Annotated in this window: 51 protein-coding genes, 2 pseudogenes and 1 riboswitch (1 of these 54 only partly in view); of the genes and pseudogenes, 32 read left to right on the top strand and 21 right to left on the bottom strand. The window is 64.5% G+C overall.

The window, feature by feature from the left end; genetic code table 11:
• The 4 genes in view from cobN to IOC82_RS04535 are tightly spaced (at most 16 nt apart) and all read right to left on the bottom strand, a layout consistent with a single transcriptional unit that may run on beyond the window.
• A protein-coding gene (cobN, locus tag IOC82_RS04550; protein ID WP_290544992.1) for a cobaltochelatase subunit CobN crosses the window boundary here: on the bottom strand, window positions 1–3507 show its 5' portion. The gene continues 147 nt to the left of window position 1, outside the view; 3507 of the gene's 3654 nt are visible here — the first part of the coding sequence; it begins with the start codon at window positions 3505–3507; the stop codon falls past the left edge of the window.
• Window positions 3507–4544 (bottom strand): cobalamin biosynthesis protein CobW, encoded by a 1038-nt coding sequence (gene cobW, locus IOC82_RS04545; RefSeq protein WP_290544991.1) that lies wholly within the window; start codon window positions 4542–4544, stop codon window positions 3507–3509. Before cobW ends, cobN begins: the two co-directional genes overlap by 1 nt.
• Window positions 4541–5269 carry a CbtA family protein gene (locus IOC82_RS04540; RefSeq protein ID WP_290544990.1) on the bottom strand — a complete coding sequence of 243 codons (729 nt, stop codon included), beginning with the start codon at window positions 5267–5269 and terminating at the stop codon, window positions 4541–4543. Before IOC82_RS04540 ends, cobW begins: the two co-directional genes overlap by 4 nt.
• Window positions 5270–5285: 16 nt before the next feature.
• The gene (locus tag IOC82_RS04535; RefSeq protein WP_290544989.1) at window positions 5286–5465 is read right to left on the bottom strand and encodes a CbtB-domain containing protein; all 180 of its coding nucleotides are present in this window, start codon (window positions 5463–5465) and stop codon (window positions 5286–5288) included.
• A 20-nt stretch (window positions 5466–5485) separates the two neighbouring features.
• A riboswitch (cobalamin riboswitch) is annotated at window positions 5486–5699 on the bottom strand.
• Between the two features lie 146 nt (window positions 5700–5845).
• Between IOC82_RS04535 and IOC82_RS04530 the strand changes: the two genes are divergently transcribed.
• From IOC82_RS04530 to IOC82_RS04500, 7 genes are all read left to right on the top strand, one after another.
• On the top strand, window positions 5846–7147 hold the full coding sequence (locus IOC82_RS04530; protein WP_290544988.1) for an SPOR domain-containing protein: 1302 nt from the start codon (window positions 5846–5848) through the stop codon (window positions 7145–7147).
• Window positions 7148–7254: 107 nt separating this feature from the next.
• Window positions 7255–7950, top strand: coding sequence for a restriction endonuclease (locus IOC82_RS04525; RefSeq protein ID WP_290544987.1), 696 nt, complete (start codon window positions 7255–7257; stop codon window positions 7948–7950).
• Between the two features lie 7 nt (window positions 7951–7957).
• Window positions 7958–8374: a DUF1489 domain-containing protein gene (locus IOC82_RS04520; RefSeq protein ID WP_290544986.1), complete on the top strand. Its 417-nt coding sequence runs from the start codon at window positions 7958–7960 to the stop codon at window positions 8372–8374.
• Window positions 8375–8544: 170 nt separating this feature from the next.
• Entirely contained in the window at window positions 8545–9489 is a 945-nt protein-coding gene (locus IOC82_RS04515) for a substrate-binding domain-containing protein (protein ID WP_290544985.1), read from the top strand.
• 55 nt (window positions 9490–9544) lie between these two features.
• Window positions 9545–11089: a sugar ABC transporter ATP-binding protein gene (locus tag IOC82_RS04510; protein ID WP_290544984.1), complete on the top strand. Its 1545-nt coding sequence runs from the start codon at window positions 9545–9547 to the stop codon at window positions 11087–11089.
• A 14-nt stretch (window positions 11090–11103) separates the two neighbouring features.
• Window positions 11104–12120: an ABC transporter permease gene (locus IOC82_RS04505; RefSeq protein WP_290544983.1), complete on the top strand. Its 1017-nt coding sequence runs from the start codon at window positions 11104–11106 to the stop codon at window positions 12118–12120.
• Between the two features lie 4 nt (window positions 12121–12124).
• Window positions 12125–12580, top strand: coding sequence for a GNAT family N-acetyltransferase (locus IOC82_RS04500; protein WP_290544982.1), 456 nt, complete (start codon window positions 12125–12127; stop codon window positions 12578–12580).
• Window positions 12581–12592: 12 nt separating this feature from the next.
• On the opposite strand, the gene panC is transcribed toward IOC82_RS04500, so the two are convergent.
• Both panC and IOC82_RS04490 read right to left on the bottom strand, forming a co-directional pair.
• Window positions 12593–13435 (bottom strand): pantoate--beta-alanine ligase, encoded by an 843-nt coding sequence (panC, locus tag IOC82_RS04495; protein WP_290544981.1) that lies wholly within the window; start codon window positions 13433–13435, stop codon window positions 12593–12595.
• Window positions 13436–13500: 65 nt separating this feature from the next.
• Window positions 13501–14781 carry a DNA polymerase IV gene (locus tag IOC82_RS04490; RefSeq protein WP_290544980.1) on the bottom strand — a complete coding sequence of 427 codons (1281 nt, stop codon included), beginning with the start codon at window positions 14779–14781 and terminating at the stop codon, window positions 13501–13503.
• Between the two features lie 78 nt (window positions 14782–14859).
• On the opposite strand from IOC82_RS04490, the gene IOC82_RS04485 reads away from it, so the two are divergent.
• Window positions 14860–15519, top strand: a complete 660-nt coding sequence (locus IOC82_RS04485; protein ID WP_290544979.1) for a glutathione S-transferase family protein — start codon at window positions 14860–14862, stop codon at window positions 15517–15519.
• On the opposite strand, the gene IOC82_RS04480 is transcribed toward IOC82_RS04485, so the two are convergent.
• Window positions 15516–16166 (bottom strand): hypothetical protein, encoded by a 651-nt coding sequence (locus IOC82_RS04480; protein WP_290544978.1) that lies wholly within the window; start codon window positions 16164–16166, stop codon window positions 15516–15518. The genes IOC82_RS04485 and IOC82_RS04480 overlap by 4 nt on opposite strands.
• Window positions 16156–16449, bottom strand: a complete 294-nt coding sequence (locus tag IOC82_RS04475) for a DUF3572 domain-containing protein (protein WP_290544977.1) — start codon at window positions 16447–16449, stop codon at window positions 16156–16158. Before IOC82_RS04475 ends, IOC82_RS04480 begins: the two co-directional genes overlap by 11 nt.
• A 170-nt stretch (window positions 16450–16619) precedes the next feature.
• Between IOC82_RS04475 and IOC82_RS04470 the strand changes: the two genes are divergently transcribed.
• From IOC82_RS04470 to surE, 8 genes are all read left to right on the top strand, one after another.
• Window positions 16620–17021: a response regulator gene (locus tag IOC82_RS04470; RefSeq protein WP_290544976.1), complete on the top strand. Its 402-nt coding sequence runs from the start codon at window positions 16620–16622 to the stop codon at window positions 17019–17021.
• Complete coding sequence (locus IOC82_RS04465; protein ID WP_290544975.1) at window positions 17018–18382, top strand: PleD family two-component system response regulator; 1365 nt, start codon at window positions 17018–17020, stop codon at window positions 18380–18382. The genes IOC82_RS04470 and IOC82_RS04465 overlap by 4 nt, the downstream gene beginning before the upstream one ends.
• Window positions 18383–18425: 43 nt before the next feature.
• Window positions 18426–19559 (top strand): ABC transporter ATP-binding protein, encoded by a 1134-nt coding sequence (locus tag IOC82_RS04460; RefSeq protein WP_290544974.1) that lies wholly within the window; start codon window positions 18426–18428, stop codon window positions 19557–19559.
• A gap of 100 nt (window positions 19560–19659) precedes the next feature.
• Complete coding sequence (locus IOC82_RS04455) at window positions 19660–19881, top strand: twin-arginine translocase TatA/TatE family subunit (RefSeq protein ID WP_366935644.1); 222 nt, start codon at window positions 19660–19662, stop codon at window positions 19879–19881.
• Between the two features lie 49 nt (window positions 19882–19930).
• Entirely contained in the window at window positions 19931–20317 is a 387-nt protein-coding gene (gene tatB, locus IOC82_RS04450) for a Sec-independent protein translocase protein TatB (protein WP_290544973.1), read from the top strand.
• Window positions 20314–21081: a twin-arginine translocase subunit TatC gene (tatC, locus tag IOC82_RS04445; RefSeq protein WP_290544972.1), complete on the top strand. Its 768-nt coding sequence runs from the start codon at window positions 20314–20316 to the stop codon at window positions 21079–21081. The genes tatB and tatC overlap by 4 nt, the downstream gene beginning before the upstream one ends.
• A 72-nt stretch (window positions 21082–21153) precedes the next feature.
• Entirely contained in the window at window positions 21154–22440 is a 1287-nt protein-coding gene (gene serS / locus IOC82_RS04440; protein ID WP_290544971.1) for a serine--tRNA ligase, read from the top strand.
• On the top strand, window positions 22440–23198 hold the full coding sequence (surE, locus tag IOC82_RS04435; RefSeq protein ID WP_290544970.1) for a 5'/3'-nucleotidase SurE: 759 nt from the start codon (window positions 22440–22442) through the stop codon (window positions 23196–23198). The genes serS and surE overlap by 1 nt, the downstream gene beginning before the upstream one ends.
• An 18-nt stretch (window positions 23199–23216) precedes the next feature.
• Here surE and IOC82_RS04430 read toward each other — a convergent pair whose 3' ends face one another.
• The 3 genes from IOC82_RS04430 to IOC82_RS04420 form a co-directional block, all read right to left on the bottom strand.
• Window positions 23217–24119 carry a DMT family transporter gene (locus IOC82_RS04430; RefSeq protein ID WP_290544969.1) on the bottom strand — a complete coding sequence of 301 codons (903 nt, stop codon included), beginning with the start codon at window positions 24117–24119 and terminating at the stop codon, window positions 23217–23219.
• Between the two features lie 307 nt (window positions 24120–24426).
• A complete protein-coding gene (locus IOC82_RS04425; RefSeq protein ID WP_290544968.1) occupies window positions 24427–26856 on the bottom strand; it encodes an FAD-dependent oxidoreductase in 2430 nt (809 codons plus the stop codon).
• A 130-nt stretch (window positions 26857–26986) separates the two neighbouring features.
• Complete coding sequence (locus IOC82_RS04420) at window positions 26987–27748, bottom strand: RNA methyltransferase (RefSeq protein WP_290544967.1); 762 nt, start codon at window positions 27746–27748, stop codon at window positions 26987–26989.
• Window positions 27749–27856: 108 nt separating this feature from the next.
• Between IOC82_RS04420 and IOC82_RS04415 the strand changes: the two genes are divergently transcribed.
• A complete protein-coding gene (locus IOC82_RS04415) occupies window positions 27857–29947 on the top strand; it encodes a molybdopterin oxidoreductase family protein (protein WP_290544966.1) in 2091 nt (696 codons plus the stop codon).
• A gap of 284 nt (window positions 29948–30231) precedes the next feature.
• Here IOC82_RS04415 and IOC82_RS04410 read toward each other — a convergent pair whose 3' ends face one another.
• Genes IOC82_RS04410 through purM form a run of 3 tightly spaced genes read right to left on the bottom strand, consistent with a single transcriptional unit; the run spans window position 30232 to window position 32842 of the window.
• Window positions 30232–31176: a nucleoside hydrolase gene (locus tag IOC82_RS04410; protein WP_290544965.1), complete on the bottom strand. Its 945-nt coding sequence runs from the start codon at window positions 31174–31176 to the stop codon at window positions 30232–30234.
• On the bottom strand, window positions 31173–31763 hold the full coding sequence (gene purN / locus IOC82_RS04405; protein ID WP_290544964.1) for a phosphoribosylglycinamide formyltransferase: 591 nt from the start codon (window positions 31761–31763) through the stop codon (window positions 31173–31175). The genes IOC82_RS04410 and purN overlap by 4 nt, the downstream gene beginning before the upstream one ends.
• Window positions 31760–32842: a phosphoribosylformylglycinamidine cyclo-ligase gene (purM, locus tag IOC82_RS04400; RefSeq protein ID WP_290544963.1), complete on the bottom strand. Its 1083-nt coding sequence runs from the start codon at window positions 32840–32842 to the stop codon at window positions 31760–31762. Before purM ends, purN begins: the two co-directional genes overlap by 4 nt.
• Window positions 32843–32964: 122 nt before the next feature.
• Between purM and IOC82_RS04395 the strand changes: the two genes are divergently transcribed.
• The 8 genes from IOC82_RS04395 (at window position 32965) to IOC82_RS04360 (ending at window position 42874) form a co-directional block, all read left to right on the top strand.
• Window positions 32965–34095, top strand: a complete 1131-nt coding sequence (locus tag IOC82_RS04395; protein WP_290544962.1) for a DUF2066 domain-containing protein — start codon at window positions 32965–32967, stop codon at window positions 34093–34095.
• An 11-nt stretch (window positions 34096–34106) separates the two neighbouring features.
• Window positions 34107–34664, top strand: a complete 558-nt coding sequence (locus IOC82_RS04390; RefSeq protein ID WP_290544961.1) for a CDP-alcohol phosphatidyltransferase family protein — start codon at window positions 34107–34109, stop codon at window positions 34662–34664.
• Complete coding sequence (locus tag IOC82_RS04385) at window positions 34661–35791, top strand: AI-2E family transporter (protein WP_290544960.1); 1131 nt, start codon at window positions 34661–34663, stop codon at window positions 35789–35791. Before IOC82_RS04390 ends, IOC82_RS04385 begins: the two co-directional genes overlap by 4 nt.
• A complete protein-coding gene (locus IOC82_RS04380; protein WP_290544959.1) occupies window positions 35788–36480 on the top strand; it encodes a hypothetical protein in 693 nt (230 codons plus the stop codon). Before IOC82_RS04385 ends, IOC82_RS04380 begins: the two co-directional genes overlap by 4 nt.
• Before the next feature lie 80 nt (window positions 36481–36560).
• On the top strand, window positions 36561–38735 hold the full coding sequence (locus IOC82_RS04375; protein WP_290544958.1) for an RNA degradosome polyphosphate kinase: 2175 nt from the start codon (window positions 36561–36563) through the stop codon (window positions 38733–38735).
• A complete protein-coding gene (gene ppx / locus IOC82_RS04370; protein WP_290544957.1) occupies window positions 38732–40255 on the top strand; it encodes an exopolyphosphatase in 1524 nt (507 codons plus the stop codon). Before IOC82_RS04375 ends, ppx begins: the two co-directional genes overlap by 4 nt.
• A 123-nt stretch (window positions 40256–40378) precedes the next feature.
• Window positions 40379–41416 carry a patatin-like phospholipase family protein gene (locus tag IOC82_RS04365; RefSeq protein WP_290544956.1) on the top strand — a complete coding sequence of 346 codons (1038 nt, stop codon included), beginning with the start codon at window positions 40379–40381 and terminating at the stop codon, window positions 41414–41416.
• Between the two features lie 3 nt (window positions 41417–41419).
• Entirely contained in the window at window positions 41420–42874 is a 1455-nt protein-coding gene (locus IOC82_RS04360; RefSeq protein ID WP_290544955.1) for a GntP family permease, read from the top strand.
• Window positions 42875–43047: 173 nt separating this feature from the next.
• On the opposite strand, the gene IOC82_RS04355 is transcribed toward IOC82_RS04360, so the two are convergent.
• From IOC82_RS04355 to IOC82_RS04335, 5 genes are read right to left on the bottom strand one after another with little or no spacing between them, the layout of a single operon-like run.
• Window positions 43048–43995 carry a PfkB family carbohydrate kinase gene (locus tag IOC82_RS04355; RefSeq protein WP_290544954.1) on the bottom strand — a complete coding sequence of 316 codons (948 nt, stop codon included), beginning with the start codon at window positions 43993–43995 and terminating at the stop codon, window positions 43048–43050.
• A gap of 30 nt (window positions 43996–44025) precedes the next feature.
• On the bottom strand, window positions 44026–45270 hold the full coding sequence (locus tag IOC82_RS04350; RefSeq protein ID WP_290544953.1) for a dihydrolipoamide acetyltransferase family protein: 1245 nt from the start codon (window positions 45268–45270) through the stop codon (window positions 44026–44028).
• Window position 45271: 1 nt separating this feature from the next.
• On the bottom strand, window positions 45272–46258 hold the full coding sequence (locus tag IOC82_RS04345; RefSeq protein ID WP_290544952.1) for an alpha-ketoacid dehydrogenase subunit beta: 987 nt from the start codon (window positions 46256–46258) through the stop codon (window positions 45272–45274).
• Window positions 46258–47274 carry a thiamine pyrophosphate-dependent dehydrogenase E1 component subunit alpha gene (locus IOC82_RS04340; protein ID WP_290544951.1) on the bottom strand — a complete coding sequence of 339 codons (1017 nt, stop codon included), beginning with the start codon at window positions 47272–47274 and terminating at the stop codon, window positions 46258–46260. The genes IOC82_RS04345 and IOC82_RS04340 overlap by 1 nt, the downstream gene beginning before the upstream one ends.
• Complete coding sequence (locus tag IOC82_RS04335) at window positions 47271–48626, bottom strand: homoserine dehydrogenase (RefSeq protein ID WP_290544950.1); 1356 nt, start codon at window positions 48624–48626, stop codon at window positions 47271–47273. Before IOC82_RS04335 ends, IOC82_RS04340 begins: the two co-directional genes overlap by 4 nt.
• 249 nt (window positions 48627–48875) lie before the next feature.
• Here IOC82_RS04335 and IOC82_RS04330 point away from each other — a divergent pair, with 249 nt between their 5' ends.
• From IOC82_RS04330 to IOC82_RS04300, 7 genes and pseudogenes are all read left to right on the top strand, one after another.
• Entirely contained in the window at window positions 48876–49925 is a 1050-nt protein-coding gene (locus tag IOC82_RS04330) for an ABC transporter ATP-binding protein (RefSeq protein ID WP_290544949.1), read from the top strand.
• Window positions 49926–50051: 126 nt separating this feature from the next.
• Complete coding sequence (locus IOC82_RS04325; protein ID WP_366935643.1) at window positions 50052–50366, top strand: hypothetical protein; 315 nt, start codon at window positions 50052–50054, stop codon at window positions 50364–50366.
• A 189-nt stretch (window positions 50367–50555) separates the two neighbouring features.
• Window positions 50556–51062 carry a DUF1269 domain-containing protein gene (locus IOC82_RS04320; protein ID WP_290544948.1) on the top strand — a complete coding sequence of 169 codons (507 nt, stop codon included), beginning with the start codon at window positions 50556–50558 and terminating at the stop codon, window positions 51060–51062.
• Window positions 51063–51142: 80 nt separating this feature from the next.
• A complete protein-coding gene (locus IOC82_RS04315; protein WP_290545006.1) occupies window positions 51143–51370 on the top strand; it encodes a hypothetical protein in 228 nt (75 codons plus the stop codon).
• Window positions 51307–51438 (top strand): annotated as a pseudogene (locus tag IOC82_RS04310) (transcriptional regulator); the annotation flags it as partial. The gene IOC82_RS04315 and the pseudogene IOC82_RS04310, both read left to right, overlap by 64 nt.
• 482 nt (window positions 51439–51920) lie before the next feature.
• On the top strand, window positions 51921–54275 hold the full coding sequence (locus tag IOC82_RS04305; RefSeq protein WP_290544947.1) for an ATP-binding protein: 2355 nt from the start codon (window positions 51921–51923) through the stop codon (window positions 54273–54275).
• A gap of 77 nt (window positions 54276–54352) precedes the next feature.
• Window positions 54353–55198, top strand: a complete 846-nt coding sequence (locus IOC82_RS04300; protein ID WP_290544946.1) for a hypothetical protein — start codon at window positions 54353–54355, stop codon at window positions 55196–55198.
• On the opposite strand, the gene IOC82_RS04295 is transcribed toward IOC82_RS04300, so the two are convergent.
• Together IOC82_RS04295 and IOC82_RS04290 are read right to left on the bottom strand one after the other, a co-directional pair.
• The gene (locus tag IOC82_RS04295) at window positions 55145–56434 is read right to left on the bottom strand and encodes a DNA cytosine methyltransferase (RefSeq protein WP_290544945.1); all 1290 of its coding nucleotides are present in this window, start codon (window positions 56432–56434) and stop codon (window positions 55145–55147) included. The genes IOC82_RS04300 and IOC82_RS04295 overlap by 54 nt on opposite strands.
• A 173-nt stretch (window positions 56435–56607) precedes the next feature.
• A pseudogene (locus IOC82_RS04290) lies at window positions 56608–56733 on the bottom strand (IS630 family transposase); the annotation flags it as partial.

Raw genomic sequence — 56733 nt, 5'->3', positions numbered from 1 at the left:
GGCCAGGAAGGCATCGTATGCCAGATCGAAATGATGGCTGCGCACCGCCCCCGTGGTGGCGGCGAAGGCGAACATGTAATCGACGGTGGCGGCGATCTCGAATGCGCCCTTGTAGCCGTGGCGCTTGACGCCGGCGATCCACTTCGGATTGACGACGCGGGAACGCATGACGCGGCTCACCTCTTCTTCCAGCGTCCGGATGACCGGGCGCTCAGGCCGCGAGTGATCGTTGTGATAGACGCGCGGGCGGTGGCCCGAGGCCTGTTCCACGGCGGCCGCCATGCCGCCTTCGAACTGGTAATAGTCATCCGAGTCGAGCAAATCATGCTCGCGGTTGTCCTGGTTGTGGACCACAGCCTCGATGCGCTTCAGGCGTTCGGTGAAGGCCTTTTCGTCATTGATGCCTTGGGCCTTCGCGCCATACGCATAAGCACCCCAGGTGATATAGGCGGCGGCAAGGTCTGCCCGGCCGGTCCAGATCTTCTCGTCGATCAGCGCCTGCAGGCCCGCGCCGTAAGCGCCGGGACGCGAGCCGAAGATGCGGTGGCCGGCCATGTCACTGGCGGCGGCGGCATCGATGCCGGAGCTGGCAAGCGTCTTGGCCTCGCTGCGCATGCGGGCGGCGAGGGGGTTGTCGTCATCATCCTCGTCGAGGGCGCCCACGGCGCGTATGGCCCTGTCGAGGAGTTCGATCTGGGCCGGGAAGGCGTCACGGAAGAAGCCGGAGATGCGCAGCGTCACGTCGACGCGCGGGCGGCCGAGCCTGGCGAGCGGGATGATCTCATAGCCGGTGACGCGCCAGCTCGACGGCTCCCACACGGGCTTCGCGCCGACGAGGGCGAGAGCCTGGGCGATGTCGTCACCGCCGGTGCGCATGTTGGACGTGCCCCATGCGGAAAGGCCGAGAGCCTTCGGATACCGCCCGGCATCCTGGAAGTGGCGGAGCAGCAGGTCTTCCGCTGACTTCTGGCCCAGGTTCCAGGCGGTGGGCGTGGGCACCGTGCGGTTGTCGAGCGAATAGAAGTTCCGGCCGGTGGGAAGCACATCGAGGCGGCCGCGGGTGGGCGCGCCAGAGGGACCGGGGGCAACGAAGCGGCCAGAGAGGCCTTTCAGCAGCGAGGCGATCTCGTCTTTCCCGCAGGCGCGGAGTGCGGGGCGGATGCGCGCGTCGATCTCGTCGAGGACACTAGCCGTGGTGCCGAAATGCGCGGGCAGTGACGTACCGGAGAGGAGGGCGGCGGCGAAGAGTTCGAGCCGCTCGACGGTGTCGCCGTTGCTGCGCCATGAATCGGGCGTGAGGGATTGCAATTCTGCGGGCCTGTCGCCTATCCATGCGGTGGCCATGTCGCAGGCGAGGGGATCGAAGTCCGCGAAGCCGAAGTCCATGGTGAGCGCGCGGATGAGAGACTGGTCGCCGCGTTCGCCCAGGCCCCGCGGCACGCGGGTCAGCGCCACGAGCAAGTCGGTTTCGAGGCGGCCCTCGGGCGAGCTGCCGAGGATGTGCAGGCCGTCGCGGATTTGCGCCTCCTTGAGGTCGCAGAGGAAGGCGTCGAGGCGTTGGAGGTCCTGGTCCGCGTCGCCGGTGAAGCCCGCGTCCTCATCGAGACGGGAGGATTTGGTGAGGTCGAGGATGTCGCGCTTCAGAGAATCCCGGCGGCGGGCATCGAGGCCGGAGGCGAGGTAGTATTCATCGACGAGCGCTTCGAGGTCCTTGAGGGGCCCATAGGTTTCGGCGCGCGTCAGCGGCGGCGTCAGGTGGCCGATGATCACCGCACCGGTTCTGCGCTTGGCCTGCGTGCCTTCGCCTGGGTCGTTGACGATGAAGGGATAAAGCTGCGGCAGGGGGCCGAGTGCGACCTCCGGCAGGCATTCGGCGGTAAGCGCATTGGCCTTGCCGGGCAGCCATTCGAGATTGCCATGCTTGCCATTGTGGATGACCGCGTCTGCCTTGAAGTGATGGCGGAGCCAGAAATAGAAGGCGAGATAGCCGTGCGGCGGCAGCAGGGCGGGGTCATGATAAGTCGATTTGGGATCGATGTTGTAACCGCGCGCCGGCTGGATGGCGACGGCGGCGTTGCCGTAGAGGCAGATGGGGAGATGGAAGGCGCCGCCGGCGAAAAACGGATCGCGCGCGGGATTGCCCCAGCGTTCGGTGATCCGGGTACGGAGGGGTTCAGGGAGCGTGTTGAAATGCGCGGCGTAGCCGGCGAGGGCGAGCGCGGCGGTGGATGAAGCGGCGCGCCTCGCATTCGTCGGCCCGCGCTGCAGGTCCGCGACGATGCCGTTGCCCGTCTGCGGATAATTTGCGACGCTGTAGCCTTCGGTGCGCATCGCGTCGAGGATCGCCACTGTGCTGGCGGGCGTGTCGTAGCCCACGCCATTTGCGATGCGGCCGTCCTTGTTGGGGTAGTTGGCGAGGATGATGGCCACGCGGCGCACGGGCGCAGGGGTGCGGCGGAGCTTCGCCCAGTTGGCGGCGAGGTCGGCCACGAAATCCACGCGGTCCGGCACCTCGCGGTAGGTGACGATGCGGCACTGGGTGCCCTCATGCCAAAGGCTGTCGGCCTTGAAGGAGATGGCGCGCGACATGATGCGGCCGTCCAGTTCCGGCAGGACCACATTCATCGCAAGGTCGCGGGCGTTGAGGCCCTGGGACGACTCCCGCCAGCTCTCCGCCGATGAGCCGGAGAGCACGACCTGCAGCACCGGGCAATCATGCCGGCTGAGCGGATCGCTGCCGCCGGAGGCCACCGCGAAGCCGGTGCAGTTGAGGATCACGTCGGGGGCGTCAAGGTTCTGATGCATCATTTCGATGCTGGCGCGGTCCTTGAGGCTCGCGACGTAGAAGGCCTTTGCGCAGACGCCGCGTTCGGCGAGGGTATCGACCAGCGCATCGATGGGCGCCGTCTGTGCGCCTTCGAGGACGGAGCGGTAGAAGACGATGGCGGCGAGCGGTTGGCCTGCCTTCGCTGTGTCGCGGTAGACACCGGCCTTGGGAAGCTCGCGTGCCGGGGCGGGAGCTTCGGTGCCCTCGGTGAGGTGGCGGCAGTAGGCGAGGAAGGCTGCGGCGTTCTCTGCGCCGCCGATCACGAGATATTGGCGCAGGCGCTCGCAATGTTGGGGAGCAAGCGTGGAACGCGCAGTGAGTTCTGGGTCGGGTTGGGCATCACCGGGCAAAATGCTGAGCCTGATGCCGCGTTCGCGGGCCATGGCCTCGACCTGGTCGAGGCCGTAGCTCCAATAGGAGGCGCCGCCCAGGACGCGGAGCACGATGAGCTTTGCGTGGGAAAGCGTCTTTTCGACATAGAGATCGACGGAGAGCGGATGCTGCAACTGCAGGAGATTGGCAAGGCGCAGCGGGCAGGGTGCCGCATCATGCGCGCGGGCAAGTGAGGCCAGTTCGCTGTCGGCAGCCGACAGGACGATGATGCCGGCGGGGGATTGTGCGAGATCGACAGCTTCCGCGCCGCCGTCGATCACGCCCGATGTCGTGGCGAGGAGATGCATCAGCCCCGCAGCATGGCGGCGATCGCCTCGCGGTCCATGTGCTTTTCGCCGATGACGACGAGTTCGGTGCCGCGCCGGTCGCCTGCCTTCCACGGCCGGTCGAAATAGCTGTTGAGGCGGGGGCCAACTGCCTGCAACAGAAGCCGCGCGGGCGAGCCCTTGATATCGACGAAGCCCTTGAGACGCAGGATATCATGCGTCGCGATCGCGGTCTCGATGCGGGCGAGCAGCGCCGCCTTGTCGGCCACTTCGCCGAGCGAGACGATGAAGGTGACGAAATCGTCATGGTCATGCTGCTCCTCGCCCTCCATCTCGTGGTGCGACAGGCGGTTGTGCAGGTCGTCCTCGGCGGAAGCGCCGACACCCAGCAGGGCGGCGACGTCGATCTGACCGTGGCGGGTGGGCACGAGGCGCGTGCCGGCGCGGACCTTTGACTTGAGTTCGCCGATGACGGCGGCGTGCTCATCGCCCGCCAGCAGGTCGGTCTTGTTGACGATCACCATGTCGGCGCAGTTGATCTGGTCCTCGAAGAGTTCCTCGATCGGGTTCTCATGGTCGAGGTTGGGGTCGGCCTCGCGCTGGGCCTGGACGGCCTCCTCGTCATCGGCGAAGCGGCCCTCGGCCAAAGCCTTGGCATCGACCACGGTGACGACGCCATCGACGGTGACGCGCGACTTGATCTCGGGCCAGTTGAAGGCGCGGACCAGCGGCTGGGGCAGTGCGAGGCCCGACGTCTCGATCACGATGTGCTGCGGCGGGTCCTTGCGGTCCAAGAGCTTCTTCATGGTGGGGACGAAATCATCGGCCACCGTGCAGCAGATGCAACCATTGGCGAGTTCGATCACGTCCTCGTCGCGGCAGGCGCCGGCGCCGCAGCCGCGCAGGATTTCGCCGTCGACGCCGACATCGCCGAACTCGTTGATGATCAGCGCGATGCGGCGGCCCCTGGCGTTCTCCAGCATGTTGCGGATCAGCGTGGTCTTGCCCGCACCCAGAAAGCCGGTGATGACGGTGGCGGGAATTTTCTCGGTGCTCATGTGGCGTAGATGTCCTTTGCGGTCTGGCCCAGCACCAGGCCCAGGAAGACCCCGATGATGCACCAGAACACGGCGTTGGCGGCAATGGAATTGGAGACGAAGCGGGCGATCAACTCGGCCGGTATGAGGTTCTCGCCCTGCGGCGGGACGGGCGCGCCGATGACATGCGGCGCGAGGATCAGCACGGCGGCGAGCACCAGTGCTGCGGCGCGTGTCTGCGTGGCAAATAGATAGATGCCTGCGGCCGTGGCGGCGATGGTGCCCACCCACCAGACCTGGCGCGCGAAGAGATCGGCCGCCGTCATGCCTGGAAGCTCTGGCGGCAGGCCTGCAGCCGGGGCGAGCGTGACGGCAAGGAAGCCGCACAGGCCCCACAGGATGCCGTTCTTCCGGCTGATCTGCAGGCCGGTGAGGAGCGAGACGGCGGCCAGAATGGCGGCGAAGCCTGCTCCCGTCATAGCGGCGGTGAAGGTGGTGGCAAGCGTGCGCGGCCAGCCGTCCTCCGGCTTCCAGCCTTCACCGTGGTCATGGTCGTGTCCACCAGACTCTGCCGTGGTTCCGGCCTCCGGCGCGGCGCCATGGGAATGCGATGCGGAGCCGCCCGCGCGCTCGAAAACCTCGGCCTCGAGAATCAGGGGGGTGAGCCGCACATGCTGGATCACGCCCATGACAAGCCCTGCCGCGATCCCTGCCAGGAGCACGGCGAGAACGGCCCGCCCGATCATATGGAGCTCGCGTGGCTCAGTGGCAGGGGAAGCCGATGGCGTGGCGCGTGTCATGCGCCGTGTTGTGCGCCACCGCCATGGAGGAAAAGCCGGCCGCGAAGGTCAGCGTGGCGCCGATGAAGAGCAGCGCGAAACCGGCGGCAATGCGCTTCGAACCCTTGAGCGAGGTGGCGGAAGAAATTGTGCGAGCGGTCATGAACACCCTCCGTGGTGACCTGTTACGTCTGTCTGTGTGGCAGGTCTCCTGACTTGCGGGTCGCTGAACCTTGGCGGCCTTCCCGGTTTCCCAGTGGCCAGAAGTGCCAAAGCCCTCGCCGCTCACAGTTGCGGGGGCAGTCACGGATTCGGCCCCGATTGGGTCATCCTCACCGTGTTCCCTATTAGGCCCGCTGTCCGTCTGGCAACGGGCACCACACCAAAACTGTAATGCCATCTTGACAGTCGCCCGTCAACTCGCCCGCGCCGGAAACGAGTCCGAAAACGACACAGCGGCAGGCGATGCGTTTACCACTTGTCAATCTTGTAAAGCCTTTGCGGCAATAGGTTTTTAACCACGCGGAACCGATACTGACGGGCATGAGCATCCGTACCCTGTTCCTTGCCTCCGTCTGTTGCGTGGTCATCGCCGCAAGCACCGCCCCGGCCTGGTCTGCCGCCTCCACGCCCGAAACCAAACTTGCCGCCGAGGCCTACAAGGCGCTGCAGGCCGGCGACGCCGAAACGGCGGTGTCTGATTATTCCAGGGCCATCGACTCGCGCGCCTTGCCGCCGGATGTGCTGGCCAATGCGCTGATGAACCGGGGCCTCGCCTACCAGCGGCTCAACGAGCATGAATTCGCCATCGACGATTATACGGCCGCGCTGCGCATTGATGCGCTGTCGGCCAAAGTGCGTGCGCTGGCGCTCTATAACCGCGGCCTCTCCTACCAGCGGCTCGGGCGCAATGCGGCGGCCGTGGAAGACTATACCTCGGCCTTGTTCCTCGATGCGTCCTTCAGCCACGCCTATTACAGCCGCGGCACGCTGCTGCGTGGCCAGGGCCAGTATCTTTTCGCGCTCGCCGATTTCGACAAGGCGCTGAGCTACGATTATCCGGAACCTGCGCGCGTCTATGTTGCGCAGGCCTCGACCTTCGAGAAGCTGAACCGGAGTGCCGACGCCCGTGACGCCCTGCACAAGGCGCTGGACGCCAAGCCCGGTTACGAACCCGCCCTGCAGCGCCTTGCGGCACTTGACGGCGCGCTGGCCGCTGCCGCCCAGGGCGATGAGATTCTCACGTCCGCCACCAGCCCGGCGAGCGACCAGCTTCCGGTTGCCAAAGCGCCCCCCGCCGCGCTGATGGGCGCGGACGCGCAGGCCTCCGCTGCCTCCAGCCCCAAGCTCTTCACCGACCGCGTTCCCCAGGAGCAGCCGGTGCGCGTGGCCGCCGCCGATCCCGTGCCTGACGTACAGCCCGGGTCCGGCGCAGCGGAAGAGAAGGTTCTCGCCGTCGAAGATGTTCCGGCGGACGACCAGATTGCGGCCCCCGCCGAACCGGCGGCGCCTGCCATGCAGCCGGCTGAAACCCAGGCCGCCGAGGCCGCCCCGCCAACGCCGCCCGGGGAGCCTGCGCCGCAGCCGAAAATCACTGGCTGGTCGGTGCAGCTCGCCTCCGCAACCAGCGAGGATTCGGCCTGGTCGACCTGGAAGAAGATGCAGGCCCGCAACAAGGCGCTGGCCGCGCAGCAGCCGGTGGTGGTGCGCGCCGACCTGGGGACCAAGGGAATATTCTATCGCGTGCGGCTCGTCGGCTTCGACAGCCAGGAGGATGCCGGCAAGGCCTGCTCCCGGTTGAAGTCGAAGGGCGTGAACTGTTTTATCAGCAAGGCTTCTTCCTGATCTGACTGCGGGAAGGGGATGGGGAACCCGGAGCCGGGCGCAAAGTCTGGCTCCGGGTTTTGCTTTGGGATAAGCCGCTGTTAACGGTTGCAGCTTAACCTTACGTCATGTTCGTGCTGAGCGACTTCCAGCAATTGATGCAATCGGCTCCCGACGAGCTGGAACTGCCGGAGGCGCCGGCGGCCTTCATGGGCGGCATCACGGAGGAGGGCTGCGCTGCCCTGACGGCTCTGGTGAATGCATCCAATGTTGTTTTGCACCGTGAGCTGATTGCCCGCATCCACACCCAGACGCCGGAGTTTTTCGAGCGCCTCGTCATCGATGTTCTGCTCGCCATGGGCTATGGCAGCGACCGCGCCGGCATGGCGCGCTGCCTTGGCCGCTCCGGCGATGGCGGCATCGACGGCATCATTCCGCTTGACGAGTTGGGCTTCGATACGATCTCAATCCAGGCCAAGCGGTTGAAGCCGGGCATGCCGGTGCCCATCGCCGACGTGCGCGACTTCGCCGGCAGCCTCGAGGCGCGGCGCGCCGGCAAAGGCGTGTTCGTGACCACCACGCACTTCTCATCCGGTGCGGCGGAGTTCTGCGCCCAACTGGTGCGCCGGGTGGTGCTGATCGACGGCAACCGCCTGGCGGAGCTGATGATGCGCTGTGGCCTCGGCGTCAGGGTTCAGCACCGCTTCGAGATCCGGGCGCTGGACCTCGCCTATTTCACGCCGGCCGTGGCGCGCGAGCCGGGCGAAAGCGCTGGGGAAAACCCGGCACTTGGCGGTTTCAACCGGGGGCCTGCGTCCCTATGATCGGCGCATGCCGCTCAACCTGCTCAAGCTCTGCGTCGGTGTCTCCGAAATCGAGGAGCTTGAGTCCTGGGTGAAGGACTGCAAGGCCGGGCGTGACACGCTCGACCATGTCACCCGCATGTTTCCGAAGCGCAGCCACGAGATCCTGCCGGGCGGCTCGCTGTACTGGGTGATGCGCGGCATGATCCTGTGCCGCCAGCCTATCGCGGCGCTGGAGGAGGTGACCGGGGCGGACGGCATCGCGCGCTGCCGCATCGCGTTCAAGCCGCAGATCACTCCGGTGCGGCCGGCGCCGAAGCGCGCCTTTCAGGGCTGGCGCTATCTCGAGGAAGCCGACGCACCGCCCGACTTGCCGAAATCCTCGAAGATCGACGGCATGCCGGAGAAGCTGCGCCGCGAACTGGCGGAGCTGGGCCTGCTTTAGCGGGTGCGGGCGGCGGCGTTTTCGTTCGGCCGCGCTTGCAGGCCCGCTGCCCGGCTGGACAATGTGTTGAATTCAATTTAGCGTTTCGTTCTGCAGCGCTCCGCAGAATGGGCGCGGGCCCGCGGCAAGCGCCGCGCGTGACGGCAAATTTTCACATGGGAGGACCACCAATGCATAAATTGACGAGACGCTCGATCCTGCTTGGCGCCGTGGCGCTGCCGCTAATGTCGTCCGTGGCGCTGGCCGCGGACAAGATCCTGGCTTCGGTGCCGGGGCTTAGCTTCCCCTTCTTCGTGCACATGATGAACGCCTTCAAGGCGGAGATCGAGAAGCAGGGCTATGAAGCCATCGAATCCGACGGGCAGGTCTCCTCGCCCAAGCAGACCGCCGACATCGAGGCGGCCATCACCCAGGGCGTGAAGGGCATCGTGATCAGCCCGAACGAGGTCGATGCCATGGCGCCGGCGCTCCAGCAGGCGGTGGAAGCCGGCATCCCGGTTGTAACGGTGGACCGCCGCGTGGCGCAGGTCGAAGGCATTCTCGCTCATGTCGGCGCCGACAACGTGAAGGGCGGCGAGGCCCAGGGCAACCTCATCGTGTCGATGTTCCCGGATGGCGCCACCATCATCAATCTGCAGGGCCAGTCCGGCGCATCGCCTGCCATCGATCGCAACAAGGGCCTGCATAATGTGCTCGATCCGCTGAAGGACAAGTACAAGATCGTGTTCGAGCAGACGGCGGGCTTCGCGCGCGACAAGGGCATGTCGGTGACCGAGGCGGCCCTCTCCGGCCTGTCCGAGCCGCCGAAGGTGATCGTCGCCGCCAATGACGACATGGCGCTGGGCGCCATGGAGGCCGTGAAGGCGCGTGGCCTCACCGGCATCGCGATCATCGGCTTCGACGCGCTGCCGGAGGCTCTGGCCCAGGTGCGTGACGGCGGCCTGACCGCAACCATCGAGCAATTCCCCGGCCAGCAGAGCGCGCTCGGCGTTCAGACGCTGGTTGCCTTCATCAAGGACGGCACAAAGCCGGCGGAGAAGGTGCTGCTCATCACCCCGGTGGCGATCACCAAAGACAATCTGAAGACCGCCGAACGTCTTGGCGAAGTGAAGTAAGTTACGGCATCCGCGGTCCGGCCGGGTGACGTCACCCGGCCGGCCATCGCCTCTCATGACAGAGCCTTCACACGCCGCGCCGCTGCTCGAAATGCGGGGGATTTCCAAGTCGTTCCCCGGCGTGCGGGCGCTCGACCAGGTGGATTTCACGGTGGGTGAGGGCGAGATCCACGCCTTTCTTGGCGAGAATGGCGCGGGCAAGTCCACGCTGCTCAAGATCCTGTCCGGGGCGCAACCGCCTGATAGTGGCATGATCGTCTTCGCCGGCCGGCCGGTGCAGTTCGCCTCGCCGCAGGAAGCGCAGCGGGCGGGCATTGTCACCATCTACCAGGAATTCACCCTCGCGCCGGACATGACGGTGGCGGAGAACGTGTTCATCGGCCGCGAGCCGGGCTCGCGACTGTTCATCAGCTACCGCCAGCTCGAAGAGGAGACCGCCAAGCTGTGCCGCCGCATCGGCCTGGAACGAAGCCCGCGCGCCCTGGTGCGCGACCTGTCGGTTGCCGAACAGCAGATGGTGGAGATCGCGCGCGCACTGTCGATGAAGTCCCGCCTCATCGTGATGGACGAGCCGACAAGCGCGCTGAGCCGCGCCGAAGTCGAGAAGCTTTTCGCCATCATCCGCAACCTGAAAGCGGAGGGGATCACCACCATTTTCGTCACCCACCGCCTGGAAGAGGTCTTCGAACTGTGTGACAGCTTCACCGTGCTGCGCGACGGCCGCCATGTGGGCCGCGGCAAGGTGGCGGAGACGGACATGGATGGCATTATCCGCCTCATGGTGGGCCGCGAACTGGGGCTTCTGGCGGCGCGCCAGGTCTCTTTCGACACCGGGGAAAAGGCGCTCGAGGTGCGAGCACTCAACCGCCGCCGCAAGAGCAGCGATGCGAGCGCCATCGAATTGCATGACGTGTCGCTCTCTGTGAACCGCGGCGAGATCCTGGGCATTGCCGGCCTCGTCGGCGCGGGCCGCAGCGAAACGGCCCGGGCGATTTTCGGCGCGGACCGTTTCGATTCCGGCGCCGTGATGATCGGGGGGCAGGAGGTGCGCATCGCCAGCCCGCGGGACGCGATTGCCCAGGGCATCGGCCTGGTGCCTGAGGACCGGAAGCAGCAGGCTCTGTTCCTCTCGCAGGCCATCCGCACCAACATGTCGATCACCGCGCAGGGCCGCATTTCTCGGTTTGCGGTCTTCATCAGCGGCGCCAAGGAAGACGAGCTGGTCGAGGAATACCGCAAGCTCCTCAACATCCGCATGGCTTCGGCCGGCCAGGTGGTGGGAAATCTCTCCGGCGGCAACCAGCAGAAGGTGGTGCTGGCGCGTTGGCTGGCGCTGCGGCCGAAGGTTCTGATCGTGGACGAGCCGACGCGCGGCATCGACGTGGGCGCCAAGGCGGAGGTGCACAACCTGCTGTCCGAGATGGCGCAATCGGGGATCGCCATCATCGTGATCTCGTCCGAACTGCCCGAGGTGCTGGCGCTGGCGGACCGCATCGTCACGATGCGCGAGGGCCGGGTGACCGGCGAAATGATGCGCGCGGACGCGACACAGGAAAAACTGATGACGCTGATGACCGTCGGGTCACGGCAAGCGGCATGACGGGGAGCGCCAAGATGACAGACGCCAAAGCTGCCGAGGGCCGCCAGAATTTCGACGCCTTCACCTTTCTGGCGCGCTTTGCGCCGCTGATCTTCCTGCTGCTGCTGATGCTGGTCTTCGCCATATTGGAGCCGCGGTTTCTCTCCTCCGTCAACCTGTTCAACGTCATGCGGCAGGTTTCGATCATCGGCTTGCTGGCGATCGGCATGACCTTCGTGATCCTCACCGCAGGAATCGACCTTTCGGTGGGCTCGCTTCTCGCCTTCGCGGGGCTCGTCGCCGCCGCGGTCGCCAAGGGCGGCATGCAGGACCGCTTCACCGTGGGCGACGATACGATCGGCTATGGCTGGCAGTTGGCGGCGCTCGCCGCCATCGCCGTGGGTTTACTCGGAGGGCTTGCGCAGGGCATCGCCATCACGAAGCTCAAGGTGCCGGCCTTCGTGGTGACCTTGGGCGGCATGTCGGTGTTCCGGGGCGCTGCCCTGCTCTTCGCGGCGGGTGGGCCGATCTCGGGCTTTCAGCCGGACTTCACCTGGTGGGGGCAGGGCAAGATCCTGTCGGTTCCCGTGCCGGTCATCATCTTCCTCATCGCCGCAGTCATCGCTCACATCGTACTGCGCTACACCCGCTATGGCCGCAGGGTCTATGCAGTGGGCGGCAATCCGGAAGCTGCAAGACTTGCCGGCGTCAATGTCTCTTTCGTCATCGCCAGCGTCTATGTGATCATGGGCTTCTTCGCTGGGCTCGGCGCCTTCGTGCTGTCGGCGCGCCTCAACTCGGCGGAGGCCGTGGCAGGTACGGGATACGAGCTCACCGTCATCGCCTCGGTGGTGATCGGCGGCACCAGCCTGTTCGGGGGTGCGGGCTCGATCTTCGGCACGGTGATCGGAACTGTGCTCATCGGCGTGCTGCTTAATGGCCTGGTGCTGATGAACGTCAATTCCTATATCCAGCAGATCATCATCGGCGTCATCATCGTTCTGGCGGTGGCCTTCGACACCTTCGCCAAATCGCGCCGCAAACGCGCCTGAGGCCATGCCAGACCTTGTGAACGTCCGCCGCCTTACCACGCAGGATGACCCGCAGGCCGCGACGGCCCTCCTGCAGCGCTTCTTCCGCGAGGAGGGTTTCGACACGCCGGACGGGACGATCGCCGCCAACCTCCGTGCCATGCTGACGATGGACCGCTGTGCCGTGTTGTTGGCCGAGGATCAGGGCGAGGCGGTGGGGGTGGCCACCGTGTCGATGGATTTCGGCATCGAATATGGCTGGTCGGCGGAGCTGGGCGATCTCTATGTGCTGCCGTCGCATCGCGGCAGGGGATTGTCCCGGGCGCTGATGATTGCGGCGGAAGACTGGCTGCGCGGCATGGGTGCTGTCGGCTATCAGGTCAGCGTCACGCCCCATGGCGCGGATGCCGACCTGCGGCGCTTCTATCTGGCGCATGGCTTTGCGGATGAAGGCCGCGCGCTGCTCTACAAGTTGCTTTGAAGCTGCCCGGGTTCACACCCCCACATTGTCGATCAGCCGCGTCTTGCCCAGCCAGGCGGCGGCGAGGATGCGCAAGGGTTCGTCGCGGTGCTGGGGCAGGACCAGTGTTTCGGCGTTGCGCACGGTGACGTAGTCGACCTTGAAGCCCAGCGCCAGCAGCGTGCGCGTGGCGCTTGTCATGGCGGATTGCAAGTCGAGGCCGGCGCGGATGCGCTCCGCGGCGTGGCTGATCGCCGAATGGATGGCCAGCGCCTGCTGGCGCTCCTGTTTCGAGAGGTAGACGTTGCGGGATGATTTCGCGAGCCCGTCATCTTCGCGCACGGTGGGGATGCCGACCACCTCGATGGGCAAGTCGAGGTCCTTCGCCATGCGGGTGACGACCTTGAGCTGCTGGTAATCCTTCTCGCCGAACATGGCGTAATCAGCGCCGGTCTGCGTGAAGAGCTTGGCGACAACGGTCGTGACGCCATCGAAGAACTGCGGGCGGAACTTATCCTCGAGGCCGGCCTTGGCGGGACCGCCCAGCGTGACAGTGGTGCAGAAGCCCTGCGGATAGATCTCGTCCGGATTGGGCAAATAAATCATGTGGCAGCCGGCCTCGCCGAGCTTGCGCACATCGCCTTCCTCGTCGCGCGGATATTTGTCGAGGTCCTCATGGGCGGCGAACTGCTTCGGGTTGACGAAGATGGTGGCGATCGTCCGGTCGGCGCGTTTCAGGCCCTCCGCCACCAGGTGCGTATGGCCGGAATGGATGGCGCCCATGGTGGGCACCACGGCATAGCGGAGCCCCTCGGCCCGCCACTTGGCGGTTTCGCGGCGCAGGGCGGCAAGGGTGCGGACGAGTTTCGGTTTCATGGCCCGGAATCGGTAGCTGACGCGCGAAACTTGCTTTAGCCCGTCCGGGGCCGCGGCGGAAAGGGTCAGTCGTCCGAGCCGAACGCGATGCCGCGGGCCACCGCCGCGCGGCCGAACCTGTCGCGGATGCGGTCGACCGCCAGTTCCGCCCTGGCGCGGGCGGCGGCGGTGACGTCCAGCGTCTCCGTCTCCTGTTCGGGCCGTGCCTCGACGAGGCCGGAGATGCCCACCCCGATGAGCCTGAAGGCGGTGCCCGTCGCCTCACGCTGCAGGAGTGGCAGGGCGGCGTCATAGATGCGGTTGGCGAGCAGTGTGGGGTCCGCCAGCGAGACGTTTCGGGTGCGGAGCTTGAAATCGGCGGTCTTGAGCTTCAGCACCACCGTGTGGCCCGCCACACCTTCCGCCTTGGCGCGGCGCGACACTTTCTCGGCGAGCGGCCACAGGATGCGCTCCAGTTCGGCGCGGTCGCTGATGTCGGTGTTGAAGGTGGTCTCGGCGCTGATCGACTTCGAATGCTCATCGGTCGAGACGACGCGCTGGTCCTCGCCGCGCGACAGGTGATAGAGCCGCGCCCCCATCGAACCAAAGCGGCGCATCAGCTCGGTCTTCTCCATCTGCTGCAGCTGGGCGATCATGGTGATACCGCCTTTCGCAAGCTCCTCCTGCATCGCCTTGCCCACGCCCCAGATGAAGCCCACGGGCTTCGAGGCGAGGAAGCTTATCGTTTCCGCCTTGCCCAGCACCGAAAAGCCGCGCGGCTTTTCGAGGTCGGAGGCAAGCTTGGCCAGGTACTTGTTGTGCGACAGGCCGGCCGAGGCGGTGATGCCCACCTTCTCGGTGACGCGCCGGATGAGATGGGCGAGTGTCAGTGCCGGGCTCATGCCGTGGAGCCTGGCGGTGCCGGTGAGATCGAGAAAGGCCTCGTCGATGGAAAGGGGTTCGACCAATGGCGTCACCTCCAGCATCAGCTCGCGCACGATCTTCCCCGCGGCGGAATATTTCGCCATGTCGGGCTTGATCACCACCGCCTCGGGGCAGAGCTTCAGCGCCTTGAACATGGGCATGGCCGATTTCACGCCATGAATGCGCGCGATGTAGCAGGCGGTGGAGACCACACCGCGCGTGCCGCCGCCGACGATCACCGGCTTGTCGGCAAGCTCCGGCCGGTCACGCTTCTCGACGGCGGCATAGAAGGCATCGCAGTCGATGTGGGCGATCGAGAGCTGGTGCAGCTCCGGGTGGCGCAGCAGGCGCGGGCTGCCGCAGGATTTGCAGCGCCGCTCAGCACCCGAAACAGGCGTGAAGCAGTCTCGGCAGAAGCCCGCCGTCGCGGCATCGTCTTGCATGCAGATCATACTAGCGCGCTGCGCCGGATTGGGGAACACTGCCTCCCCGAACGGTGCGACCCGAGAGAGATCGACAAGATGTATAAGCTCTATAACGTTAAGACTTGGGGGTCGCTCGCCATCCATTGCCTGCTGGAGGAAATGGAGGCGCCCTACACCAATATCTGGATGACGCCGGAGCAGGTGCGCGCACCCGCGTTCCGCGCCGTCAGCCCGCTCGGCATGGTTCCGGCGCTGGGGCTGGCGGACGGGCGGACGCTTTATGAGTCGGCCGCCATCGTCGCCTTCCTGGTGGCGGCGCATCCCGAAAAGCGCATGTCTCCGCCAATCGGTTCGCCGGATTATGGCGAATTTCTCAGCCTGCTCGTGTTCATGAGCGCGGAAATCTATGGAGCGGGTAACTTCGCCATGGATGCCGCAGGTCTGGTGCAGAGCGAGACGGAGCAGCGGAGGCTCAAGACCATGCTGCTCCAGCGCGTCGACTCCTATTGGGCCATTCTCGAGAAGCGGCTCGCATCCTCCGGGCCATGGATCATGGGCAGCGATTTTTCGGCGCTCGATCTCTATGCCTTCATGCTGTCGGTTTGGGGGGCTCCCACCGAGGAGGCGCTGCATGCCAAGTATCCGCCGGTCGCCGAGCTGGCCAACGCCGTGCGGGCGCGGCCGAAGCTGAAAGCGGCCCTGGAGGCGCATGGCGTGTTGAAGCCGGGAGGCTATGTGGCGTCCGATCTGGTCTAAGCCCCGATCAACTCCATCACGAAGGGCCGCGCCTCGTGCCAGCTCGCAGTCCTGAGCGACACATAGTCCAGCGGCGCGATATGGCGCGAGAAGCGGTCGTCGTGGAGGAAGTGGATGAGCGTCACCTCGGGGGCGAATTCATGCGCCGAGGCGATGTAAGACGGGCTGTCGTCGATGAAGATCACAGGCCGGCCGCCGCGGTCGGCGAGGTTGCGGATGGCGGGGCCCTTGGGGCCGGAATTGGTGACGACGGGAAAGGGCAGGCCGTGGCTCCTCAGGTTCTCGCGGCGGTGGTCGCCCGCCGTGTGGGGCAGGTTGGTGAGCAGAACCACGTCGGCCCTTTCGCCGAAGGCGAGGAGGGCGGAGACGGCGCCGTCGATTTCCTGCATGTGGCGGGTGCGGGTGTCGAAAAACGATCCGATCATCTCGGCCACCAGCGGCTCGGGGGCTGGCGCATTGGTCTTGCGGTAGCGGATGTTGCCGTTGAGCGCGAAGCTCGAGGTATCGAGCCACAGTCCATGCAGGCCGATGTAGTCCTCGAAGTCACGGGTGAAATGCACGATCACCTCGTCCACGTCACAGATGACGAGGGGGCGGCCGGTGAAGCTCAGTGTGGCGAGCTGACCCTGGGTGATCTCAGAAATCAACGGCGGCTCCTGGAAGCTTGCGGCGGAGTTGGGCGATGCGTTCGGGGCGGAGCTGCTGTTCCCCGGCGAAAATCAGCAGCAGGCTTTCGTCGCCCAGCAGGTGGTCGAGGATGCCGCCGAGGAAGGCGGGGTTCGCGGCGCCGACACGGATGGCCGCCACATCGAGCCCTGAGAGCTCCATGAAGCGCTGCAATCGTTCGCTGTCGGAGGCGAGAAAGCCGAGCGCGTTGATCGCGAGGATTTCGGCGTCTTCGGAGTTGTCGCGGGTCTTGGATTTTGTCATGGTGAATCGTAATTAACCACCCCTCAACCGCGTTGAACAGAGTACGCATTGGGTTAAGCTATTGGTTACCCAAGATGGTCCAAAGCTTGGGCTTGCAGAGGGGGCGTGGGGTGCGGTTCTGCGGCAACCTCAGCCGAATGGGTGCGAATGTGTCATTATCGGCGGGACCGATGAGAACGCCAGAAACGCGGCGGGCCGTGGCCAAGAAGGTTTTGATCGTCGAGGACAATGAGTTGAACATGAAGCTGTTCAACGACCTGCTGGAGGCCAATGGTTACCAGGTGATCCAGACGCGGGACGGTCTTTCCGCGCTCGATCTGGCGCGCCAGCACCGGCCTGACCTGATCCTTATGGACATTCAGTTACCTGAGGTCTCCGGCATCGAGGTCACCAAGTGGCTGAAGGAGGACGACGATCTGCGCACGATCCCCGTCGTCGCCGTCACCGCCTTCGCCATGAAGGGCGACGAGCAGAAAATCCGCGAGGGTGGCTGCGAGGCCTATATTTCGAAGCCCATCTCGGTCGTCAGTTTCCTGCAGACCATCGACAGCTACCTGAAGCAACCGCAATGACGGCGCGCGTCCTCGTCGTTGACGACATCCTGGCCAATGTCCGGCTGCTGGAGGCCAAGCTCGCGGCGGAGTATTTCGAGGTCGTCACCGCCATGAATGGCGCTGACGCGCTGGAGGCCGTGCAGCGCACCAGTCCCGACATCGTGCTGCTCGACGTAATGATGCCAGGGATCGACGGCGTAGAGGTGTGCCGCCGCATCAAGCAGAATCCCGCGACCCAGCACATCCCTGTGGTCATGGTGACGGCCCTCGATCAGCCGGAGGACCGTGTGCGGGGGCTCGAGGCGGGAGCCGACGATTTCCTGACCAAGCCCGTCAATGACGTGGCGCTTTTCTGCCGCGTCAAGGGCTTGGTGCGCCTCAAGATGCTCATCGACGAGTTGCGCGCGCGCACCGGCGCCGACCCGCTTGGGCTGGCGGCGGCCGAATCTGCCGCAGATCTGGCCGCAGGACGCGTTTTGGTGCTCGACAATCGCCTGACGGCGGCGGAGCGCATCCGCGGCCTGCTGGAGGCGAAATACGAAGTGACGCTCGTCACAGAGCCGCAGCAGGCCTTCGAGGCCTTCGGCGCGGCGCAGGGCGGCTTCGACCTGATCATGGTCAACCTCGACCTCGAAGGGATGGACGGCCTGCGCATCTGCTCGCAGCTCAAGTCGGTCGAGACGACGCGCCAGACGCCGATCCTCATCCTTGTCGAACCGGATGACCACCAGCGCCTGCTGCGCGCCCTCGACATGGGGGTGAACGACTATCTGATCCGCCCCATCGACAAGCAGGAACTGCTGGCGCGCGTCGCCACCCAGATTCGCCGCCACCGCTACACCGAGCAGCTGCGCCTCACGGTCCGCGCTTCGATGGAAATGGCGGTGACCGACGCGCTCACCGGTCTTTATAACCGCCGCTATCTTGAAACGCAGCTCGTCCAGTTGATCGAGCAGTCGGCGGACCGCGGCAAGGGCCTGTCGCTGATCAGCCTCGACATCGACTTTTTCAAATCGGTGAATGACACCTATGGCCATGATGCGGGCGACCGCGTGCTGCAGGAGGTGGCAGGCCGCATCCGAGGCTGCGTGCGCAGCGGCGACCTTGCCTGCCGCACCGGCGGCGAAGAATTCGTGGTGGTGCTGCCGGGAGCCGACATGCCGGTGGCCGAAAAGGTAGGCGAGCGCATCCGCAAGGCCATTGCCGGCAAGCCCTTCATGCTGGGGCCGGCCTCGCATCTGACCGTCACCGCCTCGCTGGGCGTTTCGAACCTTGCCGCAGCCGAGGACACGGTCGAGGAACTCCTGAAGCGCGCCGACCGCGCCCTCTATCGCGCAAAGCGCGAGGGCCGCAACCGGGTGGTTCCCGCTGCGGCGTGATGGCATTTGCGCCACTGCTGTTTCGTTGTAGACCCGGCGCATCATGAGGTCTGCCGAACTTTCCCTTAAGGATCAGCCTGAAAGCCGCCGCTGGGGCACCCGCGGCACGGCGGGCGCCACCTTTGCCGGCCAGCTGACCTTCGAGCACGTCTCCCGCCGCTTCGGGCGGACTGCCGCGGTGGAGGACGTGAGTTTCACCTTGAAGCCCGGCGAGATCGCCTGCCTGCTCGGCCCCTCAGGCTGCGGCAAGACCACGCTGTTGCGCCTCGCGGCGGGGATCGACAAGCCGGACTCGGGCCGCGTGCTGTTCGACGGTCAGGAGATGGCGGGGCCTTCGCGCTTCGTGCCGCCGGAGAAGCGCAACATCGGACTGATGTTTCAGGATTTCGCGCTGTTCCCGCACCTCCCCATCATCGGCAACGTGGCCTTCGGCCTCAACGCGCTGCCCAGGAAGGAGGCTTACCGCATTGCCCTCCACGCGCTGGAGCGGGTGGGGCTTGCCCACTATGCCCAGAGTTACCCGCACAGCCTGTCAGGCGGCGAGCAGCAGCGCGTGGCGCTGGCCCGCGCCCTCGTGCCACGCCCGCAGGTGCTGCTGATGGACGAACCCTTCTCGGGGTTGGACCAGCGCCTGCGCGGGTCGGTGCGCGCCGAAACGCTCACCCTGCTGCGCGAGACCCGCGCCTCCTGCCTGCTCGTCACCCACGATCCGGTGGAGGCCATGGGCCTTGCCGATCGCATCCTGCTGATGCGCCAGGGCCGCCTCATCCAGGCGGGGACGCCGGAGGAGCTCTACCGCGCCCCGGTCGATGCCGCGGCGGCCCGCTTCTTCTCTGACACCGATGAAATCTGCGGACGCGTTAGCCACGGTAATGTGATGACCGCGCTTGGCGCCTTCCCTTGCCCGGAGCGGGTGAAGGGGCCGGATGCACTCGTCCTGATCCGGCCGCAGGGCATTCGCCGCGCCGAGGGCGGGCAGGGGGTTGAAGGCCTCATCACGGACACGCGCTTTCAGGGTGACGACGTCAAGTGTTCTATTATTTTTAAGGGTTTGGAGGAGCCTCTTAATGCTTTGCTTGAGTCCCGTGCCGCCCCCCAGCGCGGCGAAACGGGGCTGTTCCGCATCGACCCGGATCACGTTTTCGTCTTTGAAACGGCCAGTCCGCCACCTATGTGAGGGTTATTGCGCTTCGGTTGCGGCGCGCCGGCGTTTCTGCTTAAGTGTTTCGAAATCTGAGGAGGGAGTTTCCTCTCTCCGGAGAAAGGGAGTTTGTCTCATGGGTTCGCTGTCGATCTGGCATTGGGCGCTCGTCATTCTGGTCGTGGTTCTGCTGTTTGGCCGCGGCAAGGTGTCCGACCTGATGGGCGATGTCGCCAAGGGCATCAAGAGCTTCAAGAAGGGCCTCGCCGAAGACGACGCGCCTGTCGCGTCCGCCGATCCCAAGCCCATCCAGCAGCAGACCGCCGTGAAGTCCGAGACCGAAAAGGCCCAGAGCTGATTTGGCACGCTGATCAGGCAGGCCGGCGCACCCTCAGCCGGAAACGCACATGTTCGATTTCGGGTTTGGCTATAGCGAGATGTTCGTGATCGCTGTCGTGGCGATCATTGTCATCGGCCCCAAGGACCTGCCCAAGGTGCTGCGCGCTTTCGGCAAGACTGTGGCCAAGATGCGCGGCATGGCCCGCGAGTTCCAGGGACAGCTCGACCAGGCCATGAAGGAAACGGGCTTCGACGAGGTGAAGAAGGAATTTGACAACATCCGGAACCCGGCCAATTTCATCGATCCCCCGGCGCCCGGGAAGGCCACCGAGGACGCCACCAAGAAACAGGTCGACGACTTCAGGAAGCTGTTCGGCGACGTGCCGGCGGCCGATGCGCCCAAGGCCGCTTCCGGCGCTGCGGGCTCCACGGATACCCCCGCAGCCGCCTCATGACCCAGCAGGAGATCGACGCCTCCGAAGCCCCGCTGATCGAGCACCTGATCGAGCTGCGCACCCGGCTTATCTGGTGCGTCATCGGCTTCATCGGCGCTTTCATCGTCAGCTTCTTCTTCTCCTCCGACATTCTGCATTTGCTTGTGATGCCGTTCAAATGGGGCACCGGGCAGGACGTGTCGCTGATCTCGATCAAACTCCTGGGCGTGTTTCTGGTGAAGCTCAAGATCGCCTTCTTCGGCGGCCTGTTCATCGGCTTCCCGCTGATCGCCACCCAGATCTACCGCTTCGTGGCGCCGGGTCTCTACAAGCACGAGAAGCAGGCCTTCCTGCCTTACCTGGTGGCCACGCCGATCTTCTTTATCCTCGGCGCGTCTCTGGTCTATTTCTTCCTGCTGCCGGTGGCGATCCACTTCTTCACGGCGCTGGCCGGCACTTCCGGCGTGGCCCTGATGCCCGACATCGAGGCCTATCTTGATTTCGTGATGATGCTGATCCTTGCCTTCGGTCTGTGTTTCCAGCTGCCCGTCATCCTCACTTTACTCGGCCAGATCGGCATCGTCAGCTATGAGCAGCTCAAGTCCGGCCGGAAGTTCGCCATCGTCGGCGTGTTCGTTGTCGCTGCCGTGCTCACCCCGCCGGACCCGATTTCGCAGATCGCCATGGCCGTGCCGCTGATGGGGCTCTACGAGGTCTCGGTGCAGGCCGTCCGCCTCATCGATGCCCGCCGCAAGAAGCGCAAGGCGGCGGAAGAGGCGGTCTGATCTCCTCTTTGCGGTCTTCCCGTCGTGGTCCCGCCGTCCTATAGGATGGCGCAAACCAGGACTGAGACCACCATGCATGACTTAAAGGCCATCCGCGACAACCCGGCAGCGTTCGATTTAGGCCTCACCCGCCGCGGCCTGCCGCCCATGGCCTCGGAATTGCTCAGGATCGACGCCGAGCGCCGCGACCATGTGCAGAAACTGCAGGACGCCCAGGCGCGCCGCAACGCGGCCTCGAAGGAGATCGGCGAAGCGATGAAGTCGGGCGACAAGGCCCGTGCCGAGGCGCTGAAGGCCGAGATGGGCGCGATCAAGGATTTCATCGCTTCCGGCGAGGCCGTCGAGCGCGACATCGGCCAGCGGCTCTCCGCGGCGCTGGCCGTGATCCCCAACATTCCGCTCGATGACGTGCCGGACGGCAAGGACGAGACGGGGAACGTCGAGGTCCGCCGCTGGGGCACGCCGCCCAGCTTCAACTATGAGCTGCGCCAGCATTTCGACATCGGCGAGTGGCTGGGCCTCATGGACTTCGAGGCGGCGGCGAGGATTTCGGGCGCGCGCTTCGTGGTGATGAAGGGCCAGCTCGCGCGGCTGGAACGCGCGCTTGCGCAGTTCATGCTGGATCACCAGACCGGCGTGAACGGCTATACCGAGCATTACGTGCCCTATATGGTCAACGAAAACGCCATGCATGGCACCGGCCAGCTGCCGAAATTCGCCGAGGACCTGTTCCGCACTACCGATGGCCGCTGGCTGATTCCCACGGCGGAAGTCTCGCTCACCAATCTCGTGCGAGAGAAGGTTCTGGAGGAGAAGGACCTGCCGCTGCGCTTGACCGCCTATACGCCGTGCTTCCGCGCCGAAGCGGGGGCAGCGGGGCGCGACACACGCGGCATGATCCGCCAGCACCAGTTCTCGAAGGTCGAGCTCGTCTCCATCACTACGCCCGGGCAATCGCGGGACGAGCTGGAGCGCATGACGGGGGCGGCCGAGAGCGTGCTGCAGGCCCTGAAGCTTCCCTACCGCGTGATGCAGCTCTGCACCGGCGACATGGGCTTCGGCAGCCGCATGACCTATGACCTCGAGGTCTGGCTGCCGGGCCAGAACGCCTATCGCGAGATCTCGTCCTGCTCGGTCTGCGGCGACTTCCAGGCGCGGCGCATGGATGCGCGCTTCAAGCCGGCCGATGGCAAGGGCACGCGCTATGTCCACACGCTCAACGGCTCCGGCCTTGCTGTGGGCCGCACCATGGTGGCGATCCTCGAGAATTACCAGAATGCCGACGGGTCGGTGACGATCCCCGAGGCGCTGCGCCCCTATATGGGTGGTGCTGACAAGATCACCAGGGGCTTAAGATAATGCGCATTCTCGTGACCAATGACGACGGCATCCACGCGCCGGGCCTCGAAACGCTGGAGCGCATCGCGCGGACGCTGTCGAATGACGTCTGGATCGTGGCTCCGGCGGAGGAGAATTCGGGGGCGGGGCACTCGCTGTCGCTGGCCGAACCGATCCGCTACCGGAAAATTGCCGAGAAGCGCTTCGAAGTGGCTGGCACGCCCACCGACTGCGTGGTGATGGCGGCGCGCAAGATCCTGCCGGGCGACCCGGACCTCGTGCTCTCCGGCGTCAACCGCGGCCAGAACATCGCCGACGACGTCACCTATTCCGGCACCATCGCCGCGGCGATGGAGGGCACACAGCTCGGTTTCAAGTCGATAGCACTCTCCCAGGTCACCGGCATTCACGGCAACGGCTTCTCCTATGAGGTGGCGGAGCAGCATGGCCCGGGCATCGTCAAGAAGCTCATCACGCTCAGCTTCGGCCCCGGTATCCTGATGAACGTCAACTTCCCCGATTGCCGGCCGGACGAGGTGCAGGGCATCGAGGTCACCCGCCAGGGCAAGCGCGATGTGAACCTCTTGACCGTCGACGAGCGCGTCGACATGCGCGGCAACAATTACTACTGGCTCGGCTTCAAGCGCGAGCGCGGCAACCCAGCCCTCGGCACCGACCTCTGGGCCGCCTTCAACCGCCGCATCTCGGTGACGCCGCTGCACATGAACCTGACCCAGCTCGAGGCGATGGACGCGGTGCGGGCGGTGCTGGAAACATAGGGCGGCTCCTGAAACGCCTTACGGCTGCTCGAAGTCCCTGATCGGCTCCACGTGCCGCACCCGCTCGCGCCACGAGATATAGATGGCGCAGGCGATCAGGATGCCCACGCCCACGAGGGTCCAGAGATCGGGGAAGTCGCCGAAGATGTACCAGCCGAGAATGGTGGCCATGATCATCTCGCTGTAGGCCAGCGGAGCGAGCAGCGAGGCCTCGGCATGGTCATAGGCGCGGATGATCAGGTAGTGGCCGCCATTGGCAATGGCCGAGAGCAGCACGAGCAGCAGCCATTGCACGGGGGTGAGCGGCTGCCAGACGAAGAGCACGAGCACGCACATGATGATGGCGCCCGTCAGGCTGGTGTAGAAGGTCGTCAGCATGGCGGGCGCCGAGCCGGAGATGCGCCGGGTGAGGAGGAGATAAATCGCCAGGCTGGCCCCCGAGGCCAGTGCCAGAAACACCCCCGGGTTCAGCTCCTGGAAGCCCGGCCGGATGATGATCAGTGTGCCGATGAAACCCACGGTCACCGCCGCCCAGCGGCGGACGCCCACTGTCTCGCCCAGCACGAAGGGCGAGAGCAGGGTGACGATCAGCGGCTGGACGAAGAAGATCGCCAGCGTGTCGGCGATCGGAAGATAGTGCAGGCCCATGAAGAAGAAGGCGGTGGCGGCGATCATCAGCGCGGCGCGCACCGCATGGATCAGCGGCATGTTGGGGACGAGGCCCCTCGGCCCCGCCAGCTTCAGCGCGAAAGGCAGGGTGAGGAATGCGCCGAAAAACAGCCGCCCCCAGACGATTTGCAGCACCGGCACGCCCTGCTGTCCCAGATACTTGGCAATGGCGTCGAGGAAGGGCAGCACCGCCATGGCGGTGAGCATCAGGCCGATGCCGATCAGGGTGCGGCTGGAAGCGGGGCGGGTCATGCGGGCATCGTTGAGCGGCGGACATCCAGATAAAATCGGTCAAATCTCTCCCTCAAATTGGAAGAATCCGCCATTTATTCTCTGCCGGAAGCCGGCAGAATTCCTCATTCAGCCTCTCCCGCTTCAGCGGGAGAGGACGCCCCAACGAAGTTGGGGCCGGTGAGGGGAAGTGAGTTTCACTGTCCATGCGTTTCCGACTTCCCCTCATCGTCCGTTGCCGATCGCAACGGGTTCTTATTCCGCCGACGCGGGAGAACACGCTACCTGCCTCGTATGAATGAACTCCGCCACATCTTCAGCCGCCATTCTAGGCGCGGAGCCGTTCGTTGGCCGGGTCCCAGATCGAGTCAGGGATGATCCGCGCCTTGCGCATCTCGGTGAACATCATCACCTCAAGCTCGGTGCCGTTGGCGGAGAGTTCCGGCGGCACATAGGCGAAGGCCAGCGACCTGCCCGTCTTCTGGCCGAAGCCGCCCGACGTGGTGAGGCCGACCACCTTGCCGCCGCTGTAGACCGGCTCATTGCCCACACAATCGCTGTCGGTGTTGTCCACCTCCATGTAGACCAGCTTCATGCGCGGACCCTGCTGCTTGCGCCGGAGTGTCGCCGCCTTGCCGATGAAGTCCTCCTTGTCGAGGCGCAGGAAGCGCTCCATCGAGGCCTCGATCATGTCGATCTCGGCAGTGAGCTCCGAACCCCAGCCGCGATAGGCCTTCTCGATCCTGAGCGCATTCATGGCATAGGTGCCGAACAGGCGGATGCCTTGGGGCTTGCCCGCCGCCATGAGGGCGTCGAAGACCTTGGGCATCTGTGCCATCGGCACATGCAGCTCCCAGCCCAGCTCGCCCACATAATTGACGCGCAGCAGGCGCACGCCCGAAACACCTGCAACGGTGGCTGTCTTGCCCGTCAGCCAGCGGAACGACGCGTTGGTGAGGTCTATGCCGGTGCACTTCGCCAGCACCTCGCGTGACAGCGGGCCCGCCAGCACCAGGACGCCGAAGTCGTCCGTCACGTCGGTGATGGTGACCTCCTCATCCGCGCGCTTGCGCCAGGTGAGCTGGTCAAGGTCGTGGAGCTGGGCGACGGCAGCCGACAGCACGTAGAAACGATCGGCGGCAAGGCGCGTCACAGTGATTTCGGACTCGATGAAGCCATTCTCATTGAGGAGATGGCCGAGGATGATGCCGCCGTCCTTGGCCGGGGTCTTGTTGGCGCAGATGCGCTCGAGGAAGGAATACGCATCCTTTCCCCTGACCTCGAATTTCGAGAAGGTCGACAGGTCCATCAGCCCCACGCGGTCGCGCACGGCAAGGGCTTCTTCCTTCACCGCCGGGAACCAGTTGGAGCGCTTGAAGGAGTATTTTTCGCCTTCACCGCTCTTGTCATACCACCGCGGCCGCTCCCAGCCGAAAACTTGCGCGAACTGCGCGCCCTCGGCCTTGAGCTTGTCGTAGAGCGCGGACTTCCTCAGTCCGCGGCCCACCTCGTGCTGCTCGGCTGGCTTGTAGCAGTAATACATGTGGTGATAGTCGGCGACCGATACTTCGGCGGTGTAATCCTTGGTCGCCCAGTTGCCGAAGCGGCGCGGGTCGAACTCGCGCATGTTGATCTCGGCCTGGCCATGCACCATCCATTGCGCGAGATACTTGCCGGCACCGCCGCCCTGGCAGATGCCGATCGAGGCGCCGCAATGCATCCAGTAGTTCCTGGGGCCATGGGCGGGGCCGGAGAGATAGACGCCGTCCGGTGTGTGGGTGATGGCGCCCGAGATGATCGCCTTGATGCCCGTTTCGCCGAACAGCGGCAGGCGCTCGGTGGCGCGCTCAAGCCAGGGCATGATGCGGTCGAGTTCGGGGGCCTCGAGCTCGCTCTCGTAATCCCAGCGCGGCGGCTTGCCGTCCCAGCACACATGCGCGGTTGCCGTTTCGTAGGGGCCGACCAGCACGCCGTTCGTTTCCTCGCGCAAGTAGGCGTGGGAGTAGGGGTCGCGCACCACGGGAAGTTCCATCTCGAGGTCGATCAGCTCCTTCAAGGGCTCGGTGATGACGTAGTGGTGCAGCATGTTGGCGATGGGCACATTATGGCCGGTCCAGCTGCCCACCACGTCGCAATAGGAGCCCGCCGCATTCACCACATGCTCGCAGTCGATATTGCCCTGCCCGGTGAAGACGCGCCATTCGCCGTTGGGCAGCGGCTTGATGTCCATGACGCGGTTGCGGCGATAGATCTCAGCCCCGAGTTGGCGGGCGCCCGCCGCCATGGCATTAGTGATGTCGGCCGGGGCCACGTGCCCGTCATGCACGGTGCGGAAGGCGGCCTTCACGCCCGTGGTGTCGAGGAACGGGTGGTACTGCTTGATCTCGGAGGGGCCGATGATCTCGCATTCGTAGCCCGCCAGCCGCGAGATGCCGTAGACGTATTTGAGCCAGTTCACCTCCTCATCGGTGCAGGCCAGCCGCAAGCCGCCGCAGCCATGCCAGGAAACGGCTTGTCCGGTGAGCTTTTCGAGCCGCGGGTAAAGCTCGGTGCCATAGACATGCACCTTGGTCATATTGAGCGAGCCGTTGAAATGCGGGCACTGGCCCGCCGCATGCCAGGTGGAGCCCGAGGTGAGCTCGCCCTTCTCGATGAGGACGATGTCCGTCCAGCCTTCGAGCGCCAGGTGGTAGAGGAGCCCTACGCCCATCACGCCACCGCCAACCACCACCACACGCGCATGCGACTTCATCGTCATCTCCGGATTCTGCTGGAGCAAAGATAGGACGGAGGCCTCTCCCGGCTCAAGGTCCAGTCAATCCGCTTCAACCGTTCAAAGTTGATTTCAGGGCGAAATCGGGCAGGGGGTGGTGAACGGGCCTCAACCCTCAGAGATTCTGGGCCTCGAACAGCATCAGCCCCGTGGCAATCGCCACATTGAGGGATTCCGCTCCGCCCTTCATCGGGATGCGGACGAGGGTCGAACAGGCGGCGGCCGCCTCATCCGAAAGCCCCTTGCCCTCGCTGCCCATGACGAGGAGGGACGGGGTCTTGTAGGTCCGGCGATAGGTCTCCGTGGCCTTCAGGTGGGTGCCGGCGCTCTCCCCCGGCCACTGCCGCAGGAACGAGAGGAACTGCGGCTGCTCCATCCTCACAAGTTTCACGCCGAAAATAGAGCCCGTGGTGGCGCGCACGCAGTCGGGCGAGAACGGGTCGCAGCATTGCCCGGCGAGGATCACGCCCGCAGCGCCCGCTGCATCCGCCGTACGGATGATCGTGCCGAGGTTGCCGGGATCGCGCATGTCCTCCAGCGCCACCCAGATGCCCTCAGGCTTCACCGTTTCCGTCCAGCGCTGGCGGAACACGCCGATTTGGGAGGGCGGGTTCTTCTGGGCACTGACCTGGCCCATGATCTTCTCGTCGACCCGCAGCAGGGAGGCCGCGCCCCAGGGGTCGCTGTGGTCCGTCGTCAGGAGGTAGACCGGCTCCCAGCCCGTCTGCCGGGCGCGCTCCAGGACCTTCTCACCTTCCGCGACGAATAGCCCATGTTCTTGCCGGTGCTTCTTCTCGGCCAGCGAGCGGATGAGCTTGATCGTGGGGTTCTGGGCCGAGGTGACGTGGAGCATGGACGCTTGATAGCCCTCTCTCACGCGTCCGTCACCCCAGCGAAAGCTGGGGTCCAGCTTTGCCAAAAAGGCAGCTGGGTGCCAGCTTTCGCTGGCATGACGGAACCGGAGTAAGCGGCTATACTCTACTCCATGAACATCCTGCCCAATATCAAGACCGGCATTTCGGTCTGCCCGCATGACTGTCCCTCCACCTGCGCTCTTGAGGTGGAGGTGCTGGATGAACGCACCATCGGCCGTGTGAGGGGGGCCAAGGACAACAGCTACACGCTGGGCGTGATCTGCGAGAAAGTGGCGCGCTATGCCGAGCGCATCCACCATCCGGACCGGCTTCTCCATCCGCTGAAGCGGAAGGGACCGAAAGGTTCGGGCGAATTCCAGCGCATCCCGTGGGACGACGCGCTGGCGGAGACGGCGGAGGCGATGCTGAAGGCGGAGGCCGAATACGGCCCCACCTCCGTCTGGCCCTATTTCTACGCCGGCACCATGGGCTATGTGATGCGTGACGGCATCAACCGGCTGCGCCACGCCAAGGGCTATTCCAATTTGGGTGACACGTTCTGCGTGGCGCTCTCTTGGTCGGGTTACCTGGCGGGCACGGGCTCCATCTCCGGCGTGGACCCGCGCGAGATGCAGGTGTCAGACCTGATCGTCATCTGGGGCGGCAATCCGGTGAACACCCAGGTCAACGTGATGACCCACGCCATGATGGCGCGCAAGAACCGGGCTGCGAAGATTGCCTGCGTCGACATCTACGACACCGGCACGATGAAACAGGCCGACCTGAAGCTCATCATTCGTCCGGGTACGGACGGGGCGCTCGCCTGCGCGGTGATGCATGTGCTGTTCCGCGATGGCCATGCCGACTGGCCCTATATGGAAAAATTCACCGATGCGCCGCGGGAGTTCGCCCAGCACCTGAAGACGAAGACGCCGGAGTGGGCGTCGAAGATTTGCGATCTCCCGGTGGCCGACATCGAGGCCTTCGCCAGGCTCATCGGCGAGACCAAGCGGACCTTCTTCCGCATCGGCTATGGCTTCACCCGCTCGCGCAATGGCGCACCCAACATGCATGCGGTGAGTTGCATCCCGGCGGTGACGGGCGCCTGGGCTCACGAGGGCGGCGGGGCGCTGCATTCGAACAGCGGCATGTACCGCATGAACAAGACGATGATCGAGGGGCTGGACGTCAAGAAGCGAGGCATCCGCATCCTCGACCAGAGCCGCATCGGCGCGGTGCTGCTGAACGACCCCTATGATCTGCAGGGCGGCCCGCCGGTCAAGATGCTGCTGGTGCAGTCCACCAATCCGGCCTCGGTGGCGCCCGACCAGACCAGGGTGAAGCAGGGCCTGGCGCGCGAAGACCTGTTCACTTGCGTCCACGAGCAGTTCATGACCGAGACGGCGAAATTCGCCGACATCGTGCTGCCCGCCACCATGTTCCTCGAGCATGACGACATCTATCAGGGCGGCGGCCACTCGCATCTGCTCTATGGCCGCAAGCTGGTGGAGGCGCCGGGCGAATGCCGCAACAACCATGAGGTGATCTGCGATCTTGCCCAGCGTGTGGGCGCCGCGCACCCGGGCTTCGCCATGAGCCCGCGCGAATTGATCGACTGGACGCTGGTCAACTCGAAGAAGCCGGGCCTTGAGTTCCTCGACCAGGAGAACTGGGCCGACGTCATGCCTGATTTCGAGCAGGCGCATTTCCTCAAAGGTTTCGGCTTTCCGGATGGCAAGTTCCGCTTCCGCGCCGACTGGCGCAAGGTGCGCTTCCGCTCGACCGAGGCGCCGGTCGGCCCCATGGACAGGCTGCCAGGCTTCCCCGACCATTGCGAAACCATTGAGGAAGCGACGGCGGACTATCCCTTCCGGCTCGCCACCAGCCCGGCGCGCACCTTCCTCAACTCGACCTTCAACGAAACGCCCTCGTCGCGGAAGCGCGAGGGGCGGCCCACGGTCTTCGTGCACCCCGAGGACCTTGCAGCGCTGGGCCTCGCCGACGGTCAGAAGGTCAAGGTCGGCAGCGCACGGGGCGCGGTCACGCTCCACACCAAGTCCCATGCCGGCCAGCGCCGGGGCGTGCTGATCGCCGAGTCGATCTGGCCCAATGACGCCCATGAGGACGGGCAGGGCATCAATACGCTGACCGGGGCGGACCAGCCGGCCCCCAATGGCGGCGGCGCCTTTCATGACAACCGGGTGTGGATAAGGGCTGCCTGACGCCGCCGGCGATTCGCCAATCCGTGTACGGAGGGAACTCCGGCGCGCCATTCCACGTTGTGGCCGCAATCATGCCGCGAACTCTTCGCCTTTCGGCGCGATAAGGAAGCATCGAATCGAGGTTCCTATGTCCCGCCGTGCATTGATCGCCATGGCCGTCCTGCTCGCCGCCGCCACCGCCGCCACCGCCGTTCCCGCACCTTTGCGGGCGGTGTCGGAATTCGTGCTGTCGGTAGCGTAGTCTTCGTGTTCTCCCGCTCCTTCGGCGGGAGAGGACGATATGTTTAGGGCAGCGTGCCGATCCGCTCCGCCAGCAGGTTGAAAAAGCCCTCAGCATCGACGTCCCGTATGACGGTGGCATTGACCGGGCGCTTGGTCACGCGCCACCAATCCACCACTGTGGCCCCCATGGTGAGCTCCGACTCGCATTCGACCGACACATTCACCAGCCGCCCCTTGAACAACTCGGGCTTCAAGAGCCAGGCGATCACACAGGGGTCGTGCAGCGGGCCGCCGTCGGTGCCGTATTTGTTCTCGTCGAAGCGCTCGAAGAAATCGAGCATGGCGGCCACGGCGGGGCCGGATTTGTTCGGCATCTTGCGGAAGGCCTCCACGCGCTTGGCCGTGGTCAGCGCTTGGTGCGTGCAGTCGAGTGGGATCAGCGTGAAGGGAATCCCTGAGTCGAGCACCAGCCGCGCCGCATGCGGGTCGACATAGATGTTGAACTCGGCCGCGGGCGTCACGTTGCCCTGCTCGAAATAACCCCCGCCCATGGCCACGATCTGCTTCACCCGGCCCGCGATGCGGGGTTCGCGCACCAGCGCGAGGCCGATGTTGGTCAAGGGTCCGAGCGTGCACAGCGTCACGGTTCCTGCCGGGCGCGACATGATCGTCCCGACGATGAAGTCGACGGCATGTTGGCCCTGCAGCGGCATCTGCGGCTCGGGCAGCACGGGGCCGTCGAGACCCGTGCTGCCATGCACCTCCTCGGCGGTGACCAGCGGGCGCACCATCGGGCGGATGGCGCCGGCGAAGACCTTGGTCTCCGGCTTTCCCGCGAGCTCGCAAATCTTCCGCGCATTCTTCTCGGTCAGCGCCAGCGGCACGTTGCCGGCCACCGCCGTGATGCCCAGCACCTCGAATTCGGGCGAGGCCAGCGCCAGCAGGATGGCTACGGCATCGTCCTGGCCAGGATCGGTGTCGATAATGATGGGGAGTGGCTTGGTCATTCGCGGTCCTCGATGATGCGATTGGCGAGCCAGGCCAGCGCCTGGGGATAGATCCGGTGTTCCTCGGCGAGCACGCGCGCGGCGAGCATGGCGGGTGTGTCGTGCGGCAGCACGGGCACTTCGGCCTGCAGCAGCACCGGGCCGCCATCCAACTCGGGCGTCACGAGATGCACGCTGCAACCCGCCACCTTCGCGCCATCGGCAAGCGCGCGCTCATGGGTATGGAGACCCTTGTAGGCCGGCAGCAGGGAGGGGTGGATGTTGAGGATGCGCCCGTCCCATCCCGCAATGAAGTCAGCCGAAAGCACGCGCATGAATCCTGCGAGCGCGATGACCTCGACCATCATGGAACGCATGTAGACGTCGATTGCAGCGTCGCAGGCCTCACGCGTGGCATAGGCCTTGTGGTCGATCACCTTGGTGGAGATGCCGTTGGTAGCGGCAAACTCCAGCCCCTTGGCATCGGCTCTGTTGGAGAGGACGCAAACAATCTCCGCCGGGTAGCCGGCGGCCCGCGCCGCATCCACCAGCGCCATCATGTTGGAGCCGCGTCCCGAGATCAGGATGGCGGTGCGGACCTTTCTCATGTCACGGCAAGGGCGCCCTTGAGGGCCACTTGTTCTTCCAGGCCCTTCCGCTTGCGGATGATGCCGAGCGTGACGACCGTCTCGCCCGAGCGCTTCAAGGAGGCCGTAACTTTCTTCGCATCCTTCTCGGCCACGACCACGATCATGCCGATGCCGCAGTTGAAGGTGCGCAGCATCTCGCGCTCGGCAACGCCGCCCACAGACTGCAGCCAGTCGAAGACCGGCGGATAGGGCACACTGTCGAGGTCGATCTCGGCGACCGCCGTCTTGGGCAGCACGCGCGGAATGTTTTCGATGAAGCCGCCGCCGGTGATGTGGGCCAGCGCCTTGATGGCATCGGTCTGCTTCATCGCCTTGAGCAGGGGCTTCACATAGATGCGGGTGGGGGCGAGCAGGGCGTCGCCCAGCGTGACCTTTCTGTCGAAGGGGGCTCGGCCGGCATAGGAGAGGCCGCTCATGTGGACGAGCTTGCGCACCAGCGAATAGCCGTTGGAGTGCGGGCCCGAGGAGGCCAGCCCGAGGATCGCGTCGCCTGGCTTCACATCGCGCGGCAGCAGTTTCTTGCGCTCGGCCGCGCCCACGGCGAAGCCCGCGAGGTCATAATCGTCAGCGTGATACATGCCGGGCATTTCGGCGGTCTCGCCGCCGATGAGCGCACAGCCCGCCTGTTTGCAGCCATCGGCAATGCCGGCGATCACCTGGGTGGCGCACTTCACGTCCAGCTTGCCGGTGGCGTAATAGTCGAGGAAGAACAAGGGCTCGGCGCCCTGGACCACGAGATCGTTCACCGACATGGCGACAAGGTCGATGCCCACGCCATGGTGCCGCCCGGTTTCGATGGCGATGCGCAGTTTGGTGCCCACGCCATCATTCGCGGCCACCAGCACGGGGTCCTTGAAGCCGCAGGCCTTGAGGTCGAACAGCCCGCCGAAGCCGCCCAGCGCCGAGTTGGCGCCCTTGCGGCGGGTGGAGCGCGCCAGCGGCTTGATCGCATCGACGAGTGCGTTTCCGGCGGAGATGTCGACCCCGGCATCGGCGTAGCTGACGCCGTTTCCTGCTGCTTGTTTCGCCCTGCTCATGCCGCTAGTTTGCCCCAAATTCCTGGTGGAGATGCCCGGTGGGCGTCCTTAGCCCGAAGCGCGCACGGAATAAAGCGCCGAAGGCACGCCCGGACAACGAGTGGAAAGTTGGAACCGGCATATTGAACGTCATTCGCATGTTGCAGGGCCGCGCCGTGGCGGCGGCCCTCGCCGGGTTCCTGGCTTTGGCCGCCTTCGCTATGCCTGGACTGGCCGGAGGCCCGGTCGAAACCAGCCCCTTTGCCGTGCAGGGGGTCGATATCGACGTCACCTCGACGGACGCCACCTCGGCCAAGAACCAGGCCCTGATGGACGTGCAGGTGAAGGCCTTCTTCCAGCTTGTGGAGAAGCTGGGCTCGCCCGGGCTTGTGGCCCAGCTCAGGGCGAAAATGAAGCCGGAGGAGATCGCACCCCTTCTCCGCTCGCTGTCGATTGAGAAGGAAACCTCCGCCCCCGGCCGCTACATCGGCACCTTCACCGTGCGCTTCCTGCCAGGCAAGATGGAGAAATTTCTCGCGGGCTACAACATCAGTGTGTCCACGGTGCAGGCTGATCCCGTGCTGGTCATCCCTGTCCACCGCGCGCCGGATGGCCCGAAGTTGTGGGAGGACAATCCCTGGCGTCAGGCCTGGCTGAACCTCAAGGCGGAGCAGGGCATGGTGCCGATCATCATCCCGCTGGGCGACAAGGACGACATCGACACGCTGACCACCGGAGAGGCGCTGGCGGGCGACACGGTGAAACTCGACGCCATTCGCAAACGCTATGACGCCGCAAGCGTGCTGGTGGCCCAGGCTCAACCCACGGATGATGGCGGTCTCCACGTCTACATCGAGGGCGATATCAAGCTCGGCCGCGTGAACATAAACAAGATCTACACGCCCGAGACCGGCGAGGACGGCACGCCGGTTGCCGCCGAGACGGCGGCCACGTTGGCCTTCAAAAAGGTTCTATACAAAGCCTATGAAGTGCAAGCCATCGCCGAGGCCGAGGCGAAGGCGGCGCGCGACAACACGCCCCAGTTGCTGGCCGTCACCGTGCCCTTTAGCTCGCCGCGCGAGTGGAACGCGATCCGCGCCCGCATCCTCAACACCCCCAGTGTTTCAGGCGTCGATCTCTCCAGCCTCGATTTCGGCGGCGCCACCATCCGGCTGGTCTACACCCGCAGCCTCGAGGAACTGCAGGCCAACATGCAGCGCGTGGGGCTGAACCTCAGCCAGGGTGGCAATGGCTGGGTGATCCAGCCCATGTAGCGGCCGGCGCCATGCACAACATCCCCAATCTCATCTCCGTCATGAGGCTGCTGCTGGTGCCGGTCACCGTGTGGCTGATCATTTCGGAGGCCCATGGCTGGGCATTTCTCACCTTCATGGCGGCGGGAATTTCGGACGGCATCGACGGTTATCTTGCCCGCCGTTTCGACTGGCGCACCAGGCTCGGCGCCTATCTGGACCCGCTGGCCGACAAGGCGCTGCTGGTTTCGGTTTTCGTCACGCTGGGCTTTCTCAAGCTGATCCCCGCATGGCTCGCCATTGCGGTGGTGTCGCGCGATGCGCTGATCGTGGGGGCCGTGCTGCTGTCCCGCCTGTTGGACCACCCGGTCCACGTGCGCCCGCTGATGGTGAGCAAGGTCAACACCGTGGTTCAGATCGTTTTTGCGGTTTCTGTGCTGGGCGTGGCGGCGCTGGGAAAGCCGGTGGGAACGATTGTGGAGTATGGCGGCATTCCCGTCGCCCTGTTGACGGCGCTGTCAGGGGCTGACTATCTCTCGGCCTGGCTGCGCCATATGGCGGAGCAGCCTGATGAGGATGGCGCGCCGTGACGCTGCAGAGACAGGTGCTGATCTGGGCCGCATGCTTTGCGGTGGCGGTGCTCGTGCTGTGGCTGCTGAGCCCCATCCTGCTGCCCTTTCTCGCCGGCTTCGTGCTGGCCTATTTTCTCGATCCCATCGCCGACAGGCTGCAGAAATGGGGTTTCTCGCGGCTGACCGCCGCCCTGTTGATCGTCATCGTGGCGCTGCTTGCGCTGGTCGCTGCCCTGGTGATTTTCGTGCCCATGCTGGTCGACCAGGTGGGGCGATTCGCCAGCGAGCTTCCGGCCCTGATCCAGTCGCTTGCCGCGCGGCTCAACGCCTGGGCGCCGGAGTGGATGAAGGAGGCGGTGAACAAGAGCGGCACCGACATCCAGGCCTCGGTCACGCAATTCGCCGGCAAGGCGGCGGATTGGATCCTGAGCGTGCTGAAGACGCTGCTGTCGGGCGGCCTGGCGCTCGTCAACCTGGTGTCGCTGCTGGTGGTGACGCCGATCGTCGCCTTCTACATGCTGGTCGACTGGGACCGCATGATCGCCACCATCGACAGCTGGGTGCCGCGCGACTACGTCGACACGGTGCGCGAGCTGGGCCGCGACGTGAACGCCGCCATGGCCGGCTTCATCCGCGGCCAGGGCACGGTCTGCCTCGTGCTCGGCATCTTCTATGCCGCGGGCCTCACCCTCGCCGGTCTCAAGTTCGGCCTCGCCATCGGCCTTCTCGCCGGGGCGCTCACCTTCATTCCCTATGCCGGCGCCATGACCGGCGGCGTGCTGGCCATCGGCGTGGCGCTCGTCCAGTTCTGGCCGGATTACTGGGCGATCGGGCTGGTGGCCGGCATCTTCGCGGTGGGCCAGTTCCTTGAAGGCAATTTCCTGTCGCCGAAGCTCGTCGGCAAGAGCATCGGGCTTCATCCCGTCTGGCTGATGTTCGCGCTCTTCGCCTTCGGCTATGCCTTTGGCTTCGTCGGCCTGCTGCTGGCGGTGCCCATGGCGGCGGCGGCCGGCGTGCTGGTGCGCTTCGCACTCAAGCAATACCTCGCCAGCCGTCTCTATCTCGGCGTTGACGGCGCCGGGGGTTCGCCGGTTCCGGTTGATCCCGCCGGGCCACCCGAGGCCATCGAGAACCGCCCGGCATGAGCCGCCAGCTGGTGCTCGACCTGCCGCTGCGCACCGCGCTGGGGCGGGACGATTTCCTGGTGACGCCGTCCAACGCCGCCGCCGTGGCTATGATCGACCGCTACCCGGACTGGCCGCACCACGGCGTGGTGCTGGTGGGCGGCAGCGGCTCGGGCAAGTCGCATTTGCTCGAAGTGTGGCGGCAGGCCTCGGGCGCACGGCTCGTCACCGCCGGTGCGCTGGGCAACGAGCCGCCGGACAGGCTTCTGGCGCAAGGATCGCTCGCCATCGACAATGCGCCGGGCGCGGCCCTGGACGAGCGCGCGCTGTTCCATCTCCTCAACCTCACGCGGCAGACCGGCAGCCACGTGCTGATCGCCGCTGAGCTCGACCCGGCGCAGTGGACGGTGCAACTTCCCGATCTGGCATCCCGCCTCAAGGCGCTGGCCGTGGCGCGCCTCGACCCGCCCGATGACGCGCTGCTGCGGGGCGTGCTGGTGAAGCACTTCGCCGACCGGCAGATCGGCGTCGAGGAACCGGTGATCTCCTACCTCATGCTGCGCATGCCGCGCTCGCTCGATGCCGCCCGTGCCGTGGTGGCGGAACTCGACCGGCTGGCGCTGACCGAAAAGACCGCCGTCACCCGCGGCCTCGCCGCCCGCGTGCTGCAGCAGATGACCGAGCCCACGCTGTTTCCCGACGAGGGTTAAGGCTGTCCCAGGACGGGGTTCACCCAACCGTTACAAGCCTGTTATAGTGCCGTTCCGGCTCCACTTTCCGAAAGGCGGCCATGAACGAGCAGCTTCCCTTGGCCGGGGCCATCACGGCCGCCGACCCGCAGCGTTTCATCAACCGCGAGATCTCGTGGCTGGGCTTCAACATGCGGGTGCTGGAGGAGGCGCGGAATACGGCGCATCCGCTGCTCGAACGGCTGCGCTTCCTGTCGATCTCGGGCAACAACCTGGACGAGTTCTTCATGGTGCGCGTGGCGGGCCTCGTCGGCCAGGTGCGCGAGAAGCTGACGCAAGCCAGCGATGACGGCCTCACCGCCCAGGAACAGCTCGACCGGGTGCGCGCGCTCGCCCAGGAGCTGATGGCCGAGCAGGACCGGCGCTGGCACCAGCTCACCCAGGAGCTGGCCCAGAACGGCATCGTCATCACCGACGGCAGCGACCTGCTGGGCCATGAAAAGTCCTGGCTCGATCAGCGCTTCCTCGAACAGATTCTGCCCGTGGTGACGCCCATCGCCATCGATCCGGCCCATCCCTTTCCCTTCATCCCCAACCGCGGCTTCATCATTGCGCTCGATCTCAGGCGGCGGAAGGACAACGAGCAGATGAACGCGCTGCTGCCCATTCCGCAGCAGCTTGACCGCTTCGTGCGGCTGCCCGCCATCGAAGGCCAGCGCGATCTGCGCTTCATTTCGCTCGAGAATATGCTGGGACTGTTCATCCCGCGGCTGTTCCCCGGCTACGACCTCACCGGCAAGGGCGTGATGCGGCTGATCCGTGACAGCGATATCGAAATCGAGGAAGAGGCGGAAGATCTCGTGCGCGTGTTCGAAAGCGCCCTGAAGCGCCGCCGCCGCGGTTCGGTGATCCGCATGGAGTTCGATGCCGCAACGCCGCCTCCGCTGCGCGAATTCATCGCCGCGGAACTGGCCGTTCACCGCGACGCCATCGTCGAATGCGCCGGTCTCGTGGGCTATTCCGACACCAGGCTCCTCATCCTGGACGAGCGGCCGGACCTGAAGTTCAAACCCTTCATGGCGCGCTTTCCAGAGCGCATCCGCGACCACGGAGGCGATTGCTTCGCGGCGATCCGCCAGAAGGACATCGTCGTCCACCACCCGTACGAGTCCTTCGACGTCGTGGTGCAATTCGTGCTGCAGGCGGCGAATGACCCGGACGTCGTCGCCATCAAGCAGACGCTCTACCGCACCTCGAAGGACTCGCCCATCGTCGCGGCGCTGGCCAAGGCGGCGGAGGCGGGAAAATCCGTCATGGCGCTGGTCGAGCTCAAGGCGCGCTTCGACGAGGAGGCCAACATTCAGTGGGCGAGGGATCTCGAACGCGCCGGCGTACAGGTGGTCTTCGGCTTCATCGAGCTCAAGACCCATGCCAAGGTCTCGATGGTGGTGCGCCGCGAGTCGGGCGCCATGCGCAGTTATGTGCATTTCGGCACCGGCAACTATCACCCGATCACCGCCAAGGTCTATACCGATCTCTCCTTCTTCACCTGCGATCCGGCCTTGGTGCGTGACGCGGCACGGCTGTTCAACTTCATCTCGGGCTATGCCCAGCCCGAGGACTTGGAGAAGATCGCGCTCTCGCCCATCAACCTGAAGCGCCGGCTGCTCGATCACATTGACGAGGAGATCGAGCACGCCAAGGCGGGCCGCCCGGCGCAGATCTGGGCCAAGCTCAATTCCATCGTCGATCCCGGCATCATCGATGCACTCTACAAGGCGAGCCAGGCGGGCGTTCAGATCGATCTCGTGGTGCGCGGCATCTGCTGCCTGAGGCCAGGCGTGCCGGGCCTCTCCGGGAACATCCGCGTCAAGAGCATCATCGGCCGCTTCCTGGAGCACTCGCGCATTGTGTGCTTCGGCGGCGGCCACGCGCTGCCCAACAAGCGGGCCAAGGTCTATATTTCCTCCGCCGACTGGATGCAGCGCAACCTGCACCGCCGCGTCGAAACGCTGATCCCCATCGAAAACCCCACCGTGCATGACCAGATCCTCGACCAGATCATGATGGCCAACATGATGGACAACCAGCAGAGCTGGGAGCTGTTGGCCGACGGCGCCTCGCGCCGCATCGCGCCCGGCCCGGACGAGGAACCGTTCAACGCCCATGACTATTTCATGAAGAATCCCTCGCTCTCCGGCCGCGGACGCAGCCAGGCTCTGCCGCCGGAAATTATCGAGCGCGCCAGGAAGAAGAAGGCCAGGCCGAAGCCGTGAAGTGGGACAACTGGCACAAGGGCTTCCGCACCGAGCCGCCGAAATACCGGCCGGTGGCCGTTGTCGACATCGGGTCGAACTCCGTCCGCCTCGTCGTCTATGACGGTCTGCGCCGCTCGCCGTCGCCCATTTTCAACGAGAAGATTCTCTGCGGCCTCGGCCGCGGCGTGGCCACCAGGGGCATGCTGGCGGAGGAGGGCATCACCCGCGCGATCGCGGCGCTGAAGCGCTTCCGCGCGCTGGCGCGGCAGATCGGCGCCAAACATGTCTATGCCGTGGCCACCGCCGCCGCGCGCGAGGCGTCCAACGGCCCGCAATTCGTCGCCCGGGCGGAAAAGGCACTGGGCTGCGGCATCAAGGTGCTCACCGGCAAGGAAGAGGCGCGTTACGCGGCTCTGGGCGTCATCGCCGGCATTCCGGGTGCGGATGGCGTGGCGGGTGACTTAGGGGGTGGCTCTCTCGAACTCATCGACATTAAGGACGGCAAGCTGAGGGAGGGCATCACCCTGCCGCTCGGCCCCTTGCGCCTTATCGACCTCTCGGGCGGATCGATCGAGAAGGCGCGCGAGATCATCGACGAGTCCTTCGCCAGGACCGGCATCCTCAAGCTCCTTCAGGGCCGCACCTTTTATGCCGTGGGCGGCACCTGGCGAAACCTCGCCAAGCTGCACATGGCGCAGAGCCATTATCCGCTGCATGTGCTGCACTGCTACCGGCTCGCCAAGCAGCAGGCCATGTCATTGGCCGGCCTTGTGGCGCATCTTTCGCCCAATTCGCTGAAGGAAATCCGCGAAGTCTCGAAAAGCCGCTCGGACACCATGCCCTTCGGCGCGCTGGTGCTCGAACGGCTGCTGGCGCATTGCCAGCCCGCCGCCGTCGAAATCTCCGTCTTTGGCGTGCGCGAGGGCCTGCTGTTCTCGAAGCTCCCCGCGCGGAAGCGCAACTCCGATGCGCTGCTCTCCTCCTGCTGGGATTTCGCCAGGCGCTATGCCCGCTCGCCCGAGCATGAGCTCGAACTCTGCGACTGGACCGACCAGCTCTTCGGCCCCGGCAAACTGCCGGAGACGGATGACCAGCGGCGGCTCCGCTATGCGGCCTGTCTCTTGGCCGACATCGGCTGGCGCGCGCATCCGGACTATCGCGCCGAGCGCTCCCTCTCCATGATCTCGCAGGCGGCCTTCGTCGGCGTCGATCATCCGGGCCGCATCTTCGTGGCGCTTACGGTGTTCTACCGCTATGACGGCGAAGGCGAGGACGGCGACGGCCTCAACCGCCTCCTCGACGATGACGCCCACCAGCGCGCCCATCTTCTGGCGTCGATCTTCCGGCTGGCCTATATCCTCTCCGCTGCCATGCCGGGCATGCTGCCCAACATCTCGCTCAGGCTCGGCGACAACAAGACGCTGATCCTGCGGCTTCCGGGCAAGCTCGCGGATCTCGCGGGCGAGCGCGTGGAAAAACGCCTCGCGGGCCTCGCCGCCGAGATCGGCCGCACCGGCAAGCTGGTGGTCGGGCGGTAGGAACGCCGGAAGCGATTAATCCTGCAACCAGCACATGACTCTGTCGTGCAAGTGTGATAGCGATGCTGCATTGCAATAATTGCTGCAACGCACACTCTTGTGCCTCTTTGAAAGTCAGGCCGGATGGCAAAGCCCCGTAACAACGATGGAAAACCGATCCTCATTGACCTCGCGCTGCAGGGCGGGGGCTCGCACGGGGCTTTCACCTGGGGCGTGATCGACCGCATGCTGGAGGAACCGCGGTTCCTGATCGAGGCGATTTCGGGCACCTCCGCCGGGGCCATGAATGCCGCGGTGCTGGCCGATGGCTGGAACAAGGGTGGCCCGGAAGGCGCCAAGGCTGCGCTCTTCGCCTATTGGAAGCGCGTGTCCGATGCCGCCGCCTTCAGCCCCTTCCAGAGGACGCCGCTGGACAAGATGCTGGGGCGCTGGTCGCTCGACCATTCGCCTGTTTATCTCGCGATGGACCTGCTCACGCGCGTCGCCTCGCCTTATGATCTCAACCCGGCGGGCTACAATCCGCTGAAGCCCATTCTTGAGGAAAGTATCGATTTCGCCGGGCTGGCGAAGTCCCCCATCAAGCTCTTCATCACCGCCACCAATGTGCGCACCGGGCGCGGCCACATCTTCCGCAATGCCGAGATCACCGCGGACGTGCTGCTGGCCTCCGCCTGCCTGCCAACCATGTTCCAGGCGGTGGAGATCGGCGGCGAGGCCTATTGGGACGGCGGCTATGCCGGCAACCCGACCATCACCCCGCTGGTGCGCGAGAGCAACGCGCGTGACACGATCCTGGTGCAGATCAATCCGCGTGAGCGTTCCGAGGTGCCGCGAACTGCCGCGGACATCCTCAACCGCCTGAACGAGATTTCCTTCAATTCGCCGCTGATGAAGGAGATCCGCATGATCGCCCTGCTGCGCCAGGTGGTGGATCCCGGCACGGGCGAGGGGGCCCGCTGGGCCCGCATGCGCACCCACCGCATCATGACGGAGAAGCTGGCCGAGCTTGGCGCTTCCTCCAAGCTCAATGCCGAGTGGGACTTCATCGAGATGCTGCATTCCGAGGGGCGCCGCGCCGCTGACCGGTTCATCGCCCTACATGGCGATGACGTGGGCAAGCGCAGCAGTGCCGACATCGACGTGCTTTTGGCGGAGAGCTGAACCATGGGACTGCTGGGAATTCTCGCCGGCCTCGCGATCCTCATCGCGCTTGCCTTCCGCGGCTGGAGCATCCTGCTGCTGGCGCCCATCGCGGCGCTGGTCACGGCCATGTTCTCGGGCGAGCCGCTGCTGGCGCACTGGACGCAGGTGTTCATGGTGAGCGGGGCGGGTTTCATCGCCCAGTTCTTTCCGCTGTTTCTGCTGGGCGCGCTGTTCGGCAAGCTGATGGAGGATTCGGGCTCCGTCACGGTCATCGCCAAGTGGATGGTGGAAAGGCTCGGCGCCGGCCGCGCCATTCTCGCGGTCGTGCTGGCGGGCGCACTCGTCACCTATGGCGGCGTCAGCCTTTTCGTCGCCTTCTTCGTGCTCGCCCCCATGGCGCAGGAGCTGTTCCGCTCGGCCTCAATCCCGCGCCGGCTGATGCCGGCGGCCATCGTGCTCGGCACCTCCACCTTCACCATGTCGGCCTTGCCGGGAACGCCCTCGATCCAGAACGCCATCCCCATGCCCTTCTTCGGCACCACGCCTTTTGCAGCACCGGGCCTTGGCATCATCGCGTCCCTCGTCATGCTGGGCTTCGGCCTGTGGTGGCTCAACCGCGAGCAGGCCCGCGCCGCAACGCGCGGCGAGGGTTTCGGCGACGGCCGCCCGGCCACGGCGCGCGACCTGGCCGAGAATGAAAAGCTGCGCGAGCGCGCCACCACGGCCCGCGAATTCGATCCGGCGGAAATCAACAGCGGTGCTGTGGCGCTGAAGCCACCCTCCGTCGCGCTTGCGGCGCTGCCGCTGGTGGTGGTGATCATCGTCAACATCCTCATGTCCTTTTTCATTCTTCCGCAGGTCAATGCGGACTTTCTGGCCAAGCCGGAGTTCGGGGCGACGTCGCTTTCGGCGCTGAGCGGGGTGTGGGCGGTGATCACCGCGCTGGCGGCGGCCATCGTCACGGCCCTTGCCATCAACGTCCGCCGGCTGCCGGCCCTCAAGAGCACCATCGACGCCGGCGCCAATGCCTCGGTCCTGCCCATCATGTCGGTGGCGAGCCTCGTCGGCTTCGGCGCTGTTGTGGCCGCCATGCCGGCCTTCAAGGATGTGAGCGGCTGGGTGCTGGGCATCGGCGGCGGCCCGCTCGTTTCGCTGTCGGTGGCGGTCAACGTACTCGCGGCTTTAACGGGCTCGGCCTCGGGCGGCCTCACCATCGCGCTCGATGCGCTGGGGGGCACCTTCATGCAGCGCGCCGCGGCCATCGGCATGGATCCGGCACTCCTGCACCGGGTGGCCGTCATCAGCTCCGGCACGCTCGACAGCCTGCCGCACAATGGCGCGGTGGTCACACTGCTGGCCGTGTGCGGGTCGAACCACAAGGAAGCCTACCGCGACATCGTCATGGTCGGCATCCTCGGCGCCATCCTGGCGCTGGTGGTTGTGATCGTGCTGGGCGGGATGTTCGGTTCGTTCTGAGGCTTGTTCCTTTCTCGTCCTCACCGGCTTGCGGGGAAGGGGCCCAATAAAGTTAAGGTAGGTGAGGGCACGTCAGCTCCACCCACAATCGTTCACTCGACGTCCCCTCATCTCCCCGTTGCTTTCGCAACCGGTCCCGTCTTCACCCGCTGGAGAAGCGGGCGACGCCGCTGTCAGCCCCGCATCCTCGTCCGCTTCATAAATTCCAGCGTATGCTCGAAATCCTTCACGCCCGCCTGCGAGCCGAGCCCGGTGGCGTTGAGCGCCGAGGTCGCCTGCGCGAACCGCACCGCCGTTTCCATGTCGAAGCCATGCACCAGCGCCACCGCGAAGCCCGCATCGAAGGCATCGCCGCAGCCGCAGGTGCATTTGACGGCGATGTCGAAGGCTGGCACACGGAACTTCACGCCGTCGCGGTCATGGTAATAGGCGCCGTCGCCGCCCAGTGTCAGCACGCAGGCCTTCACCCCCATGTCGAGGAAGAACTTCGCCGTGTCGCCATGCTCGCTGCGGCCGCACAGCGCCTGGGCCTCCTCGATCGAGGGCATGAAATAGTCGGTATAGGGCAGCACTCGGGCGATGGCCGGCAGGTCCTTCGGACTCCCGGCGAAGACGTCCACCGTGGTCGTGGCGCCATGAGCCTTGGCGGTCTTCATCACCACCGCCGTCTGGCCCTTGTCCATGGCATCCATCAGCCCGACGCCGCCGGCGTGGAACACTTTGGTGTCGGTGGCGCGCGGGATCATTTCGCCGGTCACGAAGAAGTTCGATGTGGCGCCCTTCATGTGAAGTGCGGGGCGTGAGCCGTCGGCACGCGTGGTGACGATGGAGGAGGAGGTCTTCCAGCCGGGCTGGCGCTGCACGCCCCACGTGTCGACGCCAAAATGGGCGAGCCGCTGCAGCACCCAGTCGCCCATTAGGTCCTCGCCGACGCCCGCGACGGCCAGCGTGTTGAGGCCCATCTTGGCGGCGGCGATGGCAGCCGTACCGCCCGCACCCGAAACGGCGAGCGTCAGTTCGTCGATGAACACCGTGCCGCCCCCGGGCGGGATTTCGGTGAAGGGCCAGCCGAGGCAATCAAAGGTGTAGAACCCCATCGAGACATAGTCGTAGCGCGGCACGGAAAACTCCCTTGATCGGCCGTGCCTGTCTCAGGCCAGCATCAGCAACGGTTCTTCAATAAGGCTCCGGAAGGCCTGCAGCAACTCGGCACCCACCGCGCCGTCCACCGCCCGGTGATCGCAGGAGAGGGTGGCGGTCATCTGGGTGGCCAGAACCGGCTGGCCGTTGACCGGCACGAAGCGCTCCACTGCGGTGCCGACCGCCAGGATCGTGGCCTGCGGCGGGTTGATGATGGCAGTGAACTGCTCGATCCCATACATGCCGAGATTGGAGATGGCCGTGGTTCCGCCCTGGTATTCGGATGGCTGAAGCTTGCGGGCGCGGGACTTGGCGGCGAGTTCCTTCATTTCGGCGGAAATGGCGGCGAGCGTCTTCGTCTCGACGGCGCGCAGGACGGGGGTGAAGAGCCCGCCCTCGACAGCCACCGCAACACCCACATCGCTCGATTTGTGCCGCAGGATCGAGTCCCCGGCCCATGTGACATTCGCGGCAGGCACCTTCTGGAGTGCGGCGCCCATGGCCTTGATGATGAAGTCGTTGATCGACAGCTTCCACAGCGGCTTGCCGCCGGCGCCCTTGGGGGCTGAGGCGTTCAGCCGCTCGCGCGTGGCCAGCAGGGTGTCGAGCGTGCAGGTGACGGAGAGGTAGAAATGCGGGACGGTCTGCTTCGACTCCGTCAGCCGCGCCGCGATGGTGCGGCGCATGCCGTCGACCGGGATCACCTCGAAGCTGCCGGGGACGTGGAGATTCTGCACGCTGCCGGTGGAGGGGGCAGGGGCTGCGACGGGTGCTGGCTTTGCCTCGCCCGCACCGCGCACATCCGCCGCGACGATACGGCCGCGTGGGCCGCTGCCTGCGATGGCGCTAAGTGTCAGACCGGCCTGCCGCGCCATACGGCGGGCGAGTGGTGTGGCGCGCGGGGCTTCGCCGTTGGCGGCTGGGGCTGAAGCGACGGGCGCAGCAGCTGCCGGTGTAGCGGCGGGCGCTACAGGCGCTGCGGCCACCTTCGCAGGGGCAGGAGCACTGACCGCCTCGCCTTCGGCATAGATCCACGCCACGGCGGAGCCGACGGGGGCCGTGCACCCCTCGCTCACCACGATGTTGCGCAGAATGCCATCGGCGGGCGCGTCGATCTCCATCGCGGCCTTGTCGGTCTCGATCTCGAACAGGGCGGCGCCCTTGGCGACCTTGTCGCCATCCTTGTGGTGCCACTTGGAAATCTTGCCCGTCGCCATGTCCATGTCGACGCGCGGAAGAATCACTTCGACGGCCATGCTACAGGCGCCCGCGGACGAGGTTGCGAAGTCCCTCGACAATGCCCGGCGCCTGCGGCACGGCCGCCTTCTCGAGTTCCGGGTTGTAGGGAATGGGGGACTCGGCCCCGCCCAGCCGCAGGATCGGCGCGTCGAGATAGTCGAACGCCTCGCTCTCGGCGATGCGCGCGCTGATCTCCGCGCCGATGCCGAGCGTCTTCACGCCCTCATAGACGCAGGCCATGCGCGAGGTCTTCTTCACGCTGCCGATGATGGTGGCGGTGTCGATGGGCCGCAGCGTGCGCAGGTCGATCACCTCGACGTCGATTCCTTCCGCCGCAAGCGTCTCCGCCGCTTCCAGCGACTTGTGAACCATGATGGAGGTGGCGACCACGGTGACGTCACGCCCCTTGCGCGCCACATGCGCCTTGCCGATGGGAATGCGATAGGGCTCCTCCGGCACCTCGCCCTTCATCTTGTAGAGAAGCTTGTGCTCGAAGACCATGACGGGGTCGGGGTCGTCGATGGCGGCGAGCAGCATGCCCTTCACGTCCGCCGGAGTGGACGGTTGCACCACCTTGAGGCCCGGCACATGGGCGAGCCAGGCATCGAGCGACTGCGAATGCTGTGCTGCCGCACCCGTGCCGGAACCGGCGGGAAAGCGCATGACCAGCGGTACGTTCACCTTGCCGCCGAGCATGTAGCGGAGCTTGGCCGCCTGGTTGACGATCTGCTCCATGGCGAGTGTCGCGAAATCCGAGAACTGGAATTCCAGCACCGGCTTGCAGCCCGCAAGCGCGGCTCCCACCGCGACACCGGCCTGGCCAAGCTCGGAAATCGGGGCATCCATCACCCGCTCCTCGCCGTAACGATGCACGAGGTCGCCCGTCACCTGGAAGGCGCCGCCATAGACGCCGATATCCTCGCCCATGAGGAACACCGCGGGATCGGCATCCATCGCCTGCGCAAGCGCCTCCTGGATGGCCTGAGCGTAAGTCAGTTCACGCATCAAGCGGCCTCGTTGGAATAGACGTCGCGCGTCACTTCGGCGGGGTTGGGATCGGTGCCCAGCCGCGCGAATTCGATGCCAGCGGCGATCTCGGCCTCGGCGGAGTTGCGGATGGCGTTCACCTCCGCCTCGGTGGCGAGGCCGTGCGCCATCAGTTCGGCCTCGAAATGCGGAATGGGGTCACGCGCCTTCCATTCCTCGATCTCTTCCCTGGTCCGATAGCGGTTGCGGTCGGAGCGGGAGTGGCCGCGGGTGCGGTAGGTCTTGCATTCGACGAGCGTCGGACCATCGCCGCGGCGCGCCCGTGCGATGGCCTCGTCAATCGCCTCTTCCACGTCGGCAATGGAATTGCCGTCGGCGATGACGCCGGGCATGCCATAGGCGGATGCACGGTCCGCCACATTCGCCACCGCCATGGACCGCTCGGTCGGCACCGACATGCCGTATTTATTGTTCTCGCAGACGAAGACCACGGGCAGCTTCCAGACCGCCGCCATGTTGAGCGCCTCGTGGAAGGCGCCTTCATTGGAGGCGCCATCGCCGAAGAAGCACATGGCCACGTCGTCTCGCTTCTGCTTCTTGATGGCGAGTGCCGCCCCCACCGCAATGGGAAGCCCGCCGCCCACGATGCCATTGGCGCCAAGGTTGCCCGTCGCCACATCGGCGATGTGCATGGAGCCGCCGCGGCCCCGGCAATAGCCCTCTTCCTTGCCGAAGAACTCGGCGAACATCAGCTTGGGGTCCGCCCCCTTGCCGATGCAGTGGCCATGGCCGCGATGCGTCGATGTGATGTAGTCGGAGTTGCGCAGCGCCATGGTGGCGCCAACGGCGGAGCCCTCCTGGCCAATGGAGAGATGCATGGTGCCGTGGATCAGCCCGCGCATATAGGCCTCTTCAGCACCTTCCTCGAAGCGGCGGATCAAATACATCTTGCGCAAGGCTTCCTTCAGCTGGCCGGCTGAATACTTCTGGTAGAAAGGCCGGGCGTTCGGCTTGATCTTGCCCACGGCGTTCATGTCAGCGACCCTTTCAGCATGTCGTCCTGGCGCTGGCGCAGCGCCACGATGCGGGCGGAATCATCCACCGCGCAATTGTCGTAGGTGAGGAGTTCGCCCTTCCCGATGGGCTTCGTGGCCTTGCCGTTTTCCAGCAGGCCGCAGGGGATGGCGCGGTCGCGCAGGGCATCGGCCACCGTCATGATCCAGGCGCGGTAGGTGTACTCGCCGATGGCGTCGAGACGCTCGCCCGGAACGAGAGCCTTCTTGGCCACGGCGCAGACCTCGGCCGAGGGCACATCAAGCGGCGCCATGTCGGCCGCGTGGTAGAGCACGGCGCGGGCACAGGAGAGCGGCACCTCGAGGCTGGTGAGGTGGTAGGGCCGGTAGAAGGTGTAGTAGGGGCCAGGGCCGAGCTTCAGGTCATGCATGCGCTCGCGCACGCGCGGGTGCGCCATTTCGGCGATGACGAAGACGCCGGGGGCAACACCCTTGCCGATCGAATAGTCGACAACGCCCTTCTTAGACAGAACGCCGCCATCGGCTTTCGGGCACAGCACCTTCTCCAGCTGGTCGAGTGTTGCCGCGGGGCCGTGCATGCCGGGGCAGTCAGGCACGAGGCCGGTGGCATTGGCGATGGCGGCCATTTCCACCATGGTCTTGGAGCCGTCGACGAACTCCACCAGCATGCGCGGGTTCATGTTCCGCCGCTTGGCCTCGTCCATGTACTGGGCCGGGGTGGCATCGATGTTGAGCGGGTTGTTCTTGCCCTTGCCGGCAGCGACGATGGGGTAGCCGAGGCCGGTGACGAAATTGACGAGCTCCATGGCGGAGGAGGGCTCGTCGCCCGCGCCCAGCGTATAGACGACGCCCAGCCGTTTCGCCTCGCGCGCCAGATAGGCGCCGATGGTAACGTCGGCCTCGACATTCATCATGACAAGGTGCTTGCCATGTTCCATGGCGGCGAGGCCGATTTCGGCGCCCACGGCGGGCTTGCCGGTGGCGTCGATCACCACATCAATGTGGGGCGAGGTGCAGACAAGCTGTGCATCCTGCGTGATGGCGGTCCTGCCGCCCTCAAGCGCCGATGCGAGGGCCGATGCGGTTGCGGCTTCGGCAACCTGGTCATCGGCGCGGCCCGCAATGCCGAGGGCCTTGCGCGCCGAGGCGAGATTGATCTCGGCGATGGCGGCCACCGTGATGCCTGTCATCTGCTGGCATTGGGTGACGATGTCGGTGCCCATCTCGCCCGAGCCGATGAGGCCGACGCGGATCGGCCGGCCCTCTTTCTCGAGGCGGCGGGCGAGATCAGCTGCAAGGCCGGTTGTCGCGCCGATGCGGCGTGGACCGCGCGGGATATCGTCTGCCGGCATACCGGTCTCCTGATTGCTGGATGCGGAGAATAAGATACTTTTGGGCCTTTGCCTGTCAATAAGTATTGTTAATCAGAGTTGCGTGTGATTTCGCAAGTGCGAAGGCGTGACCCGCCTGTGGAGTGGGCCGCCCCGGCCGGCAGCGGGTGCTTCCGATTCGCTGCAGGACATGGAATTACGAAACAATCGCGCCGTGATCTTGCATTTAGTGTCGGATGTGCAACACTTCTGTGAAAAGGGGAGTCGCGCATGGCATCGATCAGCCTCAACAAGATCAGCAAGGCCTGGGGCCCGGTGGTCGGCGTGGATGCGATCGACCTCGACATCCGCGACAAGGAGTTCATGGTTTTCCTCGGCCCCTCGGGCTGCGGCAAGACGACGACCATGCGGATGATTGCGGGCCTCGAAGACCCGACGGGCGGCGAGATCCTGATTGACGGCGAGACGGTGAACGACGTGGACGCGCGCGACCGGGACGTGGCCATGGTGTTCCAGTCCTACGCGCTCTACCCCAATATGACGATCTACGAGAACATCCGCTTTCCCTTGCGCATGCGCGGCGTGCCGAAGGAAAAGCACGACCGGATGGTGCGCGAGGCCGCCGCCATCGTGGAGCTGGGCGATCTGCTTGACCGCAAGCCGCGCGCCCTGTCCGGCGGCCAGCGCCAGCGCGCAGCGCTCGCGCGCGCCGTGGTGCGCCATCCGCGCGTCTTCCTGATGGACGAGCCCTTGTCCAACCTCGACGCCAAGCTGCGCCTCACCATGCGCGCGCAATTGAAGCACATCCAGCGCCGGCTGGAGACGACGACGGTCTATGTGACCCATGACCAGATCGAGGCCATGACGCTGGCCGACCGCATCGCCATCATGAACAGGGGCAAGATCCAGCAGCTGGGAACGCCCGACGAGGTCTACAACAACCCCGCCAATGTCTTCGTCGCCGGTTTCATCGGCTCGCCGCCGATGAACCTGCTGAAGGGCGACATCGAGAACGGCGCCTTCATCGGCCCTTCGACGCGCGTCGAGGGTGTGGGCAAGGGAAGCCGCCAGGGCGTCATCCTCGGCATCCGCCCGGAGGATATTTCGGTGGCCGCCCCCGGCCAGGGCCATCTCAATTCCAGCCTCTATTCGCTGGAACCGACAGGCGACCAGACACTGGTCTCGGCACTCGCCGGCGAGCAGATGGTCGTCGCCAAGGGCGCGCGCAACTTCCGCCAGGAGCTCGAAACGCCGATCGGCCTCAGCTTCGACGTGGCGCGCTGCTATCTGTTCGATGCGGCGGGCGGGGCAAGAATTTAGAGCATCAGCCGGAGGTTGGCTCCTTCGACGCAGGCCAAATCGCAGAACTCCTTCTTCAATTCAATCCCGGATGCGGTTCCCCATGGCATCGCCCGCCTCCCTCCGGATCAGGCAAATGCGTTATGCATGTCTCCGGACGGTGTCTCCCATGCCGCCCTTCGGTACGGCCTCGCGCAGGCCGGCGTCAGCTCCATCGTCTGGGCCACCGGCTATGCGCTGGACTTCGGCTGGATCAAGTTCGACGCCTTCGACGGCAAGGGCAGGCCCGCGCATGAGCGTGGCGTCTCCAGCAAAGCGCCTGGGCTTTATTTCCTTGGCCTCCCCTGGCTGTCGCGCCGCGCCTCCGCCTTCATCTGGGGCGTGTGGGCCGATGCCGAATATATTGCGGGCCACATCGCCCGGGGCGGGGCGCCAGCCGGACACGCGCCGCCCGGCCCATGACGGGGAGCCGTCGCCGGCAAGGCCAGGCACGATCCGGACCCCCTCGCCAAACACGCTCTCATCCACCCGGCACGGATGAACACCGCGCTCTGCCGCTTGTGAACGCCTGGTTTGGCCGGTAATGATGTCCCATGGGCCCGGCGGGACGGTTGAACGCCACCCGGGATATGCGCTGACAGGAGGTTGCGGATGGCCGATCTTATTGCGATTACTTATGAGAACGAGGAAAAGGCGGAAACTGTCCGCAAGCGCGTGCTGGAGCTCCAGAACGAGTATCTGATCTCGCTGGAGGATGCCGTGGTGGTCGTCAAGGACGCCGACGGCAAGATCAAGCTCAATCAGCTGTTGAACACCACTGCCGCCGGCGCGGCTTCGGGCAGTTTCTGGGGCTTCCTCGTCGGCCTGCTGTTCATGATGCCGCTGGCCGGCGTGCTGCTGGGCGCGGCGGCGGGTGCGCTGGGCGGCAAGCTCAGCGATTACGGCATCAGGGACGATTTCATGAAGGGCGTGGCCGAAGCGATCAAGCCGGGCAATGCCGCGCTGTTCCTGCTCGTCAAGAACATGACCGCCGACAAGGTGCTGGCCGACCTCGCCCCCCATGGCGGCACCGTGCTGCGCACCTCGCTCGACGAAACCAAAGAAAAAGCCCTGCGCGACGCGCTCGACGAGCATGTGAAGCAAGCACCCGCCACCTGAGGCAGCCAGGGTTCGCCGATCGCTGCCGCCTGAACAAACAATGGCCATCGGGCGCCGCCCAGCCTGAGGACCCCGCGCCCATGGCCATTGCATCAACCGCCCAACAGGGCGGTCACGCGGCCGGTACGTCACGTATGGGTGGATCGTGGAAGGGGCTTACACCACTACTGAAGAAGCTCTGGCAAACTCTGGAACAGTTGGCGGGCTTCCGGCCAGCCGGCCTCTACAAGAAACCCAACGCAGCCAATCAACTTGCTACGTTGCGCGGCTGGAGAGCGGCCAGCGGCGCGTGGACGTGGTTGAACTGATAGAGCTCGGCAGCATTCTCGGATTTGATCCGGCTGCTGCAGTTGGCCATATTGCTGGACTCAGGTAGGCGGGCTCCGAGTACCTGATCGTCGAGCGCCCCGACTGGACCTACCGGTGCCTTGCTGAGGAGGTCAACGGTCATATCAAGTATTTAGCCGCGAGCGAGGAGTCCTTCAGGCGGTATTCCAGTCAAATGCGGAGGCGTGGAGAGGACGTGCTGCTCAGAAGGTGGAGAAAAGGATATGGCCCAGACAGTACTTCATGACTAAAAAACTGAGTTGCGCGATATCCGGACGTCGTTCGGTCCGCGAGGGGCAGACAGTGGATTTTTGGTCGTTCCCCATCGAGCTTTCTGTGACACTTGATTCGCCTGCTCCGAGGGCTTTCGAGCAATGCAACGATCCGGAATGGCGATCATCTGCGATTAAGCTTGTCCAAGAGCGGATGCTCCTATTTGTCTGTCCAGACGAGTACAAGGCAGGCATGTTATCAAACTGTCGTTTGCTGAGTCGCTGACTACATCTAGGGAACTGGGAGCGGGCGGATCTATTGGCCAAGAGTAAGCTTCATTTCGACGTCAGCGTCGGGCTCAAGCGCGTCCTTGGCCGCGAACTGATCACCGATGACGAAGTTGCGATTTTTGAGATGGTCAAGAATTCGTTCGATGCCGGAGCATCGAACGTCCACCTCTTCTTCGATTCCGAGAAAATCATCGTCGCAGATGATGGCTCGGGGATGGACCGAGACGACCTCGAAAAGAAGTGGCTGTTCGTCGCCTATTCCTCGAAGCGGGACGCAAATCGCGATTATCGTGATAAGGCATCGAGCCGCGGCCATTTCGCTGGCAGCAAGGGTATTGGTCGATTTTCCTCGGACCGACTTGGCCAAACGATCATCTTGCAAAGTCGTCCAGAGAAGGGCGGCTCAGAAATTCACCGCCTGGATATCAACTGGGATGATTTTGAAAAGGATGATACCCAACGGTTTGAGACGATACCACTCAACTATAGCGACATCGAACGGTTCGAAGTCCCGCCGGAACTTCAGGATTTTGGCGCAAAACTCTTACACGGCACGATCATTGAGATCCAAAGACTTCGTCACATCTGGACGCGAGAAGACCTGAAATCCCTGAAAGCCGCGCTCGCCAAGCTCATTAACCCGTTCGGTAGCGCGACGGACTCTTTTGTGATCCACATCACCGCTCCGGACGAGTTGGAGAAGGACAAGGCTCTAGAGGCACAGTCGAAAGCCAAAGGGAAGGAGCTTTCCTCGCGAGATATCGTCAACGGCCGCGTTGGCAACTTCATTTTCTCGGATTTGCGCGGGAAGACGACGTTCATCGAGGTTGAGATTAGCGGTGATTGGATCAGTTCGACGCTGACCGATCGTGGCGAAGTCGTTTACAAGATACGAGAGCCCAATCCCTACGGCCTACTCAGCGACGCTGGCTTCCGCTGCGAGCTCTATTACCTGAACCAGTCTGCCAAGCAGACCTTTGCGCGCCGGGTCGGCTTGCCCTCAGTTCGTTTCGGCTCGGTCTTCCTTTTCCGCAATGGCTTCCGGGTTTTCCCCATTGGGGAGGAGGCCAACGACTGGTTCGGCTATGACCGCCGCAAGCAGCAAGGCTATTCGCGGTTTCTCGGCAGCCGCGAGATCATTGGGCGGGTCGATGTTTTTGGTACTGACGAAGACTTCCAAGAAGCTTCAAGCCGCAACCAAGGCCTGATTGAGACACCGGCTGTGCGCGAGTTGCAAAATTGCTTCACAGAACATTGCCTGAAGCGGCTCGAAAAGTACGTTGTGCCCGTGTCGTGGGCAGACAGCGCCGACGCTAGCGCCGAGGATGTTTCGCGCTTGCTGACGGATGCCGGACGAGCGCGAGTCTCCACCGCTGTTGCAAAGCTAGTCGACAACGATGAGGTCGAGCTATTGGACTACAGCCGCCGTCTAGTCGGCCTCCTGAATGAACGCTCCGCCGGCTTCGAGGCGTCGCTAGGCAGCCTTCGTGCTATTGCTGAAAAGACAGGTGATAAGGACTTCCTTCGTAGACTGGAAACGGCCGAGAAGCGCTACGACGAACTGAAACGAGCCGAGGTCGAAGCACGCAAGGCGGCCGACAAAGAGCGGACTGCTGCGCTGCGAGCAAATGAACGCGCACTTCGGGCCGAAGCCGAGGTGGAGATTGAGCGACGACGGGCGCATTTTCTTGACAGCATCGTTAGCTTGGACGTCGCTCGCACGATCAACCTTCAGCATCAAGTTGGAATATACGCGTTTGAGTTGAACCAGCAGATCGAGAACCTTCTGCGTGGTACAACGGAGCAAGCTGTTATTTCGCGCGATGTAGTCGTCGCTGCACTGGAACAAATTTCAATCTTGAACCGCCGCATCCAGGCCGCATCAAAGTTCGCTACGATGGCGAATTTTGAATTGGACTCGGGCATGATCGAGACAGACCTAGCCGCTTTCATCGAGGACTACGTATCGAAGCTCGAGCGCCTATCGTTAGGCAAAGGCACTAGAATTTCCGTGACCAACAGTCACTCTGGCCTGACCTTGCGCTTCAACCCCATGGATATCTCAATCGTGGTCGAGAACCTCGTCAGCAATGCGAAAAAGGCGAGGGCTCCTCGAATCAATTTCGACATCCATGGCCGCGATGAAGACAACGCACTTGTTATTGACGTGGTGGATGATGGCCAAGGCCTCGCCAGAGGAGTTGACCCCAACCGCATCTTTGACATGGGCTACACTGCCACGAACACGGGCTCGGGACTAGGCCTGTATCACGTACGCCAAGTGCTTGGTGAAATGAACGGTAGCATTGAGCTTAACCGTGATTACGAGGGTCGTGGTATCGCCTTTCAGGTCGTCATCGCACCAGCTCGGAAACGAACATGAGGCTAGATTTTAATGTCCTGTGGGTGGAAGACCAACAGCGTATGGTGGCTGGTGCCGTTACTAACTTGACGCGGATCATGGCCGACGAAGGCTTCGAACTGAAGCCTACGTTCTGCGCCACAATGAACGATGTGACTCGCTATTTGGGCGATGACCTTTTCCGCGATGAGGTTGACCTAATCTTGGTTGATTGGGACCTCGGTGCAGGGCTACGTGGCGAGACTGTAATCTCTGAGATACGATGTCACATCGCCTATAAAGATGTTGTCTTCTACTCAGCCAACATTGACATTCTCGAATTGCGGCGTGCTTCCTTCGCTGAAGGCCACGAAGGCGTTTATTTTGTCTCTAGAAACGAGCTGCCCGAAGAGGTTAACCAGCTCTTTCATGTGATGATCAAGAAGGTGCTGGATCTGGACCACACGAGGGGGATTGTGATGGGTGCGACCAGTGACGTCGACCAGATGGCTCGCGAATGCTTGCAACTTGCTCACGACATGCTCGACAATGCTGGCAAGGCGGGCGTCCTCAGAGAAATGATCGACCTGCTTGATGAGAAGGTTCCCAACGTTGAGCGGGCCATTGCGAAGCTTAAGGGCAGCCCAGCGGTAGTGGACATCCTGAAGGCCCACGCAACTTTCACGGCTAACGACGGCCTGCGCATCCTTTCACGCTTGCTCGACCTACCAGCATTCGCGATTCATCAAGGACATCAGGCCAGCGTGAAACGGTACATGGCGGACATCGTGCCTAAGCGAAACGTTTTGGGTCACAAGGTTCTGACACCCGACGGGAAGCCATTCGGAATCGCAGGCGCTAACGGGCAAGTCGTCGCGCTGGACGAAATGCGCGCGCTGCGCCGCGCTTTGCTAGAACTGCGTAATGAGTTCCGGTTGCTCCACGCGGGCCTTTCTGCTCGCTAGCGGCTTATTCTTTGCTACGGGCATTTTCATTATCGCAAGAAGGGCTTCGCCGATCGCGCAGGCCGCAAGCGGCGGCACTGCGTTAGCGACTTGGGTAAATCTGGGAACCTCAAGACGTCGGCGGTGTCCGCCTGTGGTGTATTTGCCTTTGAAGGCGAACCAGTCGGGGAATGACTGTAGGCGAGCATTCTCGCGCACCGTTAGCGTTCGAGGTTCGCTGTAATGTAGGAGGTCATCCGGCATGCTGGTGATCGTAGGTGAAGGACGATCGGGATCAAGCACACGCAGCGCCAACTTCTTCAGTCCGTACCGCTGCCGGGTCTCCGCGCCGATCGAGGTGTTTAGCCGCCCTTCAGCATGACAGCTTTCAATGATCTCAGCGAAGCGCCTTGCAATCTCGCTGGCGTGGCGCGCCAGGCGCAGATCAGTGACGCCTTCCGCACCCTCACCCATCAGCTTCTGGTAGGAGGTGATGCGCATGGCCGGAAGCGTCTCTTTGAAGCCAGGTGTGTCAGTGCTGGGCTGGACGCCGACCTTCCCGGTCTCAAGGTCAGAGATCGCTGACCAGGAGCTAACCGGCGCCTGCAGACGCTGCGATCGCAAAAAGCTCGCCATCCTTTCTTCAATAATCTTGAAGGGGTCGACGTCACCGCAAGACGGGTGCAGAGCGATCAGGATGTATCGGATCCGTTGTTGCGGCACGCCAAACCTTGAGAGATCCAAAAGGCGCTCGTGAACGCGATAGCGATCGGATAAGAGGTTCCGCAGGCTGCTCGCGTAGTTGTCGACGCCTTCCTGCCCGCCGAAGCTTAGGGTGAAGCCCTTTACATTCTCCATGAGCACGATGCGCGGCTCTACGAGCCGCACGAGTTCGACGTAGGATTTGAAAAGCCGGTTGCGGGGGTCGTCCGAGCGCCGGCGACCAGCAGAGGAAAAGCCTTGGCAGGGCGGCCCACCAGCGAGCACGTCAACTTCCCCCCGGAGGGCAACAAGGGCGTCTTGGTGTTCAACCAACAGGTCTTCGATTGCCTTCGGCTGCTGCTCAAGCCATTTGGGCCAGTCGAACTTGTTGGTCCCGTCACCATCGATCAAGTTATGACGCAGCGTGGCGAACGCAAAATTGTCCTTCTCAACGGCGAATAGGCCTTTCAAGCCGGCTTGCATCAAACCGAGCGAAAGTCCTCCGCAGCCAGCGAAGGCATCAATAAATGCTGGTTGTCTGCCTTTCGCGCCCATTGAACCCCTAAAGAAGATCCGGGGCAAGCCCAGGATTTGGAGAGCACCCGTTAACTATCAGATCAAATGCAGCATGCGGGTGAATCATGAAGAACGGGTTGATTCTTGGGGGACCCTAGCCTTGCCGTGAGTCGGGTGCCTAACGCTAGTTCATCCTTTAGAGCATCGGGCGGTCAATTGAATCCATATCCTGCGGCGGCGAAGTAGTTGGCGCATTCGTTTGGAGTGAAGAGCGAGCAGATGTTTCCGATGGCCTTCCGGAGATCATCGATGGTGCGTGCTGCTTTGGCTCTGAGGTG

Origin of the sequence: Aestuariivirga sp. (genome assembly GCF_020252395.1) — a bacterium.
In the GTDB taxonomy this organism is placed as follows: Bacteria; Pseudomonadota; Alphaproteobacteria; order Rhizobiales; family Aestuariivirgaceae; genus Aestuariivirga.
The sequence above is the reverse complement of the archived record's forward strand: the minus strand, read 5'-3'. Positions and strand labels throughout refer to the sequence as shown.

Coding starts and splice junctions, on each gene's coding strand:
- cobW (WP_290544991.1), bottom strand. CDS start 4,544: ATGAGCACCGAGAAAATTCCCGCCACCGTCATCACCGGCTTTCTGGGT.
- IOC82_RS04540 (WP_290544990.1), bottom strand. CDS start 5,269: ATGATCGGGCGGGCCGTTCTCGCCGTGCTCCTGGCAGGGATCGCGGCA.
- IOC82_RS04535 (WP_290544989.1), bottom strand. CDS start 5,465: ATGACCGCTCGCACAATTTCTTCCGCCACCTCGCTCAAGGGTTCGAAG.
- IOC82_RS04530 (WP_290544988.1), top strand. CDS start 5,846: ATGAGCATCCGTACCCTGTTCCTTGCCTCCGTCTGTTGCGTGGTCATC.
- IOC82_RS04525 (WP_290544987.1), top strand. CDS start 7,255: ATGTTCGTGCTGAGCGACTTCCAGCAATTGATGCAATCGGCTCCCGAC.
- IOC82_RS04520 (WP_290544986.1), top strand. CDS start 7,958: ATGCCGCTCAACCTGCTCAAGCTCTGCGTCGGTGTCTCCGAAATCGAG.
- IOC82_RS04515 (WP_290544985.1), top strand. CDS start 8,545: ATGCATAAATTGACGAGACGCTCGATCCTGCTTGGCGCCGTGGCGCTG.
- IOC82_RS04510 (WP_290544984.1), top strand. CDS start 9,545: ATGACAGAGCCTTCACACGCCGCGCCGCTGCTCGAAATGCGGGGGATT.
- IOC82_RS04505 (WP_290544983.1), top strand. CDS start 11,104: ATGACAGACGCCAAAGCTGCCGAGGGCCGCCAGAATTTCGACGCCTTC.
- IOC82_RS04500 (WP_290544982.1), top strand. CDS start 12,125: ATGCCAGACCTTGTGAACGTCCGCCGCCTTACCACGCAGGATGACCCG.
- panC (WP_290544981.1), bottom strand. CDS start 13,435: ATGAAACCGAAACTCGTCCGCACCCTTGCCGCCCTGCGCCGCGAAACC.
- IOC82_RS04490 (WP_290544980.1), bottom strand. CDS start 14,781: ATGCAAGACGATGCCGCGACGGCGGGCTTCTGCCGAGACTGCTTCACG.
- IOC82_RS04485 (WP_290544979.1), top strand. CDS start 14,860: ATGTATAAGCTCTATAACGTTAAGACTTGGGGGTCGCTCGCCATCCAT.
- IOC82_RS04475 (WP_290544977.1), bottom strand. CDS start 16,449: ATGACAAAATCCAAGACCCGCGACAACTCCGAAGACGCCGAAATCCTC.
- IOC82_RS04470 (WP_290544976.1), top strand. CDS start 16,620: ATGAGAACGCCAGAAACGCGGCGGGCCGTGGCCAAGAAGGTTTTGATC.
- IOC82_RS04465 (WP_290544975.1), top strand. CDS start 17,018: ATGACGGCGCGCGTCCTCGTCGTTGACGACATCCTGGCCAATGTCCGG.
- IOC82_RS04460 (WP_290544974.1), top strand. CDS start 18,426: ATGAGGTCTGCCGAACTTTCCCTTAAGGATCAGCCTGAAAGCCGCCGC.
- IOC82_RS04455 (WP_366935644.1), top strand. CDS start 19,660: ATGGGTTCGCTGTCGATCTGGCATTGGGCGCTCGTCATTCTGGTCGTG.
- tatB (WP_290544973.1), top strand. CDS start 19,931: ATGTTCGATTTCGGGTTTGGCTATAGCGAGATGTTCGTGATCGCTGTC.
- tatC (WP_290544972.1), top strand. CDS start 20,314: ATGACCCAGCAGGAGATCGACGCCTCCGAAGCCCCGCTGATCGAGCAC.
- serS (WP_290544971.1), top strand. CDS start 21,154: ATGCATGACTTAAAGGCCATCCGCGACAACCCGGCAGCGTTCGATTTA.
- surE (WP_290544970.1), top strand. CDS start 22,440: ATGCGCATTCTCGTGACCAATGACGACGGCATCCACGCGCCGGGCCTC.
- IOC82_RS04430 (WP_290544969.1), bottom strand. CDS start 24,119: ATGACCCGCCCCGCTTCCAGCCGCACCCTGATCGGCATCGGCCTGATG.
- IOC82_RS04425 (WP_290544968.1), bottom strand. CDS start 26,856: ATGACGATGAAGTCGCATGCGCGTGTGGTGGTGGTTGGCGGTGGCGTG.
- IOC82_RS04415 (WP_290544966.1), top strand. CDS start 27,857: ATGAACATCCTGCCCAATATCAAGACCGGCATTTCGGTCTGCCCGCAT.
- IOC82_RS04410 (WP_290544965.1), bottom strand. CDS start 31,176: ATGACCAAGCCACTCCCCATCATTATCGACACCGATCCTGGCCAGGAC.
- purN (WP_290544964.1), bottom strand. CDS start 31,763: ATGAGAAAGGTCCGCACCGCCATCCTGATCTCGGGACGCGGCTCCAAC.
- purM (WP_290544963.1), bottom strand. CDS start 32,842: ATGAGCAGGGCGAAACAAGCAGCAGGAAACGGCGTCAGCTACGCCGAT.
- IOC82_RS04390 (WP_290544961.1), top strand. CDS start 34,107: ATGCACAACATCCCCAATCTCATCTCCGTCATGAGGCTGCTGCTGGTG.
- IOC82_RS04380 (WP_290544959.1), top strand. CDS start 35,788: ATGAGCCGCCAGCTGGTGCTCGACCTGCCGCTGCGCACCGCGCTGGGG.
- IOC82_RS04375 (WP_290544958.1), top strand. CDS start 36,561: ATGAACGAGCAGCTTCCCTTGGCCGGGGCCATCACGGCCGCCGACCCG.
- IOC82_RS04365 (WP_290544956.1), top strand. CDS start 40,379: ATGGCAAAGCCCCGTAACAACGATGGAAAACCGATCCTCATTGACCTC.
- IOC82_RS04360 (WP_290544955.1), top strand. CDS start 41,420: ATGGGACTGCTGGGAATTCTCGCCGGCCTCGCGATCCTCATCGCGCTT.
- IOC82_RS04350 (WP_290544953.1), bottom strand. CDS start 45,270: ATGGCCGTCGAAGTGATTCTTCCGCGCGTCGACATGGACATGGCGACG.
- IOC82_RS04345 (WP_290544952.1), bottom strand. CDS start 46,258: ATGCGTGAACTGACTTACGCTCAGGCCATCCAGGAGGCGCTTGCGCAG.
- IOC82_RS04340 (WP_290544951.1), bottom strand. CDS start 47,274: ATGAACGCCGTGGGCAAGATCAAGCCGAACGCCCGGCCTTTCTACCAG.
- IOC82_RS04335 (WP_290544950.1), bottom strand. CDS start 48,626: ATGCCGGCAGACGATATCCCGCGCGGTCCACGCCGCATCGGCGCGACA.
- IOC82_RS04330 (WP_290544949.1), top strand. CDS start 48,876: ATGGCATCGATCAGCCTCAACAAGATCAGCAAGGCCTGGGGCCCGGTG.
- IOC82_RS04325 (WP_366935643.1), top strand. CDS start 50,052: ATGTCTCCGGACGGTGTCTCCCATGCCGCCCTTCGGTACGGCCTCGCG.
- IOC82_RS04320 (WP_290544948.1), top strand. CDS start 50,556: ATGGCCGATCTTATTGCGATTACTTATGAGAACGAGGAAAAGGCGGAA.
- IOC82_RS04315 (WP_290545006.1), top strand. CDS start 51,143: ATGGCCATTGCATCAACCGCCCAACAGGGCGGTCACGCGGCCGGTACG.
- IOC82_RS04300 (WP_290544946.1), top strand. CDS start 54,353: ATGGCCGACGAAGGCTTCGAACTGAAGCCTACGTTCTGCGCCACAATG.
- IOC82_RS04295 (WP_290544945.1), bottom strand. CDS start 56,434: ATGGGCGCGAAAGGCAGACAACCAGCATTTATTGATGCCTTCGCTGGC.